Genomic DNA, 57,671 nt, shown 5'->3' on the forward strand with positions numbered 1-57,671 from the left:
TGCTCATCATCAGTGAAGATGCAGAGGTATTCCCGATGCCCATTTCTCCAAAACCGATGATATTACATTCTGTTTCCGCAATTTCTGACACGACAGACCTGCCGTTTTCCAGCGCCTGCCGGTATTCTTTTTCTGTCATCGCCGGTTCTTCAAGCATATTCCGGCTGGACTTCCTTACTTTCTTACCGATTAGTTTCAATCCTTCCGGAAAATCAAAATTTACACCGGCATCCACAATTTTTATTTCAATTCCCTGTTGTCTGCAAAACACGTTGATAGCAGCACCTCCGCTCAGGAAATTCATCACCATCTGGTATGTTACCTCCTGCGGATAGGCACTCACGCCTGCCGAAGCAATACCATGATCTGCAGCAAAAACAACCATATGCGGATGTAAAAGCTGAGGTGAAACGGTTTTCTGAACCATTCCTATTTTATGGGCAAGAGATTCCAGATATCCCAATGCTCCTAATGGCTTTGTTTTGAAGTTTATTTTATGCTGAAGTTCGTTGGCTAACATAAGTATAAAGTTGGATTATTCGTGAAAGTGCAATATTAGTGAAAATAGGAGTGTTTTCGGATAAATATGATGAGGTTTGTCTACGCAAAAACATTACGCATTTATCGCTTTACTTTGCCGAACAATTAAAAACAATGACACCCAAAATAATAAAAAAAATAAAAGAAATAGAGGAAGAGCGCAGTGTGGAAGTGCTTCTGGCCGTAGAATCAGGAAGCAGGGCCTGGGGTTTTGCCTCTCCGGACAGCGATTATGACATCCGTTTTATCTACCGCCATGAAAAAGACTGGTACCTGACGCCATGGGATAAGGACGAAACTATAGAATTCATGACCTCTGATGACCTGGATGGCTCCGGCTGGGACCTCAGAAAGACGTTTCATCTGCTGTTGAAGTCTAATGCGGCTTTACTGAGCTGGTTTTATTCTCCGATCGTCTATAAAGAAAACAGAAAATTTACAGAATTTTTCAGACCTTTGGCAGATGCCTGTTTTTCTCCGATAGCGGTTTCCTATCATTATCTGAGCATGAGCAAAAAGTATCTGGAAGCATGCAGAACTGACGAGGTAAAGCTGAAAAGCTATTTTTACTGTCTGAGAACTGCTCTTACAGGAAAATGGATCATAGAAAAAGGAACAGTTCCCCCGGTACTGTTCAGTGATCTGCTGCCTCTGACTGATAACCCTACCCGAAGAAAAATAGAAAACCTTATTTCTTTGAAAGCCACAAAAGGAGAATCCTATCACCATCCCAACGATTGGGAACTCTTCAGATTTCTGGAAAAAACAATCCTTGAAAATGAGGAAAGATCCAGAAACCTGGCAGGAGGAAAAGCAGATAAAAGTGAAATGGAAAGGGTTTTCAGGGAAATACTAAAAATAAAGTAAAATGAAGCTGTTTCAATGGTTCACAAAAGAAAAAGCAATGAAAAATAACAATACAGAACCCGCAATTCATGTGGGGAAGGATGACAGTATACCACCGCATCCTTTTATTGAAAGATGTAAATATCTCAGAGAAGAATATGGATTGATTGTTCCTGACATTTATATATCATTTTTTACTCGTCATAAAGTGTCAGAAAATAATTTCAGGTACAAATGTCTTTGGGACAATGAGATTTATGAAAGGGTATTTTATACCAAAGAATTTATTGTGTATGTTGTAAAAAGGTATGCTGAAATTCATGGTGAACAAGCAGACTATACCCACCTACAGGAAATTCTGGATGAAGCTCATTATGAATTTATCCTTAAAGAGAACAGGTTTGCAGCAGATCATATGGATATTTCCTTTATCGATCAATGTTATGAAGAGCTGGAAAGAAATCAGGACTGCCTTATAATAGGAATTGAAACCTATGCCGATTGCGGCGGTGCTGAATATATGATCATGACCAGCGATAAAAAAGGATACAGAGGGGGAGGCTATCATGGTATGTCTGAAGATCTGGATATTAATGGCATTACAATTACCTATGAAATCCTGAATTATTACGGAACAGTAGGCGATACCATTATAAAGGAGCATTCATCCGCCCGGACTAACCAATCCTTTTAAATAATAAACAATGAAATTATTTCAATGGTTTAAAAGTATGAGTGAGGATACTCAAAATGTCCGGAAGAAAAAAGAACCCGAACCACCTCATCCTTTTATTGAACAATGCAGAGTTTTAAAAAAGGAATTCGGATTGATGGTTCCGCCATCTGCTATTGACTGTCTGGTACGTTTCAATCTTCCCAAAAATCATTATTATTACAGTCCGTTCTGGCATTTTGATACTGATCACCTTGAGCTATTTTTCACTGAGAAATTTATTGAACTGACAGTAGCCCGGTATCAGGAAATACATGGCAAAGAAGCAGATTTAGCTCCACTTCAGGACTTACTGGATGAGACGAGGTATGAATTTAACCTGAAAGATGACTGTTTTGATAATAAGATTCAGAATTCGGGTTTCATCAATCAATGTTACAGAGAATTCAAGGCTTCCGGTGAAGAGTTAATCATTACCCTTGATTTCGATTTCCAAAATCTTGTGCTTACCACTAAACTGGCGGGGCAGGTAGGACAGAATTATCCTGGGTTGAATACACTGTACAGAACGACTGCCGGAATCAGGTATGAAGAACTTCAGGATTACCAGCCACTGGAAGAAATTATCCGGAAAACATTGAACCAGGAAGATTAATTAGAATTAAAAAACTAATACCATGAAAAATATAATCGCGCTTTCTCCCATGTACACGGAAGACAGCAACAATCTGAAAAAAGCATCCATCAACTCTCCTTATGAGCTGAACCGTTTTAATGCCCAATGGAAGGTTCCTGAAGAATTCCGGGCCGATGTCATTGCCGTATATGGTGAAGATATTTATGCAGAGATTGTCGCCGGACAGTGCGGGCTTACCCTTACCAAACCGGATGATGACTGGATGGCTCATATTTCAGAAGAGTTTACCCAACGGAAAATTTCCTACGGCAGGCTGAAAGATTTTACAGAGCTGGAAAATATTTTCATCAAATGTGCAGATTTTAAAAGCTTTAAAGCGGGTGTTTATGATGAAGTAACTGATATCAAAGGTTTTGACACTGTTGACCCTGAAAGTACCGTTTTTATTTCAGAAGTCGTGGAATGGCAGCTTGAAGTGAGGTGTTTTGTATTGAACGGGGAAATAAAAACCCACTCATCCTATTGGAGGAACAGTACTTTTGATACCAATCCGCTTTCTGAAACAGAACAGCAGGAAATGTTCTCATTTTTTGAGAAGTTCATCAGACAATACGCCTCTACCCTTCCCAAAGCAGTCGTTCTGGACTTTGGAATTATCCGGGGAAAAGGCTGGGCCCTTATTGAAGCGAATCCCGCCTGGTGTTCCGGCTTATATGCCTGTGATGCAGAAAAAGCCCTGGAGGTGATTGTTGAAAGCTGTGTTAAACATTAGAGAAAACCATTAAGAGAAATGAACATTTTAAGTAAATGAATGTGCTGTAACAGCAGCAATTTTAATTTTTAACTGACTCATGATCTTAATGGTTTCCTTTTATCCGGCCCTTTTGTATTTTAGTGGAAAATATACATATGAAATATTTTTCCCTTCTATGCATCTTTATTCTGCTTGCAGCCTGTACCGGAAAGGACGGGAATAAAAACGCCAGCCAGCCCGCCAGTCTGCATCAAAAGACAATGGTTAAAAACGATTCATCGGTAACTGCTACTTCGGAAGCCACAAATACGTCAAAAGACAGTCTGAATGAAGTCATGCTTGAAGATGATATTCTGTTCAACGGTAAGCTGAAAAGATTTTTTTCCCTCAATGATTTTGAAAAAGTATTTGGAAAAGCGGACAGCATTAAACTGATGTCTGAAGAAGCTCCCTGCAACTATATTTTTGAAAACCCGGACGGAAGCAAAGATATGAACGATCGGTACCTCTATAAAAACGGTTCCCGATTTGAAAACTCTCAAAATAAAGTTGCGGTAGATGAATTCAGGTTTCTTAACGGAAATTATATCCTGTACAAAGGTATTAAAATTGATGCCCACACCACTATTAATGATCTGAAACCCATCTTTCCTAACGCCATAAGAAATATCGGCATACTGGATGTATATGAAGAAGGTAAACTCCGGGTGATACAGCTCAGAGAAGATCATGAAGGAATTTCAGACGGACATCTTAATCTATTTTTAAAAAACAACAGGGTCTTTTTTATGCACTGGTGGTTTCCCTGTTAACAGCTCCCAACCCTCTAAATAGGAGAAAATTCACTTCTCCAACTGAAGATTAAAACAGATATTTCAAATAAAATTTCAAACATTCTTTATTACGCAAAAACATCGCGCACTTATTCGCTTACTTTGCATCATCAATAAGGAAGGCCGTAGCTCAGTTGGATAGAGCAACGTAAACATACTTTATTAAATTTTAACCCGCGAAATGGGTGTGATGATAAAGTTACTTCGCTTCGTAAGCCGTGTGTCGCCGGTTCGAGTCCGGCCGGTCTTCCTGATGATGAAGCGGTGTGAGATTAAGGTTACTTCGATTCCAAAAAAAACACCTTAATCAAAGTTTAACCGCTTTTTTTATTAATGCAAAAACGAATGGTATGTCAAAATTTAACGCAAGAAAAACAGGTTTCGAATCCGGTATAATTGCCGGAAAACTGACTGATAAAGCTGGAAAGTATTCTGATTACGAGCTGTTGAGAAGAGTGACTCTTGCCAATATGCTTTTCGAATCAGATTATTATCAGTCTGCTGATGAGATCATGAAGCAGATTGAGGACCTGTGTTACAGGGTAAACGGAGAGCAGATCATTGAACTGGCTTTGGAATGCCGTTTTGAACAGAAGCTGAGACATACACCTTTATGGTTGCTTATCCTTGCTCATGAAATTCACGGAGTTTCAGTAAAAGATGCTGTGGCTAAAATTGCCAGCCGGCCAGATATGACCATGGATCTGCTTCAGATGCTGAAAGCCAGAAACGGTTCGTATAAAATGCCTAAATCCATTAAGAAAGGCCTTGCCAAAGCTTTTGATCAATATGATGAATACCAGATCGCCAAATATAAAAAAAGCAACCTGGAATTATCTCTGGTAGACGTTGTGAATCTGGTACATCCGAAACCGACGCCTCAAAATGAGCAAGCTCTGAAAGCGCTTATCGGGGATACTTTACAGCCTGCCAATACGTGGGAAACTGCTCTGTCTCAGGGTGCTGATAAAAAAGAAACTTTTGAGAGAATGATTGTTGAAAAAAGCCTTGGTTCCCTGGCGATCCTGAGAAACCTGAAAAATATGGCTGAAGCAGGAATTTCAAGACAGACTATTAAAACAGCCATTTCACAGGTCGGAAGCAGCTGGCTTACGCCGCTGAACTTTCTGTCTGCCCAGAGAAATGCTCCGGATTTCACGGCTGATATTGATGAAGCCATGAAAAACTGTTTTGCCCAGGAAAAAATTCAAGGAACAACGATTCTGGCGATTGATGTTTCCGGAAGTATGGGACAGGTTACTTCTTCCCAGTCTAAATTTTCAAGAATGGATCTTGCCTTTGCTATGGCAGCCGCAGGTTCCTATATTTTTGAAGATCTGATCCTGGTATTCACTGCCGGATGTGATGGTGATAGAAAAGGAAAGCACATGGTCTGGAGCAATGGTAAAGGGCTTGGGCTTTTTAACAGTTATCAGCAGATTTATCAGGAATTGGGAGGTGGTGGTATCTTTACCTATCAGCTATGTGAATGGCTGAAGGAAAAAGGATATGCCAAAGATGCGGAAAGACTGGTGGTGATCTCCGACAGTCAGGATATTGATGCGCATTACAGGCTGGACAGAAAACCGGATACCTCACCTTATAAAAATTCATATATCATTGATATTTCAACCCATACCCACGGTATAAAAACCGGAAACTGGACTGCGGAAATCAATGGATGGAGTGATAAAATATTTCATTATATTAAGGCTTTGGAAAACTAAGGTTTTCCGGAGCTTTATGCTAAAGCAGAACCATGAAAAAGAAGTTAAAATTCAGGCACCTGAATGACAGATATGCCATTGCCCATGACAGGGTTAACGAAAGATACGGATTGTACAATAAAGAAACTCAAAACTTTGACATTCCGGTCATTTATAAGCATCTGGATGCCAATTTTGAAAACAGCCCATTGTTGGTTGCGGAGAATTCAGAAGGGCTTTACGGCTATCTGGATCAGAATAATGAAATCGTGATCCCGTTTCAATATGAACATGCACGTATGTTCCGGGACGGTTTTGCCTGTATCAGCAGATTTACAGACGAAAATGGCATCGGGAAATCCTATGAGGGAGTGATCAACGAAAAAGGAGAAATGATCCTTCCTATGGAATATGAATTTATTTACAGTAAACATCCTAATGAGTATGCCATTGTAAAACAAAATGGAAAATGCGGGATCATTACATTCGATAAAAAGATGATCCTTCCACTGGAATTCGACTATATTGAAGCATTCAGCAGCGCAATGGAAGAGGTTTTTGAATGCACACAAAACAACAAGACCGGCCTATATGACATTCGCGCCGGGAAGTTTATTGTTCCGCCGGAGCTTGATGGTACCGAAGAAAGCTTTATAATTGATGGAAATCCGGGTTATGAATATCATATTTTCAAGAAAAACGGTCTGAATGCACTGGTAAAAATCCAGTTCGGTACTCTTACTTTTCTTACGGATTATATTTACGAACATATTGATCATACTGAAATGTGTGAAGATAGAGTCCTCGTTTCTCAGGACGGATTATGGGGAATGACTGATATTGATGGAAATCTCATTATCCTGTGCGAATATGATCATATTCTCCCGGCCCAAAATGGAAGAATAAGAGCAAAAAAAGGCAGACGAAATTATATACTCAGCCTTGACGGTAAAGTTCTGGAAGTCATTTGACCGATCTTTTTCAGCTTTTATCAGAACAATTTTTACTTATCTATTACATAAAAATAACCTGCAAACAGGGATTCTGTCTATTTTCATACTTTGCAGGGAACAAAATGAACTAAAATGAACTACAAAATCATCTATCACGAAGAAAAATTAAAGGAATTTATTGATTGGCTTCCCGACCTGAAATCCAATGAACAATATTATGTACAGCTTCTGGCCCGGAAAAAATACAATCCGGAAACGGGGCTGAAAGCAGATAAAGCTCAGTTAAAGCGTTTTACGGCAACCAAAGAAATGCTTCTTCATAAAATCAGGCAGCTTGAGCTTCCTCTGGGGCTGTACGAATCCGGCGGAACTGATGTTTCACAGGATAATCTTGCTGTGTATATTACCCCGAATCCCCGGGATCTTCATAAGGCTTCACTGCTTCTGATGCGGGAAATTTCCGAAAGGCTGATCCGTAATGATAACGCGATTAATGCTCATACCCTGTCTTTGAACCTCATCCAGACCTCCACATCGAGGAAAGTTTTCTTTGACCTTGATATTGATTTCAGAACTGAAGATCATCAGAAAGCCGTTAATCAATTCAGAGCTGATATAGAAAATGTCATCAATGCTGACTGTCTTACCTTCATCAAAACCCATGGCGGGCTGCACTGCCTTATCAAAACAGAAGCTATCGGAAAAGAATACCAGAAAAACTGGTACCAGAAGGTTTCACAGCTGACCTGTGATGAGTATCAAGTAACGATGAATGGAGACAATGTACTTCCTGTAGCAGGATGTATCCAGGGAATTGGGTTTTCACCTTATTTTTTAGATTAAACAACTATGTGTACATTTGGCAATGAAATAAAATTCTGCACCTGTATTGAGGGCAATATTGATGAAATAAAAGATATTTATATCTGGAATTTAAGCAGGTATACAGGACCAAAAGAATCCATGAGGCGGGGAAAGATCATGATGCCTGTCAAAGATTTTGAAAATGGTATTTCTGCGGAAAATATCATATCAAAGTTAAATACGGAAAATATTTTCGATTTTGAATATACCGCTCAGGAAAGAGATACACTGCACATCAGCTTTAATGCAAAAGACTGGGCAGAATATAAATATTTCAGTCTTATATTCCAGGATGGAATATGGCAGGAAGGAAGAAATCCTGTTTTTACAAGCATCATAAAAAAAATAGCCGGTGGTGAAGTAAAAATCATGAATGAAGGAGAAAACAGACGAGAATAGTTATAATCCTCCACCACTTATTCACTTATTTTCATTTCCACTGTAAAATCATACGACAAAATTATCGTACGATAATTTTGTCGTATGATAAATTTATCGTACCTTTCTGATACCAAACATCCATATCATGAAAGAATTTTTTCCACTCACTCCTTCTACAGGAACTTTAAAAGATGAGCAGATTATAGGCAGGGAAAAAGAGATCTACAACATCCTCAGATCTTTAAGTGTACAAAGTATAACACTGGAGGAAATGAGAAGAATGGGCAAAACGCTTCTTCTTAAAAAGTTGGTTTACCTGTGCAACAACAATGAAGTTCCTGATCAATTTAAAAAAGAAAATTTCAAAGCAATTTATTTTTCACTTCAGGGACAGCAGAATCTGGGAGAAGTCATAGATAAACTTATACAGGGCTTCAATGGCTTCAAAAAATGGTATAAAATAAATCTGGCCAAAACCGGGGAATTTATAGCCAAGCTGGTAAGTTCCATCAAGGTTGATGTATACGGAGCAGAATTTTCGGTGAATCTGCCGGAGTATCAGAGAAGCTGGAAAAAAATATTTTTTCAGACCTTAGAAAATGTGGGGGAAAATTTACAAAAAGACAACAGCAAGCTTATTCTGATTTTGGATGAGCTGCCTATCATGTTATGGGAATGGTATCAGGCAGGAAGATATGAAGAAGTCACTGAGTTCCTGGATATTCTCAGAGAAAGAAGACAGGAGCTGGAAAATAAGGGCTTACGGTTTGTTTACTGCGGTTCTATTGGCATTAAGGTTATATTACAAACCTTAAGGAGAACATTGAATTATACGGGAGAACCCACTAATGACATGAGAGAGTTCAATGTAGCTCCTTTTTCAGAGGAAGAATCTTCGTTTTTAATGGAATGCTATCTTCTGTCCGGATATACGATTGATACAGGAAAAAAGGCGGAAATCTTTAAGTTGATCCATGAATTATGCGACGGGCTTCCTTTTTATATCGCTCATCTGTTTCTTATCATTCAGTCGGAATTTAATCTTGAGGTGAATGAAGACACTATACGGAAGTCCCATCATCTGATTTTAAATGATCCTTCCTATCAAAAAGCATTTAAGCAGCTTACAGAACGTCTTGTGATCTATTATAAAGATGATTCAAAGCTGATGAGTAAAGTCCTTTCACTTATTTCGAAAGCAGACTATCCGGTTTCAGAAGCGGAAATCATTACGCAGATAGATGCCGAAGATGAAAAAATTAAAGATATCCTGGAGATACTTACAGAGGATCATTACTTTATTAAAGCAGCAGACAGTGAGGGAAGAAAATATAGTTTCAAATATAAACTTTTCAAGGAATGGTGGAGAATAAACAAAGCATAAATACAGTACTTTCATTCGGAGCCAAAAGCGTAAATCCCGAAATACTGGAGCAGCTGCTTACCGGAAGAGCCGCAGCTGCCGATTTTTTCGAAAATAAGGTAGATGCAATTGTCAAAAATAACAACAACCAATTCTGGCTTATTATAGGACAGCGGGGAATGGGAAAAACCCACCTGATGAGCGTTTTACATTCCAGAATACAACATTATGTAAAGGAAGGGAAGCTTGCAACAGCCTATTTTGCTGAAGAAGAATACGGGGTAGACAATTTTTTTGATTTCCTGCTGAGAATCTTAAATTCCTTTATTAAATGGTATGAGGAAGATCAGGCCTATCTGCAAAAAGAACTGGAAATATTACAGAATACCGCAGCATCCAGACAATTAAGCTACCTTGAAAATATCATCAAAACGTTTACCGCTCAAAAGCAGCTTCTCATTCTTGCTGAAAATTTCGGAGATATCCTGGAACAGATGGGCAGAGAGGAGCAGGGCAGATTAAGGGCATGGCTTTATGAAAACGACAATGTCAGCATTATTGCCACCAGCCAGGCCATCAGTGATGATTTTGACCGGGAAGACCGCCCGTTTTACGGCTTTTTCACGTTATACTATCTTAAAAACCTATCTTTCGAGGAAGCTTATTCTTTTTTACTTTCTTTAGCTGAAATAGATAAGGAAAAAGCGCTCATCAAACATTTAAAAACAAAAGGAAAGCCACAGGTTCGTGCCATTTTTGATCTGGTAAAGGGTAACCACCGCCTGCTCGTTACTTTCTATCATTTTCTGAAAACAGATACCCTGGCCAAAGTATCAGAGAATTTCATTAAAACCATCAATGATCTGAAACCGTATTATGAAACGTATATCCGGTACCTTCCGCCCCAGCAGCAAAAGATATTGCGGTACATTGCATTAGCACGGCGCCCCCAGAAAGGAACCGAAATATCCAAAAACTGCTTTATAGAACAGAAATCATTAAGCAAGCAGCTGAGCGAGCTTTCCAGAAAAAAACTGGTTGATGCCATTCCCGATCCTGCCGACAGACGCAATAAGTTTTATGACATCACCGAACCTTTACTCAGGATCAGCATTGAGGTGGGGGAACACAAAGAGGGAATTACTTCTCTATTTATAGATTTTCTGGCGTATTACTACAATATTGAAGAGCTTGACAAAAGGAGCAAAAGGTTTAGCGAGCTTCTCCAGCACTGTGATGAAAAAGATCAGAAAAATATTTTATACGAATTAGAAGCTATTGATAAGGCTCTAGATATAAAACAGGAAAAATTAGAAGCTATATTTAATGAACTAACAGAGTTAATTCACAGAGACGATTTCAAAAAAGCTGAAGAAGTTTATTTTACCAATATCTCTGAAAATAAGGATGAAGTGAATCTTGTCATTGCAATACATTTACACAACGCACATAAGTATGAAAAAGCCATCAGCTATTTCAGAAAAATCAATGTTAATAAAAAGTCTTTCATTGCTTCTAATTCAACAAGTATAAATAAGTATTATACAGGATTTGCCAATTCTTTACTCAACTTATTTTTCACTACTGATGATTACCCGTTATTACAGAAAGCCATTGAATTAACAGAAACCATGTACAAAAAACATGGAATAATAAGCAACGAATATGTCATAGCGAGAACAGCAATGGCAAAAAGCTTATCTATAGAAGGTAAAAAATCAGAGGCTAAACAGATTTTCAGCCACATAATAGAGTTAGAATTCAACAGCTACTCAAATGAATATAAGTACCTGATTCTGGAATTGGTTTATGATTTATGGAACGGAGAAGAAAAGAAATTCACCTCCGAATACCTGAACTATATAAAATCGCTGTCTATAAAGGAAAGAGTTGAAATTTACGCAAAACTGGCCAAAATACCTTCTTTCAACATATTTTTCTTACTTTCTTCTACCATTGAAAAGGATATTCAAACAGGTGATCTGAACGAAATTCTTACGACCTGGATCATCAATATCCTGAGTTATTCCAGCGATTTAAAAGCCGATGAACTGATGCATTTAATAGCATTTACAGCACAAAACAGGGAACAGATCCCAGAACTGCTCATCTTGGAAGCATATACCATTCTTTACCAGGAAGTAATCATTAACAAAAACAATTCCGCCCTTTACGAGCTTCCTAAAGAACAAAGACTTTTCTTTGAACAAAAAATCCTTAAACATCATCATGACTATTCAGGACCTGAAAAATAAAAACCTTATTCTCCTTGAAGCCATTTCCGGAAGCCGCGCCTTCGGATTGGCTACAGAAAACTCGGATACAGACATCCGGGGTGTTTATTATTTACCGAAGAAAGACTTTTTCGGGTTGAATTATATTCCGCAGATTTCCAATGAAACCAATGATATTACGTATTATGAGATCGGAAGGTTTGTAGAGCTGCTTCAAAAAAACAATCCCAATATTCTGGAAATTCTGGCAACGCCTGAAGACTGCATCCTTCAAAAAGATCCGCTGATGAACCTGCTTCAGCCTGAAGACTTCCTCTCTAAATTATGCAAAGATACCTTTGCAGGTTATGCCATTTCACAGATTAAAAAGGCGAAAGGGCTCAATAAAAAGATCCTTAATCCTATTGAAAAAGAAAGAAAATCCATCCTCGATTTCTGCTTCATTCTTGAAGGAGAAGGCTCTGTTCCTTTGAAAAAATGGCTTTCGGAAAACCATCTGCTTCAGGAAAACTGTGGACTGACCAATATCGGAAATACCAAAGGAATGCATGCCTTGTTTTATGATGAATCCGGTAATTTAGGCTATAAAGGAATTATTCAGCATGAAGAAGCCAACCAGGTTTCTCTTTCATCCGTTCCGAAAGGTGAAAATCCTAAAGCTTACCTCTTCTGCAACCTGGATTCCTACTCCACCTACTGTAAAGATTACAGGGAATACTGGAAATGGGTTTCCGAACGGAATGAAGACCGCTACAACGTCAACCAGCAACACGGACAGAATTACGACAGTAAAAATATGATGCATACCATCCGCCTGCTTCAGTCCTGCGAACACATCTTCAAAACCGGAACCATGAAGATCCGGGTAGACAACCGCGAAGAACTGCTGGACATTAAAGCCGGAAATCAATCCTATGAAAACGTTATGCAGAAAACAGAAAATCTGATCGCTTCTATTGAACATTATTATTCATCATCTGATCTTCCGGACTTCCCGGATCTGGAAAAAACAACGGAAATTTTAATAGAAATCAGGGAGAAGCTATATCAATAATGGCTTGAAGCTGGAAGAGGGAGGCCGGAAGTTACTTTTGGTTACAATACCAAAGGTAAACATAAAATTAAATTAAAAAATGTCATTCATTCTGACCTTCATAACTCCCTCCAACTCCCGGCTTCTTTTCTCTTATACTTCACCTTTTCTTTGAAGACTTCGCCAGTGGATTATATTCAAGGCAGATTTTCATCCAGTATTCGAAATCCGCAGATTTCTGAAAACCGATCGGTTCCACATAACAATACTCTTTAAGCTGCTTTCCTCTCATAATCATGGGAAGAAAGCCTGCTTTTTCTGAAACCTCTTCCTCCAGTTCCGGGTTATAACGGCACATCAGATTATCGTGACTGATATTGATGCACATTTTACCATTGACCAGAAAAGCCAAACCGCTGAACATTTTTTTCTCTTCAACTTTAATATGCTCTACAGCAGCAAGCCATTCCCTTACCCTGTCTGCCAGTTCAATATCATAAGCCATGATCTTATTTTTTTCTTATTTAAAGTTAATTAAAACAGCCTTCAGAACCATATTTCATCACTATTATTTTTATGGAAACATTTTTCAAAATAAAATTTTATTTAAAATAATTATTGTTTTACGATAATTAATTATAAATTTGCAATATAAAATTATGTTTATTGCCATGAACCAGACTAAAATTATTTCGAAGATTCTGTATTATATCTGTCTTATCCTTTCGGGCGGATATCTTATTACAGGTGTATATTCAGGATTATGCCTGACTACAGGTTTTTCTGTGACTCCTTACCAAGACGGGAAGTTTCTTCATGTTAATTACCCTTTTACGGAACAGCCTTTTTTAAATATTGAAAATAATTATTCCTACATTATTTTCTCATTCTTATTGGTTTTAGTTTCCTATGGAATTTTTTTCTGGCTTTCCGCAAAAGTTTTTAAGGTGTTTTTCCAGAACAAACTGTTTACAAGGGAAAATATCGTTCAGCTTAAGAGGTTTTACCTGTATAATATTTTCATTCCGCTTCCCATAGTGGTTATCGCGAGTTTCTTTGTGGAAGTGGAAAATATGATATGGGGACTGGTGTTTATTCACTTTATGCTTGGAATTTTCTGTCTGTTTCTTGCGAATATCTTTAAGCAAGGGCTACATTTGCAAAACGAACAAGACCTATTTATATAACATGCCGATTATAGTCAACCTAGATGTAATGCTTGCCAAAAGGAAAATGCAGAGTAAAGAACTGGCAGAAAAATTAGGCATCACCCCTGTGAACCTGTCTATCCTGAAAACAGGAAAAGCAAAAGGCGTTCGTTTTGATACCCTGGAAGCCATTTGTAAAATCCTCGAATGCCAGCCGGGAGATATTCTGGAATACAAAGAATAGCTCTTAAACCCGGAAACTGAGATTGAAAGGTTCAGAAATATTTTATTTTCTGAATAATTCCTGTCCGGGTTCCTCCATATGACCATACTTATCTACAGCAGCCTCCAAAAGGCCTGCCTGTCTTTCTGTTACCCAAACTCAAATCTATGAATACTTTATCCATCAACCACCTCAGCCTTACCTACAAAAATGGTTTTCAGGCAGTAAAAGACATCTCACTGGAGATACGGAACGGAATGTTCGGACTGCTGGGTCCTAACGGCGCCGGAAAATCTTCGTTAATGAAAACAATCGTAGGACTCCAGAAACCGACTTCCGGAAATATTATTTTCAACGGAAACGATGTTGCCAAAGACCCGGATTACATCAGGAAGAACCTTGGATTTCTTCCACAGGACTTCGGGGTATATCCCAAAGTTTCCGCGTATGATCTCTTGGAACATATTGCAGTTTTAAAAGGAATTACAAACCGGTCTGAACGGAAGAACCAGATTCTGAGCCTGCTTGAAAAAGTAAACCTCTCTGATTTTATGAAAAAGGAAGTGCATACTTTCTCGGGAGGCATGAAGCAGCGTTTCGGAGTGGCCCAGGCCCTTTTAGGAAACCCAAAGATTATTATTGTTGATGAACCTACAGCCGGTCTGGATCCTGAAGAGCGAAACCGTTTCAATTCCCTGCTGGACGACATCAGCCGGGATGTTATAGTTATTCTTTCCACTCATCTGGTAGAAGATGTGAGAAACCTCTGTTCCGAAATGGCGATCATGAACCAGGGCCAGATCCTGAAACAGGGAAAACCTTCTGAATTAATTTCCGGACTGGAAAACAGGATCTGGAGCAGACCTATCAGTAAAAATGAACTGGAAAATTACAGGTTAAACCACGAGGTAATCAGCAAACAGCTCATAGAAAGAGAACTGCATATCACCGTATTCTCCGAACTACAGCCTGAAGACTTCTACCCCGTAACTCCTTTACTGGAGCACGTGTATTTCCATTCCCTCACTCAAAAACCTTAGTCATGAATACTCTATTTTTATTTGAAGCCAGACGCATCACCAGGCACTGGCCAGCCTATCTTATATCCCTGGTCCTGATTTTTCTGGGTATTTTTTGTGGAAGCCAGTTCAACCTCTCTGCCGGAAAAGGAATCTATCTGAACTCAGCCTATACTATTGGTTTTATGACCGGAATGTTAAGTCTTTCCATCATATTTTTTGCGGTTATTTATGCTGTTCAGATGCTTTTTAAAGATCAGGACTCCAGATTTGACCAGGTTCTCTTTTCATTTCCTTTGACAGAAAGCACCTATCTGAACGGAAAATTCGGAAGCTATTTTTTTCAGACAGCTTTAAGTTTTGTCTTTCTGATCACAGGATTTATAACAGGTCAGATGACCCGTTCCGGCAGTGAAATGCAGCCCGGATTCAATCTGGTATACTATCTTTATCCTTTATTGATCTTCGGAATATTGAACAGCTTTCTGGTCTGCAGCTTTCTGTTTTTTATCTCGTTTACCTCAAAGAAAAAGCTGATGACAGTAGCGGGAGGACTTCTGCTGTATGTCCTGTATATGGTTGTCCTGATTTTTTCCAGATCACCATTTATGGCGGGAAGTCTGCCACAGTCTCCGGAAGCCCAGCAAATCTCAGCACTTCTGGACCCTTTCGGCCTATCTTCTTACTTTTTTGAGGCAGGAAAATTCTCCGTTGACCAGAAAAACACCCTGCTTGTACCGTTCACCGGATACCTGTTATGGAACAGGATTCTGTTTATACTTATTTCCGGGGTATTTTTGTTTTTAACCCATCGGATGTTTTCGTTCAGTAATGCTTCAAAACATGGAAAACAAAAGAAAGCTGAAGGCATTTTACCGGAAAGAGCAAAGACTTTCAACATCAATCCTGTTATTTCCTCACAGTTTTTCGGCCGTACAGCATCTTTTAAATCAGCTCTTTCTTATGCGAAAATAGACCTGATCTACCTTTTTAAAGGCATTGTTATTCCCGCTGTTGTTATCCTGTTATTATTTGCAGTAGGAATGGAAATGTATGCCGAAATAGAGAAGGGAATCCGCCTTCCGCAGAAGTATGCGGGATCCGGGCTGATGGCCACAACCATTTCAGAAAATTTTCATCTTTTCGGGTTGCTGATCTCCGCTTATTTTATCAGCGACCTGTACTGGCGGAGCAATTCATCGGGATTCTCAATGATTGAAAACAGCACTTTCCTTTCCAAAAGCAGACTGGCCGGGCATTTCCTTTCTATTTCTGTTCTTATATTCTTTTTTACCCTGGTCCTGATAATGGAAGGAATTATTTTTCAGGCCGTTTATGACTACCTGCATATTGACTGGAATGCTTATCTGGGTGTTTTTCTATTCAATACTTTTCCGGTTATTCTTTTTTCAGGATTCATTCTGCTGGTCAATGACCGGATACGGAATAAATTTATTGCTCTGGGAATTTCTGTTCTCGCAGTTTTCATGCTGGCCGGGCCGGTTTCCGGAAAGCTCATCCCCTGTCCTCTTTTCAGAATCTTCTCAGATTTTAAAGGAACTTACAGCGATTTTAACAGGTATGGAGTCTACGCAGCTGCATTTGCGAAAAGGTTGTTATTCGGAATCGGAATTATCGCTTTTTTGTGGAGCTTAAATCAATGGCTAAAAACCAGGAAATTCAATACCTTATCGCTTCTTTTCACTGCGTTACTGCTTATTTCAGGGGCCTGGACCGGAATGTCTTTTATGAAAGGCTATATTCCTGAAAATAAGGAAGAAAATATGGCAAGCTCCGTTCAGTATGAAAAAAAGTTTGCTCCATATGAAGAACTCCCTCAGCCGGAAATTACCAATGTTACTACAGAAATTCAACTTTATCCCTCGCGAAATTCGTATCAGATCACAGGAAGATATACGCTTGCCAATTTATCCGGAAAACCAATTAGCAGAATTCTGATCAATTTCAATCCAGATCTGGAAACAGAATCAGCCTTCCTGAAAACAGAATCCGAAGCCGTAAAAATTACGGGCTCATCACCAGAAATCATCCTGAAACATCCTTTACAGCCGGGAAGTACAGCTTCTCTTAATTTTAAACTGAATTACCATTGGTACGCTGTAAATGGGCATCAATCGTTCAATGCTGTTATAGAAAATGGCTCTTTTATGCGAATCAGCAGGTATTATCCTCTGATAGGTTATCAGAAAGACTATGAAATTCAGGATGAGCATCTGCGGAAAAAAAATAACCTTGGAAAGCTGGCTCCTCTGAAGAAACCGGAAGCACCGGAAGTCTTCAAAAATGATTTCATTGATCTGGACATGACTGTTTCCACTGAAGCGGGACAAACTGCCATTGGTACAGGAGATCTGGTAAAAAAATGGACTCATTCAGGAAGAAGCTATTTCCGGTATCAGGCTAACCGCATCCCGTTCAGATTTGCCGTTTCTTCTGCTTTTTATCGCATCAAAACTATTCAGTATAAAGGAATTGCCATCAATCTCTTTTATCATAAAAAGCACTTTGAAAATGCAGACCACCTTCTCAACAATGCAAAGCTCACGTTAGAATACTGTATTCATAATTTCGGAAAATACCCTTTTAAAACAGTGAATTTTGCAGAAATTTCTTCCTTTACGAAAGGTTTTGCCGCAACCGCCTATCCATCTGCGGTTTTTATGCCTGAAGACATGGTTTTCCATGCCAATATCCATGCAGATAAGGAACAGGATGTCATCAATGAACTTGCCGGACATGAGCTGTCTCATTTATGGTGGGGAAACAGCCAGATTAATCCTGATAACAGGGAGGGGGCAGTGATGCTTACAGAAACACTGGCGATGTACACGGAAATGATGCTTTATAAAAAGATGCACGGCAGGAAAAAAATGAAAGAGAGACTGGAGGTACATCAGCAGATTTATGATAATGAAAAAGGACTGTCTGAAGACCTGCCGATTTACAGAGCTACAGCAGATACCCCACACATTTCTTATTCCAAAGGTGCTGTAGCCATGGTAAAACTGAGTGAGCTGATAGGTGAAGATAAGGTGAATGCTGCGTTAAAAAATTTTTTACAAAGCAGCCAGTATCCCAAGAAACCGTCGTCACAGGATTTACTCAATGAATTCTATAAGGTTTCTCCTGATGCTGTCACTAAAAAGAAGATGGATACTTTATTTAAAACGATATAGCCTATGAAGGAACCAGAAGAAAACTGATTCAAAAAAGTCAAAAAGCATACAAGCTTCTTTACCCTTCAAGATCAGTAAGTTTAGTCTAAGTTTCCATTATATTCAGAAAACTACGGTTTCTATTTCCTGCGGCATAAAAAGTCTGCTCAATCTGCCAGATCTGCAAGAGAAAAAAAATCAGTGGGATTCGAGGAATCTGCGAGATTAAACGTATAAAAGATTATACAAAAAACAGCGGTATATCATTAATACCGCTGTTTTTTTTATTTATTGTAAAAAAATTTCCAACTTCCTGTAACAAAATAAAAATACATTTTACTAATTAATTGATATATCAATAATTGATAAATCATTTTAATTATAAAATCATGGAGAAATTAAATTCAATTATATTTTACAATATTGACAAAGCGATACGATCTTACAGGAATTACGCACAGCGCCAGCTAAAAGCCCACGGATTCACTATTACCATTGACCAATGGCTTATTATTAAAGCTATTCTGGAAAACCCGGGAATTACCCAGAATGAAATTGGAGATCTTGTATTTAAGGATAATGCTTCCGTAACCAGGATTATAGATCTGCTTGTAAAATCGGGATATGTAGTGCGTAACATTCATCCCGAAGACCGAAGAAAAACCAATCTGAAAGTAACCGATTCCGGAAAGAAGATCATTATAGATGTTCAGAAAATTGTTGAGGGTAACCGAACCACAGCATTGGAAGGCATTACCAATGGTGAGTTGGAAATGGTGAATTCAGTAATGCTCAAAATTTCAGAAAACTGTCTTAACACAAAAAAATAAATACCATGACCCGAATATTCTTACTCTTATTAACGTGGATCATCACATTGATGAGCAGCCTGCTCTCTGCCCAGACTTTACAGAATTATTCTCTTTCCGGAACAATCAGTTATGAAAAACCGGAACAATTGGAAATCAACCTGTTCAGCACGGACAATAAACTGATCAAAACTGAAATTGCGGATTCCGGCGGAAAATTTAGCTTTGATGACCTGAAGGAAGGCAATTATCAGCTCAGGATCAGTAAAAATGGCAGCGAAGTGTATCAGTCCGATGCTATTGCTTTAACTCAGAATAAAGCACTTCCCTCTATTAACCTGAATGTAAAATCTATTGAAGGCGTTACCATCACAAAGACCAAACCTTATATTGAAAGACAGGACGGAAAGATGATCCTGAATGTTGAAAACAGCATCGCCAGCACCGGAAATTCGGCATTTGAAGTTCTGGAAAAGGCTCCGGGAGTAAATGTGGACAGTAATGATAACATCAGCCTGCGCGGAAAAGGAAATCTCCTGGTACAGATTGACGGGAAAAATACTCCGATGACGGGAACGGATCTTGCGGCTTATCTTCGCGGTATCCCCTCTTCTACTGTGGAAAAGATAGAGTTTATTACCAATCCTTCGTCTAAATATGATGCTGCCGGCACTTCCATTATCAACATAAGGCTTAAAAAAGATCAGAGAAAAGGGACAAACGGAACCATTTCAACGTCCCTCGGAACCGGAAAGTTCATTAAAAACAACAACAGCATCAGCCTTAACCACAGAAATAAGAAACTGAATGTATTTGCAAATTACAGTTTTGCCTACCGGGAATTTTATAACCACCTAAAACTTGATAGGAATTTTTATGAGGACGGTATTTTCCAGAAAGCTTATGTACAGGACAATTTCCTGAAGCTCAATTTCAGAAATCATATTGCCAGAGCCGGAATGGATTATTATCTGAATGACAAAAGTATCTTAGGTTTCTCGGCAGGATTTGTAAGCAATAAATTTGATCCGAAAGGGGATAACTCCAGTATTGTGCTAGGCAGCAACCATCTTCCTGAAAGTAATTTCACTACGCAAAACCGATCTCATGACCACTGGAAAAATCTTTCATTCAACCTGAATCATAAGTATACCCTGGATTCCCTGAGTTCGGAGCTTACTACGGATTTTGATTATATTCATTACGCCAACACTTCCCTTCAGAATTTTGAAACGAGGACTTCATCAGCTACAGGAAACAACCTTGATATTTTACAGGGTGATATTGGGGGGAATCTTAATATTTATTCCTTAAAGTCAGATGTATCCAAAAACCTGAAAAACGACTGGAAAGTTGAAGCGGGAGCTAAGGTAAGCTTTGTAAAGGCAGACAATGATCTGAAATTTTTTGACGCCAGCTCCGGAACTCCGGTCCTGGACGTTAATAAAACCAACCATTTTATTTATGAGGAAAACATCAATGCTGCTTATGGAAATGTGTCGAAGAAATGGGAGAAGTTCAGCGCCATTTTTGGATTGAGAGCAGAGAATACAAACGTAAAAGGAACCCAGCTGACGACCAATCAGATCAATAAAAAGAATTATACCCAGCTTTTCCCAAGCGCTGTATTTTCTTACAATATGACAGATAAAAGCAGTCTGGAAATCAATTTCAGCAGAAGAATCACCCGACCAAGCTACAACCAGCTGAATCCTTTTAAATTCTACCTTGATCCTACGACCTACAGAGCCGGAAATCCAGACCTGAATCCACAGACCACAATGAATTATGAACTGACCTACAGCCTGAGCAATAAATATTTTGCTACTTTAAGCTACAGCAGAACCTCTGACAATATAACAGATGTGATAAAACCGGTAGTAGAAAACAGGGAAAATATTACCGTACAAACCAATGAAAATTTAAATTCAGCCTCATATTACGGGCTTAACCTGATTGCCCCGGTAAAACTGACGAAATGGTGGGATATGAACAACAGTGCTAATTTCTATTACGGATCCTACACCGGAAATGTTTCGGGAACCCAGATCAATAATAAAGGAAATTTCACGTTCAACCTTAACAGCATTAATTCCTTTAAATTAGGAAATGGCTTTACAGCTGAGCTTACAGGCAATTACAGGGCAAGGGAAGTGTATGCGTATATGGATGTTCAGCCTAACTGGTACCTGAATATCGGAGCCCAGAAAAAATTCAGCAATAACAGTACGCTGAAACTGGCCTTTAACGATGTATTCTTTACCAGCAATCCAAAAGCACAGGTGGTTTTCAATAATTATGTAGAGAATTTTGTAGTAAAAAGAGACAGCCGGGTGGTAACACTCTCCTACACATACAATTTTGGTTCTGCGAAAAACGGACAGCCCAGAAAGACAGGTGGTGCGGATGACCTGAAGCAAAGAATCGGGGCATAGAGACTTTCAGTTCAAACAGTTTACTCATAAAAAAATCCCTCAAAAATGAGGGATTCTGTTTATATAAGAGTGAATCTTAAGCTTCTGTTGAAGGGCTTTGGTTTTCTACAGGTTTTTCAGCTTGTGGCTTTTGTCCTTCCGGTCTTCTTTGACCGTCTCTACCCTGTCCTTCCTGTCTTGGTTTTCCTTCCGGTTTCGGAGGTCTTGGTAAAAGAACTTTTCTTGAAAGCTTCATTTTCTTACGGTCATCATACCCCATGAACTTCACTTCTACTTCGTCACCTTCTGCATATGGAACTTTATCTAAACGGGCCCATTCAATTTCAGAAATGTGAAGAAGCCCTTCCGTACCTTTAGCAATAGCAACGAAAGCTCCGAAATCCATTACCTTCACTACTTTACCTTTGTATACTTCTCCTACTACAGGAACGAAAGTGATCTCGTTGATCTTCGCTACCGCAGCATTGATCTTTTCTCTGTCTGTACCTGCAATTTCGATACGTCCGATTTCTCCGATCTCTTCGATAGAAATAACCGTATCCGTATCTTTCTGCATCTGCTGGATAATTTTTCCACCAGGTCCTATTACAGCACCAATGAAGTCTTTAGCAATCTCCATTACCACCATTTTCGGAGCGTGAGGCTTCACGTCTGCTCTTGGTTCAGAAATCGTTTCTGTGATTTTATTTAAAATGTGTAATCTTCCGTCTCTGGCCTGCATCAAAGCTTTTTCCATGATATCCATAGAAAGTCCCTGAATTTTGATATCCATCTGGCAGGCAGTAATACCGTCTGCAGTACCTGTTACTTTAAAGTCCATATCTCCAAGGTGGTCCTCATCTCCTAAGATATCAGAAAGTACCGTGAATTTACCGGATTTTGTATCTGTGATCAGTCCCATTGCAATTCCTGAAACAGGTTTTGTAATCTGCACCCCTGCATCCATTAATGCTAATGTTCCGGCACAAACGGTTGCCATTGAAGATGAACCGTTTGATTCTAAAATATCAGAAACAATTCTGATGGTATATGGGTTTTCTTCAGGAATAACGGCCTGTAATGCTCTCTGAGCCAGGTTCCCGTGTCCTACCTCTCTTCTGGAAGTTCCTCTTAAAGGTCTTGCTTCACCTGTAGAGAATGGCGGGAAGTTATAGTGAAGGAAGAATTTTTCATCGTGCTGCGTAATTACGCTGTCTACCATGTTGGCATCTTTTACAGAACCCAGTGTTACAGCAGTCAGAGACTGAGTTTCACCTCTTGTAAAGATGGCTGAACCGTGAGCTCCCGGCAGGTAGTCAATTTCTGACCAGATCGGACGGATCGTCTGAGGATCACGACCATCAAGACGGATATTGTCTTCAAGGATCATCTGACGCATTGCTTCTTTCTCTACGTCATGATAATATACTTTTACGAAAGGCGTTACTCTTTCCAGTTCTTCTGCATCATCAGCATATTGAGCTAAAAATTCTTCACGAACCGCTTTGAATTTCTCTCCTCTTTCTTCTTTACCAGATGGAGTTCTTGCTACCTCATATACTTTATCGTAAGTTTCTTTCCAAACTTTTTCACGAATTTCTTCATCGTGCTCTTCGTGAGAATATTCTCTTTTAGGGAAAGCTTTTCCAACTTTTTCAGCTAATCTCTCCTGAGCTTCAATCTGCTTTTTAATTTCAGCATGGGCAAAATTAATAGCTTCCAGCATTTCCTGCTCAGAAATTTCTTTCATTTCTCCTTCCACCATTACGATTGAATCTTTGGTAGCTCCAACCATAATATCCAATTCAGAATTCTTTAATTCTTCGTAGCTTGGGTTGATAGAAAGCTGCCCGTCAAATCTCACCACTCTTACTTCAGACATTGGCCCGTTGAAAGGAATATCGGTAATGGCAATGGCTGCAGAAGCTGCCAAACCTGCTAAATCCTCAGGAATTGATTTTCCGTCATAAGAAATCAAGGAAATCATAACCTGAACTTCAGCGTGGAAATCTTCAGGGAAAAGCGGACGCAATACTCTGTCCACTAATCTCATGGTTAAAATTTCCTGATCTGAAGGTCTTGCTTCTCTACGGAAGAAGTTTCCGGGAATTCTTCCCCCTGCATAGAATTTCTCTCTGTAATCTACCGTTAATGGTAAAAAATCTACTCCGGGATTGGCTTCCTTATTGGCTACAACAGTTGCTAAAAGCATTGTTCCGCCCATTTTTACTACCACAGATCCATCTGCCTGCTTAGCCAGTTTCCCTGTTTCAATTGTGATTTCTCTGCCATCTGCAAGAGTAATCGTTTCTGTAAACGCTTGAGGTATACTCATAAATTTGTCGTCTTTATACTCCGTATTGAGTATGAATTAATATTTAAACTCTTTAAATTTTCGTCTGCAAAGGTACTATATAATAATGATATATTAAATTTTCCGCCTTAAAAACCTATACCCGATGATAAGATTTCACCCACGCGTTTCTCAAAAACGCAGAATTTACTGCATAAAATTAGATTTATTGATGATTATGGGAACAGAAAAAACAGTTTTTTCAAAGATTATTCATGATAAAATCCGGCCGTTTTCGTATTATTGTCTCAAAAAGTGTAAATATAGTTTTACAGAGCCAAATTCATTTTGGTTATAGCATAAAACACGGGAAAATTTGCAAAAAAACAGGAGACAGCCTTATCTTTGCCCTGCTTCTCACCCAAATATGCTGCAGAAAAAATCAACTGAATAAGCTTTAACAGGCTTTTTCAATTAAATAAATGTTTATGACCAATAAAGAAGTACAGCCACAGAACAGAAATTATACTGTTCCGCTGATTACCATTACCCTGCTTTTTTTCATGTGGGGATTCATTACCTGCATGAATGATATTCTCATCCCGTATCTGAAGCAGCTTTTTAAACTCACCTTTTTCGAATCGATGCTGGTACAGTTCTGTTTTTTCGGAGCTTATTTTATCGGATCCCTGATTTATTTCCTGATTTCCATTTCCAAAGGAGATCCCATTAATAAGGTTGGTTATAAGAAGGGAATTTTATTCGGGATCCTTCTGGCAGCTCTGGGCTGTGTATTATTTTACCCGGCCGCTACGTTTTCCTACTACCCGCTGTTTCTTGGGGCTTTATTTATTCTCGGACTCGGATTTACGATGCTTCAGATCACAGCCAACGCTTATGTATCATTATTAGGGAGCGAAGAATCGGCGTCCAGCCGTCTGAATATGACCCAGGCATTCAATGCGTTCGGAACAACGATTGCCCCCGTACTCGGAGGGCACCTGATTTTTGAATTTTTCTCAGCTCCGGATGGTTCATTCAGTGCTGTAGCCACAAGAATTCCTTATCTGATTTTTGCAGGAATACTGCTTCTGGTAGGACTTCTGATCTCAAGAGTGAAGCTGCCTTCTTTCCAGATGGGTGAAGAAGAGATTGTAAAAGGCTGGGGAGCATTGGAATTCAATCATCTGAAATTCGGTGTTTTTGCCATGTTCTGCTATGTGGGCGGTGAAGTGGCTGTAGGAAGCTTTATCATCAGTTTTCTGGAACAGCCTCAAATTATGGGCTTTAATGAAGTGATCAGTAAAAATTACCTGGCTTTATATTGGGGTGGCGCCATGATCGGGCGTTTTCTTGGAGCTATTTCATTAAATCAGTCATTGAGCAGGGAGAAAAAAGCACTTTATATGCTGGGAGCAGCTACGGCAGTATTTCTGGTCATCTTCAGTATTGTTAATCTGAGTTTTGCACAGATCAGTTTTTTCCTTGTATTTATTCTGCTTAATTTCATTGCTTTCTTTGTTGGCAAAGCAGCTCCGGCAAGAACCCTTTCCATATTCGCATCTGTGAATGTCCTTCTGCTGATCTCTGCCATGGTAAACCACGGTGAGCTGGCTATGTACAGTATTTTAGGAATCGGGATTTTCAACTCCATTATGTTCTCCAATATTTATACCCTGGCTATTTCAGGATTAGGAAAATACACCAGTCAGGGATCATCTCTGGTGGTTATGGCCATACTGGGAGGTGCCATTGTTCCTATTTTCCAGGGATATCTTGCTGATCAGTTCGGAGTACAGCATTCGTTTATCATTCCGGTATTCTGTTATCTGGTGATTCTGATATTCGGAATTTACTGTACGAAATATCTTGGCCATGTTCAAACTACGGAAGCTAAATCCGGCCATTAAAAAATCAGTCAGATAAAAATATGGAAAGCGGGATTCTTCAGGGGTTTCGCTTTCTTTTTAAAAAATTCTCCGCAGGTTTCTCAGGTAGTACGGACCTGGATATTTATTCTCTCGCAGATTTTGCAGTGACGCAGTTTTTTTTACTGACAACCAGATAAAAACCATTAATTTTAAAGAACTTTAGGTAAAATTAGGCTTATGAATATATTATTTTCTCGCAAAAATCACCAATGAAAAGTTGAAACAGAACTGTTATGTAACAAAAAAAGCAACCTCTTTTGAAGTTGCTTTGTTTTTGAAAATCTTTATAGACTATTTTCTTAAACCTAGTTCAGCGATGATCGCTCTGTATCTTGCGATATCTTTATTTTTAAGGTAATCTAGTAATCTTTTTCTTTTACCTACCAATTTAACAAGAGACTTCTCTGTGTTGAAATCTTTGTGGTTACCTTTAAGGTGACCAGAAAGGTGGTTAATTCTGAAAGTGAAAAGTGCAATTTGTCCTTCAGCACTTCCTGTGTCTTGTGCAGATTTTCCGTGTTTTGCGAAAATTTCCTGCTTTTTTTCTGTTGTTAAGTACATTCCAATATTGTTTAATGATTATTATGTAACGGGTGCAAAATTACGACTATTTTTCGATTCTGCAAACATTATTGATTTCATATATCAAAATTGATAGAAAAAAATGTTAAAAATTTCTTAATAAATTTTATGTCATCCCACTAAAAGGCAGTAATTTTGCATACGAATTACAGATGAAAAAATTTATATTTTTTACAGCAGTCAGCACTTTTTTATTAATCGGTTTTACTTCGGTAAAGGCGCAGAAAAGCAACGAAGACAAGACAAAAAAGGTTTTATACTTTAATCCCGAGGTAGAACCTGATATTGACGAAATTAAAGAACCCACCAATCTGGCTTTTTTCAGTGCCGTTTCAGACAATTTCAGCAACAGAAAAAACAAAATGCTCAGAGCCGGGGTTCAGATTCCTTTTGATACTATTGAAAAACAGACCATCACCGATTATTGCGTTAATAACGATGCTGATTTTGCAGTGGTTCCTAAAGTAAAATATTTCAAAGTGGGTATCGGTAAATATGTATTCTCCAATCAGGTTGTAGTCAGCATGAAACTTTTTGATGCTGTAGGGAATCTGGTAACCGAAACGGATTATGATACCTACCGCAAAAACATGCGTCTTCTCGGCTCTACAGAAAACTCCATTAAAATAGGAACAGAAGGCGCTATTAAGGGGATTCTAAAAAAATTACGTAAACTTAAGTACGCTGAAGGAGTAGAATTGTAGCCGAAAGTTTCGTGTTCAGGGCTAAGATAGGCAGTTTGTAATTCATAGCAGGTTATTGGGTTCCCGCCAATGCCCCATTAATCGTCGGCTTTGCAACCGCAACTGTTCAGCATTGACCATTCATATCTAAAATCCCACTGATCTGTTGTTGATTCTCCATTAAGCCTAATCACCAAAAGCCTCATAATAACCTGATTAATAAATAAATATTATCATCATATAGTGAATAATAAAGTAATTTTTCTTATTTTAGTATATCCAGAAATCTAAATGATATGAAAAATTCAAACTTAAAGAAAATCACGAGAGATCAGCAGAAGCAGATCAACGGCGGAGCTATCAAAAGATGTAGTGAAACTGTACCATGCACCGTAGGATGGTGCTGCAATGGTGCCTGCAAACCATATATCTGCATTGAAGCCTGACATTTTTATTATTATTCATCTCTTCAAACGGAATAATTATGAAAAATCTTAAAAAAATCAACAGAAAAGGGCTGCAGCAGATCAATGGCGGCGGTCCCATCAGAAAATGCCAGACCCATACGCAGTGTGGATTCGGGGAATGCTGTGAAGGCGGCCAATGTATGCCCTCCCCTTACCCACTATGCGGACCTATACTGGAATAATACCAGATATTTTGAAATTTAATTTTTTAACATCCGTTCCGGCGGATGTTTTTATTTTTCCAATGCCCTGTTATAATGAATGCTGAACTTTAATTAATCCTTAATTTTGTCACTTTCTTGCCCAGTTTTAAAAATTTGAATTATTTTTGCATATCCAAAAATTTCACGTTTTGAATTCCAGAGACGAACTTATCTTAAATCCTGCCGATATTGCCGAAACTCTCAGCGGACTTCCTGCTGACGAGAGGCTTCTGGCGTTTTTGAAGGTTCCCAAGGAATATAAAGCAGAAGTTTTTTCTCACCTTGATCCGGACTTTCAGGAGGAAACCATCAGAAGTATCGGAAGCGATGAAGTTTCTGAGATTCTGAACGCGATGACACCCGATGACAGGACTTCCCTTTTTGAGGATTTTCCTGATGAACTGATCAAGTATTCTATCAATCATCTTAATCCGCAGGAAAGAAGGATTGCCCTGAAACTCCTGGGCTACAACTCAGATTCCATTGCCCGTCTGATGACTCCTTATTACATCCAGATCCGTAAAGAATGGACTGTGAAACGGTGTCTTCAGCAAATTAAGAAGGTAGGAAAAAGAGTGGAAACCATGAACCACCTGTATGTAGTGGATGAAAGAAACCGCCTTATTGACGATATTGCGTTAGGAAGCCTTCTTTTGGCTGAAGAAGATACCCTGATCTCTGAAATCACCGATAATCACTTTGTAGCTATTACCACCACGACCACCAAGGAGGATGCCGTAACTTATTTTGAAAAGTATGACAGAACAGCCCTACCGATTATTACGGAGGCCGGCGTACTGGTAGGTATCGTGACGATTGATGACATCCTCGATCAGATTGAGCAGCAGAACACAGAAGACATCCAGAAGTTCGGGGGACTTGAAGCCCTGGATGTTCCCTATACTCAGACTTCCCTGATGGAAATGGTCAAAAAGAGAGGAACCTGGCTTATCATCCTATTCTTCTCCGAAATGCTTACCGCTTCGGCCATGGGATATTTTGAAGATGAAATTCAGAAAGCTGTAGTACTGGCTTTATTTGTTCCGCTAATCATTTCCAGTGGGGGAAATTCCGGTTCCCAGGCAGCCACCCTGATCATCAGAGCTATGGCACTTCAGGAAATCGGGTTAAAAGACTGGTGGTATGTGATGAGAAAAGAGATTTTTACCGGCCTTTTCCTGGGTGGAATTCTTGGGATCATCGGATTTTTAAGAATCATGATATGGCATGAAGCAGGATTTTTCAATTATGGTCAATACTGGCCGTTTGTGGGACTGAGCGTGGGAGTTTCCCTGGTCATGATTGTCCTTTGGGGAACACTTTCCGGTTCTATGGTTCCTTTTATTCTTAAAAAATTAAACCTTGACCCTGCTACTTCTTCTGCCCCTTTCGTGGCAACATTAGTGGATGTAACGGGGCTTATCATTTATTTTTCTGTAGCCGGGCTTTTCCTGACCGGAAAACTTTTGTAATTTAGGCAGACAAAGTCTGAATATGAAAATTGTTTCTCTTGTCCCTTCTATCACAGAGGCGTTATTTGATCTGGGCCTTACCGAAAATGAAGTCATCGGCAGAACTAAATTCTGCATTCACCCCCAGGATAAAATAAAAGATGTGGCCGTCATCGGCGGAACAAAAAACATCCATATTGAAAAAATAAAAGCTTTACAGCCAGACCTGATTCTTGCCAATAAGGAAGAAAACATCAAGGAACAGGTAGAAGCCTTAATGGATGAATTCAAGGTAATGGTAACCAATGTTGAGACCATTGAAGATAATTACTATCTTTTAAAAAACCTCGGAAAGCTGTTGAACCAGGAAGAAAGAGCGCAGCTTTTCAATCTTAAAATTTACGAAATTCTCCATCAGGCAAAACTTGATACTCCGGTAAAAGCAGCCTATCTTATCTGGAAAAACCCTTATATGACGATTGGTTCTGATACTTTTATTCATAAGATTATGTCTGAAATTGGTTTTGAGAACATTTTCAGGGATAAAACCCGCTATCCCGAAATCAGAACGGAAGATCTGGCAGGTGCTGATGTGATTATGCTGTCTTCAGAGCCTTTTCCATTCAAAGAAAAGCATATTGAAGAGCTGAAAGCATTCTATCCTGATAAAAAGATTATGATTGTAGACGGGGAAGCCTTTTCATGGTATGGAACACATATTGCGAAGTGTGAAGCTTACTTTAAGGAATTAATAGCAGAAATTCATGCAGAAAACTGGTCCTGATATGATGCTTTTAATTTTCAGCTGATTCTGTGAATTCCGCAGGTTTCTATGGATTTTTAAATGCTCCCGGACCGGGTAGATAAGTAAGTTTCCGCCCCGGTATATGTTCATGTATACAATAAAAAAGTTCCGATTGACGGACCGGAACTTTATGCTGCTATTTATTCTGTTTTACAAAATCCTGGAAACTTCGTTGCAAAGCCATTCTAAGAGCTCGCGGTCTTCAGCTGTAAATGGATCGATCGTATGAGAATCAATGTCGATCTGGCCGATGTTTTTCCCGTCTTTAAAAATAGGAACTACAATTTCTGCTTTTGTATCTATTGAACAGCTTAAGTAATTGCTTTCCTGATGAACATCAGGAACTACAAATGTTTCATTGGAAACAGCAACCTGCCCGCAGATCCCTTTTCCGTAAGGAATAATGGTATGATCCGTAGGTGCTCCTACATAAGGTCCTAAGATCAGTTCATCCTTATCTCCGTTTTTAAAATAAAATCCGGTCCAGTTGAAATAGGAAATCTCCTGATCCAGCAGGTGACATACTTTCTCCAGCTTTTCTTCGGTATTATGTTTGGGACTTTCAAGAATGGACGAAAGTCTTTTCTTTAATTCTGACATTGTATTGATGTTTTTTAAGAGAATTGTTTTAGGGAAAGTTCTTCTTTGTATCCGAACATTCCACGGTCTTTTATCATTTCTGCCACGCCATCCGGAACCTGGTTTTCCCATCCTTTGACACAGCAGGCAATTTTTCTTAATATCTCTCTTGAATAGATCTCTAAAAATTCCGGATTGTAGTTGGTAATATCTACGATACGGTTATTATGTTTGAAATATTTATAGAGTTCTTTTAAGTTTTCTTCTACTTTAAGGTTGGATGCATCAAGCAGTTCATGGGTTTCAGGATCTTTATACGGATACAGATATACTCTCATTCCGTTTCGGAAGAATTTTCCGAAAGCTTCCAGGATTCCGCCTGACATATCTTTATAATATTTTTCATCAAATACCATCAACAGGTTGTTTACGCCCATCGCAACGCCAATATCTCCGGTAGTATATGATGCAAAGTAATCAATCAGTCTGTAATATTCTGAGAAGTTGGAAATGATAACGGTATATCCTAATTTACCGAGAATATCTACTCTATCCAAGAAATCCCGTTCGTCAATATCTCCGTCTGCCCTAAGGTTCGAAATGGTAATTTCGATGAGTACTTCCGTTTCTTCATGGGTACAGGTAGCATCTTTCAGAAACATATCCAGACCGTTCTGAAGCATGTCGATATTTACTTTTGTAACAGGTCTGAAACTTCCCCGTACCGCAAATATGTTTTTCTTGTACAGCACGTCTGCCGGAAGCATATTATTCCCCTGGGAGTTGAAGATCACCGCATCTGTCATTCCGTTTTTAACGAGCTGCAGAGACATGAGCCTGTTATCTACATAGGCAAACGCAGGACCATTAAAATCGATCATGTCAATTTCCAGATTATCTTTTGCGATATCATCGTATAAAGATTCAATCAGGGTTCTTGGATTATCAAAATAATTGAAAGCGCCGAAAATAAGGTTTACTCCAAGATTTCCTAAAGTCTCCTGTTGTAATGTGGCATCATTTTCCTTGAATTTCACATGGATCACGATTTCGTTGTAGTCTTCATTTTCTTTTACCTGAAAACGGATTCCCACCCAGCCGTGTCCTTTAATCGTTTTATCGAAATTGATCGTCGTTACCGTATTGGCATAGGAAAAAAACTTTCTGTTGGGATTGTTTTCTCTTGAAATACGTTCTTCAATTAGTGCTACTTCATAGCGAAGCATTTTACGAAGTCTGTTCTGGGTAACATACCTGTTTTTTACCTCTTTTCCGTAGATCGCATCACTAAAATCTTTGTCGTAAGCAGACATCGCTTTAGCAATTGTACCGGAAGCTCCTCCTGCTCTAAAAAAATGGCGAACGGTCTCCTGCCCTGCTCCAATTTCTGCGAAAGTACCATAAATACTAGGATCTAGATTAATTGTTAATGCTTTTTGCTTAGGAGTTAATTTCTGATACATTAGGACGTCAAATTTTTCGTAAATTTACCAAAATTAAACCAACCTCAAAAGAAAATGAAGTTGAAATTTTTAGGAACCGGAACTTCACAGGGTGTGCCCGTCATAGGCTGTACCTGCGAAGTATGCACTTCCAAAAATCCCAAAGATCAACGTTTCCGCTCTTCTGTGATAGTCACTACAGAAGAAAGTAAGAAAATCCTGATCGACTGCGGTCCGGATTTCAGGCAGCAGATGCTGATCAACCATGAAAGCCATGTGGATATTGCCCTGATTACTCATGAGCATAATGACCATGTGATCGGGCTTGATGATATGCGTCCGTTGATCTTCAAAAGCGGAAAAGATGTGCCCCTTTACTGCTACCCAAGAGTGGCCCATGAAATCAAAAACCGTTTTCCTTACGCATTTGCTGATGTAAGATACCCCGGCGCACCTGCATTTGAGCTCCACGAAATTGAAAACCAGCCTTTCCATGTTCTGGATACGGAAATCACACCTGTTGAGGTGATTCATTATAAAATTACCGCCTTCGGATATAAATTTAAAAATCTGGCTTATATTACAGATGCCGGCTTTATTTCTGAAATCGAGAAGGAAAAATTAAAGAATCTGGACGTGCTGATTCTGAACTGCATCAGAAAATTTGACCCGCATCCTGCCCATTTTATCCTTCCGGACGTTATTAATCTATTTGAGGAGCTGAAGCCTAAAAAATTATTTTTAACCCACATCAGCCATCACCTCGGACTGCATGACGTTGAAGATAAGCAGCTTCCATCCGGAATGCACCTTGCCTACGACGGACTGGAAATTGAATTTTAAAAATTTTCCTCTAAAAAGCTTTCGGACATTAAAAAAAGTTTCTATATTTGCACACCGATTTACAGCAGCCCAGGTGGCGGAATTGGTAGACGCGCTGGTCTCAAACACCAGTTCTTAGGAGTACCGGTTCGATCCCGGTCCTGGGTACAAAAAACCTCTGAAATCATTTGATTTTCAGAGGTTTTTACTTTTTAGGGGATCAAAAAGGGGACTAAAATAAATAAGCTAGTTCAATTTGAATTTACTATTTTTGTATAAATAACATTATTATGGATTTTGCGGGCAAAGGAAAACGAAAACCTCAATTAGATATTGATGTATCTATTATTAACTTGGATAATTTGAATCCACGCCTAGTTCCCTATCTTACAGATAAGGAGACAGCAACTCAATTAGACTTAATAAAAACTCTCTATGATTATTTTGATACTGAGGAGATTGCAATGTCTTTAACTGAAAATGGTTATTTTGATGAGGAACCAATAATTATTGTTCCTAATAAAAAACCTGAAGATTTTAAATATTTAGAAGACTCTGATCAAAATGCAGCATATATCCAAAGTCTAATTAGTGAGGGAAAAATTGATTTTACAGTTGTAGAAGGCAATAGAAGGATTTCAACAATTAAATTATTAACTGATAACAGTATCAGAAAATCATTAAATATTGAAAAAAGCTATCCAACTACCACAAATGAAAATGTAATTAATGATATAAAGCAAATCCCTTGCATTATATACGAAAATAGAGAAGATGTTTCTACTTACTTAGGAGTAAGACATATTTTAGGAGCACTTAAATGGGAGGCTTTTGCAAAAGCGTCATATATTGCTGAATTTATTACAACAGAAACCAATAAAGGGATAAATGTAAATGAAGCAGTAAAAAAGGTACAAGAAGTAATTGGAGATAGAAGTGATATAATAAAGAAGCAATATGTAACATATAAATTATTTTTGCAAGCAAAAGAAGACTTAAATGATTTCGATCTAAAACCAATTATTAATCGTTTTTCACTTTTAACTGTTGCTTATAATTCGCCTACAATTAGAAACTATATTGGTGTAAAAAGATATTCTGAAGTTGATTTTAATGAAGATTTAGTACCTGTCGAGAAGTTATCAAATCTAGAAAATATTTTAACTTGGATTTATGGTAATGATAAAAAAAATCGTAAAAAGGTACTAACTGATTCTCGTCAAATCACTAATAAATTAAGTCATATTGTTCAATATGAAGATGCAGTAAAATACTTACTTAAAGAAGATGATTTAGATGGTGCATTTGAAAGAACAAATGGAGAGAGGGAATTCTTATTGAAAAAATTATTAGAAGCTAATAAAACACTGAGTAGTTGCTTACAGTTTGCATATAAGTATAAAAGTGATGACCAAATTCTTTCGCAAGTTGACGATCTAAAAGAATTAATCGAAGTTCTCAAATCAAATCTAACTTAGTATGTCTCAGTATATAGATTTTAAACCAGGAAAAGAAATTGAATGGCTTGAATTAAACTCGTTATTAACAAACCAACCATTATCAAAGTCTTTGATATATAGATTATCAGGAAATGAAAATGAATCTGAGGTGGATGCTTGGTTAAGTGAAATAGGAAATAGAGTAACAATATATAATGAATCTCCATATATTATTGATAATAATAGAATAATACCTCAAAAATCTTGGGATGAGATCCCAGAGTATTTTCTCTGTTTATATTATTCATTTTGCGGTGCAAATGATTATTCTGGTGGCACAAAGTTATTTGAAAAAATATCTGGCGAAGCATTAAAAAATTTTCTTAATGGAAGTATATATACATTAGGTTTCCCTGCTGATAAAGGTTTTAATGAATATTTAAATGACATATCTACTATTTGTCATGAAAATCGTCTAATGCCTGCCGATAGTAGCTATAAAGATGATGGAGTTGACGTTGTTGGCTATAAATTATTCGAAGATAATAGACCAGGGAATCTATATATACTTTTACAATGTGCAGCAGGTAAACATTGGAAACAAAAAAAACCTATAGCTTTAAATAGATGGACAAATTATATACTTTGGTATCCAGAAAATATTATTCAATCTATTTCTACAGTTGATTTTGTAGATGAAAAGAATTGGCACAAGAATTCTTCAACTTTTGGCATGTTAATAGATAGAATAAGAATTTTTAATTATTTATATAAAAAAGAGGTGGATGCAGACTTAAGGACTGAAGTGTTAGAATGGTGTAGAACAAAAATTAGTAGTGGAATATGAGATTTATAGATCTTTTCTCAGGGCTTGGCTGTTTTCATGTTGCGTTAGAAAGTTTAGGGCATGAATGCGTTTATGCTTGTGAAATAAATACAGAACTTAATGCTCTATACAATAATAATTATTTCATTAGACCAGATTCTGATATTACTAAGGTAGATCTTAACAGTATTCCTGATCATGATATTTTGTGTGCTGGATTTCCATGTCAAGCATTTTCAAAAGCTGGAAGGCAATTAGGCGTTTTTGATGATAGAGGAAAATTAATTAATAAAGTAATAGAAATTTTATCTATAAAAAAGCCCGGATACTTTATATTAGAAAATGTAAGAAACCTAGAAAAACATGATGATGGGAAAACATGGGCATTTATTTATAGTGAACTAATAAAATTAGGATATCACGTAGACAAAAAAATTCTTTCACCCCATAATTTTGGAATTCCGCAACATAGAGAAAGAATTTTTATTGTAGGGAGTAAAGAGGGGCTGGAACATTTTAAATGGCCTGAAAATAACAATGCAACACCAGATATCAACAATATAAACTTTACTGAAACATTTGTTCCTATTGAAAGGGAAAAAGAAAATGTTTTAAATATCTGGCAAGATTTTTTAGATATTCTCCCGGAAGGAGTAAAGCCAATAACCCCACTTTGGAGTATGGAGTTTGGCGCAAATTATCCTCTCGATATTGATATCAATAAAATGACTCTAAAAGATTTAAAAAAGTATAAAGGTGTTTTTGGTATAGACATTAATGGTAAAACCAAAGAAGAGGTATATAAGTGTTTACCAAATTATATAAAAAAACAAAAAGGTGTAATGCCTTCTTGGAAGAAAAATTATATCCTTAGAAATAGACAATTTTATAATGACTATAAAGAGCAAATAGATGCAGTACTACCAAGAATTAGGGCTCTTAATAATGAAAGTTGGCAAAAATTTGAATGGAATTGTGGTGAAGAAGAGAAAAATATTTGGAATTATTATATCCAATTCAGAGGATCAGGAATAAGAATTAAAAAAACTGATTTTTTCCCATCATTAGTAACCGTAACAACTCAAATACCTATTGTTGGTAGAGAAAGAAGATACATCGCTGTTGAAGAGGCAAAATTTTTGCAGTCAATTCCAAATAATATTTTATTGCCTGAAACTAAAGCATCATGCTTTAAAGCTTTAGGAAATGCTGTAAATGTAGATATAATTAGATTTATAGCATCAAATCTTATTCCTGGTGAAGAAGAGAAGGTTAATATACCTGCTCAAGAACTTGAAGCCAACTCTTAAATATAGTCATCGTTTAACCTGAGAAAAACTGAAAACTCATAAAAATATAACCTCAGATCTATTCTGAGGTTATTTTATTTGAAAAAAGATTATCATAAATTGTGGAGTAAAGATGAGAAAGGAATAAGAGGTAGCGATGGACGAATGGCATATCTTGAAGATTTAGAAACTGCAATAAAGATTGTTGCTGACTGGACTAGTAGAAAAAGTTCACCTACTGAATTATTTATGGCATTTTGGGATAAAATGAGGAATTAGGCTACGGTCATCAAGATTAGATATTTAATAGATAAATGAACTTTATTTGTAGTCAAAAATTCATACTCTTTTCGAATAATATTCTATTTTTACAAAATTAAAATCACTTTAATATGAAAAAAATAATAATGGCTATATCTCTAATTATAGCATTTTCAGTATCAGCTCAAACATCTTTAAAACCGGAAAGTAAAGCCGAAATTTCCTCAAACAACTTGCCAGATAAGCAAATAAAAGCACAACTATTAACCAGCGGAAAAATTCAAAGTGGAAGTACTTTAACATTTATACTCTCCGAACCCACTTCAATTGCTGGTGTATCCACAAAAAAAGGTCAAATCCTATCTGGAATAGCCAGAGAACAAGACGGACGACTTTATGTTGATGTTAGTACTGTCAAAATTGATGGTAAAGTTTATCCTGCTAAAATAAAAGTATATTCAGAAAATGGAATAGAAGGATTTGGTCTTAATGGAAGAATGCCTAATTCTAAGAAGCCAATTGAAATTCAAAATAGTGGTACTAACGCTATTCTAATGATATATAATTAATATAAGCCCGGTATTATAATATACCGGGCTTTTGATTATAAAAGTAAATTTTGAACAAAGGAGCAACGAATGACAAGCGTTTTGAAAAAACGAGTAGTCTGAGGAAGTGACGACTGAAAAATTGTCATCAAAATAGATTATTCAAAAAATTATTAAGTTGATTTTTTGAATTTATTTGAATAAAGTGAATTAGTCAATACTTAATCTGACAACTCAATCACGATACACTTACCCCAAAGAAATGTCCTACTAATGCTGTAATTCCCATGGCTACAGTTCCCCAGAAGCAAATCCTCAGCACTGCGGGAGCTATTCTTGCTCCTCCGGTTTTGGCTGAAACGGCTCCGAGAAGCATCAGGAAAACAATAGAAAATCCATACTGGAAATAGACCATCTGCTTAATGGGAGCCAGAAGTGAAACGATAAAGGGGAGTAAAGCCCCTACGGCAAAAGAAATAAAGGAAGCTCCTGCGGCATGCAGCGGCTGTGCTTTGGTAATCTCGTTGATTCCCAATTCATCTCTGGCATGGGCTTCCAGAGCATTATGTTCAGTAAGCTCCATAGCGACTTTCATTGCTGTTTCTTTACTGACACCTCTTTTTTCATAAATCTTTGCCAGTTCTTTAAGCTCGATTTCAGGCATCTCTTCCAGCTCTTTTCTTTCCCTGTAAAGATCTGCTTTTTCCGTATCTTCCTGCGAACTTACCGATACATATTCCCCGGCAGCCATAGACATTGCCCCGGCAATCATTCCGGCTAAAGCAGCCAGAATAATGGTATTTCTTTCAGGCCCGGCAGCCGCTACACCAATCACAATGCTGGTTGTAGATAAAAGTCCGTCATTGGCTCCTAAAACGGCAGCCCGAAGCCACCCTACCCTGTTAACATAATGTTTTTCTAGCTGGTGATACATAAGAAGTATTATTTATCTTATCAAAAATAAGAAATGATTCTTCCGGAATCAATATAAATTAGGATACTGTTTACTACGGATAAAGCCTCATCTGTTCAGAAGTATAGCTTTGACCTGCTCTTAAAAAGGTCAATCAGTGGTTCAATTCAGCCCCCGAACTATTCATCATAAATAACCGGAGTTAAATCCTGTCTTTTTTCATAATCAGACCCGACTATTTAACAGTTTAAAAGTAGCTTTATAGTACTTTTCTTATAAATATTCATATTCCTTCAGAATCCCTGCGCAAAAATATCTTTCTATCTTTGCCTGAAATTTCAACAATCATTATCAATGAATTTACTGTACATTAACTGGGATGTAGATCCCGAGATCATCAATATATTTGGATTTCCTCTTAAATATTATGGTTTACTATTCTTCGCCGGGCTTGTTTTGTGCTATATGATCTTAAAAAAGATTTATAAGGAGGAGAAATTAAGCAATCAGGCTCATGAAGCTCTTTTTTCTTATGCAGTCATCGGTATTCTCGTAGGAGCAAGATTAGGGCACTGCCTGTTTTATGATTTCGATTATTATTCCCAGCATCCCCTTGAAATTATCCTGCCTATCCAGAAAGGACCGGACGGAGCTTACACTTTTGTAGGATATGCCGGGCTGGCCAGCCATGGCGGAGGAATCGGACTGATCATCATGCTCCTGCTTTATGCCCGAAAGTTTTCCATTCCGTTCATGAAAGTTCTGGATATTATTGCTATAGCAACACCTTTAGCGGGGGTCTTTATCAGACTGGCCAACCTGATGAATTCTGAAATTATCGGAACCCCTTCCAACGCTCCGTGGGCATTTATTTTCCGGAGAGTAGATGATATTCCCAGACATCCCGCCCAGCTTTACGAAGCCATCTCTTATTTTGTGATTTTCCTTTTGGTTTATTTCATTTATAAGAAAGGAATCTTCAGGGTGGGAAAAGGATTCTATTTCGGAATAAGCTCACTTTTAATCTTTGTCATGCGTCTGCTGATTGAATTTGTTAAAGTAGATCAGGTAAGCTTCGAACAGGGAATGAGCCTGAATATGGGGCAGCTTCTGAGTATTCCTTTCATCCTTCTCGGACTGTTTTTTATCATCAGAAGCATCCTGAATAAAAACGAAACGAAGACTCCATAATCCATTATGCATATACAAAAAAGCCTCCGGAATGACATATTCCGGAGGTTTCTGTTATAACTTTTAAAAAATGGCTTAAGAACTTACAGTCATTAAGCCAATGTATTCATCAGTCGAATACTAACTCTCCACATTCATATTTTCTAATTATTGCTGGTCAAAGGTGTTTCTGTTTCTGGTATCAAATTTAGATGTTCTGTATAAACTTTGAAAAAAGTATCTATCAATTGATCTCAGCCATCTACCAAATTCATTAGCCTCAAAAAAATTTCATCAATATCTTATTTAATCTAAGCCCGGGTTAAGAAAGTTGAGATTTAAAGAATGGAAGATGGAAGCAGGAGGCTGGGAGTTACTTTTAGTTATAGGTATCAAAAGCCGCTGTAAAATCGGATTACCTTAAAAAAATAAAAAGAGATCAACATTTATTATTGTTGGCCTTCATAACTTCCCTCTTCCAGCTCCCAGCTTCAAACCTCCGTAAATCATAAATTCTGATTCCGGCTGGGGTTATTTAAAATCAACAAAAGGTTTATATGTTCTTCCTACCGGCAGTTTTTTACCATTTACCTGTATCATGGAGGAAGCTTTCACTTCTACTTTAGACTTAGATATGATGTAAGATTTGTGAATACGGACGAACATTTTCGGGTCAAGGCTTTCTTCTATCCTGCTGAGCGGCATTTTTACGGTAACCGTTCCGTTTTTTGTATGAATATGGATATACTCCCGTAAGCTTTCAATGTAAAATATATCATTCAGAATGATTTTGATCTGTTTTTTTCCGCTGCTGATAAAAATATGATCGCGGTCTGCTGCTTCCAGAAGAGCTTCTTCAGCACTTATCAGGTACTTGAACTTTTCAACTGCTTTCACGAATCTGTCATAAGGAACAGGTTTCATCAGATAATCTACAATATCAAGTTCATAACCTTCCACCGCATATTGATGATAGGCCGTTGTAACGATCACAAGGGGTGGATCTTTCAGGTTTTTCAGAAGATCAAAACCTTTTACAACCGGAAGGTGCAGATCAAGGAACATCAGGTCAACAGGCTGTTTTCCCAGCAGAGTTCCTGCATGTACAGCATCTGCGCATTTTTCTACAAGATGGAGTTCTTCGTCTTTATTCACGAAGCTTTCAAGAATATCAGAGGCAATAGGCTCATCTTCAACGATGATGCAGCTGTATTTTTTAGTGGCCGGATGTGTCATTCAGATCAATGGTTAAATGTACAATGTAATGGTTTTTTTTATCTTCAACAGTCAGAATATGTTTTGGATAAAGCAGTTCGAGCTGTCTGCGTATATTTTTCAGACCTATTTTAGTGGAATTGCCATGGGGCTTTTCCTCTTTTGAATTTTCAATACGGTAACGGAAGATCCCGTCTTTCAGCTGAATATCAATATGAATAAATTTCTGCCCTATACTCTCCGAAACACCATGCTTAAAAGCATTTTCAACAAACTGTATCAGGATAAGCGGAGAAACTTCCTGTAGCGGACGGTCTATATTTTCATGAAAACTGACTTCAAGATCATAATGCCTGATCTGCTGGATCTGGATAAAGTCACGGATATTTTCTATTTCTTTTTCAATAGAAATGGATTTTTTGGCTGCTTCATAAATATTATACCTCATCACTTTGGAAAGCTGTAAGATAACTTCAGGAGTTCCATCCGCCTTTTTAAGGGCCATTCCGTAGATGTTATTAAGGGTATTGAATAAGAAATGAGGGTTGATCTGGGCCTTCAGCATACTCAGCTCCTGATCCAGTTTTTCCGTTTTCAGCTGAGATAGCTGTTCTTTAAGAAGGTTCTTCTGTCTTGTAATTTCAACCCCGAAAACCAGACCTACCATAAAAATAAGATCCATAAATGAATTGAAAGCAACCAATCCGTTGATAAATCCCGACGGTATTTTCCCATCCAGTGTTTCAACCGCTCCGTAAATATGAGGATAAATAATATAATGGGTAAAAAGTCTGTGAGCAAGTACAGCCAGAACGATGATAGGAATATACAGAAACAGCTTCAAAAACCTGTTCAACCCTATCTTTTCATATAAATAAAGCAGTGAATACGCCAGCGGCACCTTAACCAAAAGATACCCCAGCTCCAGAACCACTGTGTTCTGAAGTCTTATCTGCCAATCCAAACCGGGAAACTGATACCTTGACCAATAGAAATCAAGGTATACTTCCAGAATATAATACAGGATCCAAAAAAGCAGATGGACATATACTTTTGATTTTCTGTCGGGTTCCAAATCCGTGATGATTTATAATGCAAAATACTATCTTTCAATGAAAAATAAAAATAGAATATCTATCAAAAAAACTTATGCGTCTATGAACGACGGCTTTTCTTTTGAGCCGGATATTCGGAAAACATCAGCTGTAAAAAACTGCATATAAGAAGCACGTTGAATTCAATTCCGTTGGTTCCCCCTCCTACAACAAACCAGCCGTTCTGCCAGTGAACATAATAAATTCCAAAAATAAAGATCAGTATGTTACAGATGGCTACAGGCCTGATGAATGAATCTATCCAGATTAAAGCGACAGAAGCCAGATGAACAAGCTTTATCATCCATGCCAGATACAGCCCAAACGGACTGAAACCAATGGTGTCTAAAAAAAGAAGCCCAAAATTATTAACATCACCGCTGAAAATAGAAACAGCACTGTGCATCAGCAGAATAACTGAAAGGCCACACCGGAGAAAGAAATACTTTTTCATGAAACCAATTTAGAAAAATCATGAAAAAACTGACCAACAGTGTATATCAACAACTGATAAATAGATATAAAAATGGATAACCGAACATTCAGTTATCCATCATTCATTATTTCAAAAAATAACTATCTGGTTGTATAGCCGCCGTTGGCAAAAATAGTCTGGCCGGTGATCCACCATCCGTCTGTTACCAGAAATTCAACCAGAGGGGCAATATCCTTAATATCGGTAAGCCCTCCTAATGCTGAAGCTGATTTATGATAGGCTACAGCATCGTCTGTTTCCTGCCCATAGAAAAACGGGGTATCCATTGGTCCCGGAGCAACTGCTGTTACTGAGATTCCCCTATTTCCGAATTCTTTAGATGCAGCTCTTGTAAAATGCTCTACCGGAGCCTTTGCTCCTGCATACGTAGAATATAATCCTGTATAAGCTGCCAGCAGTGAAGTAACAATCGTACAGATCTTTCCGTTGTTATTCAGCTTTTTCCCTGCTTCCTGCAAAAAGAAATAGGCTGATTTTGAATTAACATTGAACATGGTATCATATTCAGCCTCAGTAGTTTCTGCAAACGGCTTTTTAAGCACCATTCCTACTGTATTGATCGCAATATCTATTCCCCCGAACCTGGATACCGTTTCATCAAAGAATTTTGCGATATTGTCCACCTGCGTAAGATCTCCCTGAAATAGAAATGCTTCAGCCCCTAAAGCCTGAGCTTCTGCCAAAGTCTTCTCACTTTCTGCTCTGGAGCTTTCACTGTTATAATGAATAGCCAGCTTCGCTCCTTTTGCTGCAAAATCCCTGCTTAGCAGCCCTCCTAAGTTTTTACCTCCTCCGGCAATTAATACTACCTTTCCTTTAACATCTTGTGTTGACATTGTATATTGTTTTATGTTACTGGAGCAAAGATGGATAATGAAAATAAATCTATCATGGTGAATCTTTCGGAAACTGCAGCCTGTGATAAACTCTTTGATATCGTAGCTGTAAAAGTGTATTAAAATAAAAATATTCACAATTTTTTGAAATTAAAAAACTCATACATATCCCATTAAATCACAGAAAGATACAGTAATAAAACACTACAAAAACACTATATTCCCAGGCTGAACACAGGAATAAAACTCAGGTATTTGTGAACTTTAGGCATAACATTTGATGCTAAAAAAGCATATTATAACAAACACCACTTCATTTTTATAATATATTATTTTCCACAATCCTCAGCTTGCTGGGGATTTTTTATATTGGGATGAGGTGTAAAATTTAACATGCTTCGGATGACGCTCTGACTTTTTAAGGACATGATTTACTGAAAAAACACCTCTATACTGATGGAGCCTATTTTATTCAGAAAATATATTTTTGATAATCAAATATTTAAAACAGTGCCATTCATTTTATTATTCGTACCTTTGTACAGATTAGTAAGCAGGAAACTGTCCTCGCTTTCTGTTTTAGTTTAGAATATTTCTTTTTTTCTTTCAGTTTTTGCTTTTTCAGCGGCTCATTTTTAGCTTTTGATTCTTGTATTAATGATAGGATTTCAGAGTACTGATACCGGATAAGCCAAGGGTTCAGACAGTATATACAAAAACAGAACACAAAGCTGATGACATTATGAACAACGTTCAGACAGACCGTAACACCCCATATTAACCAGAAACTAAATACTAAAAATAATTTATGGCAGACTCTTTTTCTAAAAAAGAAAATTTTAAGAAAAAAATTCAAAAACAAAAAGAAAAAGCGCTAAGACGCGAAGAACGTAAAACGAACAACAACAAAGGTAAAGAGCTTGAAGATGTATTTATGTATGTAGATGAGTTCGGAAGACTTACCTCTACCCCCCCTGAAGGAAGACAGGAGGTGAACCTTGATGAGATTCAGCTTGGTGCTGCTCCTATCATTGAAGAAGATCCCCGTAAAACGGGAATCATTACATTCCACAGTGAAAAAGGTTACGGTTTTATTACTGAAGATAAAACGAAAGAAAACATCTTTTTTCACAATAACAGCTGTACAGAACCGGTAAAAAAAGGAAACAAAGTTTCTTTTGAAAAGGAAAAATCTCCAAAAGGATTTTCTGCCGTTGACATTCAGATTGTCAAATAATTTCTTAACAAAAAGCAGGCAGCCTTTTCAGGCGAATCCGTTTTTAATATACTACAGAAGCCACCTTTTCAGGTGGCTTCATGCATCGTAAAAAAAAGTAAAAATTAGTCCAGCTTCCCGCCCAGTGCTTTAAACAGCAGAACGTTATTTCTGGTATTCTGATGCTGAAACTGAAGCAGGTCCAGCTCAGCAGTCAGTTTGCTTTTCTGAGAATTAATCAGTTCAAAATAATTCGCATAACCTGTCAGATACAGATCGTTGGAAACCTCTACCCCACGATCCAGAAATCCTACTTCTTCAGCCTTCAGCTGCAAAACCTTTTCATAGATCTTAGTCTGCTTCAGGATCGACTGCAGTTCATTAAATGCTGTGGTAATGCTCTTCTGATAATTTAGAAAAGCGATCTCCTGCTCTTTGCCGGCCACATTAAATTCATGTTTCAGCTGGCCTTTATTAAAAACAGGAACCATCAGCCCGCCCAACAACTGTCCCGCCAGTGATGCGGGTTTGAAGAATGTACCGGCAGAAAAAGCATTCAGTCCGAAGCTTGCTCCCAGATCTATTTTAGGATAAAAGGCTGCCCTTGCTGCTTTGGCATCAGCCTGGGAAGCTTCCAGCACATAATAATTTGCAGCTACGTCGGGTCTTGAATGAATCACAGCTTCTATATTGATGTCTTTATTCAGGATTTCCATATTGGTTGGCATTAAGGTTTTTCCTCTTTTCACACCACCGCCATAACTTCCTGTCAGCGTTGTAATCGCCTGTTCTACTGTAACGATCTCTACTTTAATATGTTCAATCTCAGCAAGCCAGTTGTTATTCTGTGCTTTGAACTGCTGTACCGCCAGTTCTGTTGCTTTTCCTACTTCCCTCTGAGCCAGGACGATCTCAAAAGCCCTCTGCTGAAGGTTATAGTTCTTCTGATAAATCGCCAGCCGGTTATCCAGGGCAACCAACTGATAATAAAGGTTAGCAATATCGGTAAACAGCTCTACCTGAAGCAGTCTTAAGCCTTCTGTAGAGGCCATAAACTTCTTCTGGGCAGACAGTTTTTTATTTTTAAGCTTACCCCACGCATCAATTTCCCAGCTGCTTCTTGCTCCCAGCCAGTAATTGGGGGTGAAGTCACGGTTGATTTTCTGATCTTCCGTAATATTAGGGGAAAGGTTTGTGTCATAATTCCCAACCCCTTCCATCGTATATTTTCCGTAGCGGTCCCCTGAAGCAGCTGCTCCTATTTCAAGAGAAGGAAGAAGATCCATTTTGGATCTGCGGAGAAAGCTGTTGGCAATTTCCACCCTCTGCTGTGCAATCTGAAAATCAGGGTTGGCTTCCATCACTTTTTCGAAAAGTTCCTGCAGCTGGGGATCTGTAAAATAAGCCTTCAGGTTGATCTGCTGAAACTTATCCGCATCTGTATTATTTTCAGTCCGGACTGCTTCATCCGGCAGCGTTCGGGCTTTTTTAATATCAGCAACATTCGGGACGGCACACGAGGTGAGCCCTAAAGCTGCGATTCCATATACTATAGATTTATGCTTTAATCTTTTCATCTTTCTTCTTATTTTCAAGTTTCGCAAAGAATATATACAGTCCCGGAATGACTACCAGCCCGAAAATAGTTCCAATAAGCATCCCGCCTGCCGCTGCCGTACCGATGGAACGGTTTCCGACTGCACCGGCACCTGAAGCAATGCACAACGGAATAAGTCCTGCCACAAAGGCAAAGGAAGTCATCAGGATCGGGCGTAAACGCTGTCTGGCTCCTTCAATAGCAGCAGGAATAATATCGTAGCCTTCTTTGTTTCTGGCTACAGCAAATTCCACAATCAGAATGGCATTTTTAGCAAGCAGCCCGATCAGCATGACAAGAGCAACCTGTGCGTAGATATTGTTATCCAGCCCTGTCAGCACCAACGCAATGTAAGATCCGAAAATACCTGTCGGAAGGCTTAAAAGCACCGGCATCGGAAGCAGAAAGCTTTCATACTGTGCAGCCAGCAGAAGGTATACGAATAAAAGACAGATCAGGAAGATATAAACCGTCTGGTTACCGGAAAGGATCTCTTCTCGCGTCATCCCGGACCATTCAATATCAAAACCTCTCGGAAGTGTTTCCTTGGCTACTCTTTCAACGGCTGCAATAGCATCCCCGGAGCTGTATCCGTCCGCAGGTTCTCCGTTGATCATTGCTGACATATACATATTATACCTCGTCAGGACTTCCGGTCCGTATACTTTTTCAATGGTAATGAAGGTAGAGAAAGGTACCATTTCACCTTTGTCATTTTTAAGATACAAATTCAGGATACTTTCCGGGGTATCCCTGTGTTCAGGACTTGCCTGCACCATTACCTTATACATCTGGCTGAAGCGAATAAAGTTGGTGGCATAATAGGATCCCAGCATTGTCTGTAAAGTGGACATTGCATTGTCTACCGAAATCCCTTTTTTTGCCGCCATATCATAATCCATATTGATCATGTACTGCGGGAAAGTAGCATCAAAACTGGTGAAATTATTCTGCAGCTCAGGGGCTTCATTCAGTTTTTTGACAAAATCTTTGGTGATTTTATCCGTATTTTCAATTGTTCCTCCGGTTCTGTCCAGTAAACGAAGTTCAAAACCACTTGTATTTCCGAATCCCGGAACCGTAGGCGGCGCGAAGATCTCAATCTGGGCATCAGCAATGCCTTTTGTCTTATCAGAGAGTTCTGCGATGAGGTCATTCACAGAGATATTCCTTTCTTTCCAGTCTTTAAGGTTGATCATTGCCATTCCGTAGGAAGATCCCGCAATTTCCGTTACAATACTGTATCCGGCAAGGGTTGTTACGTTTTCTACCCCTTCAATTTTTTTGGCAATACCCGTTACTTCATCCAGAACCTTTTCAGTTCTTTCAACCGTAGCCCCCTGTGGGGTGGTAACACTTACATATACCATTCCCTGATCTTCCATCGGGATAAATCCGGTTGGGAGGAACCTGCTGGTAACTCCTGTCAGAAAGATAAATAAAAACAGGAGCCCAAAAGTAACCACTGTGCGGGTGGCAAATTTTGAAAGGATTCCTACATAGCGGTCTGTCAGTTTTTCAAAACCTTTATTGAAGCTCCGGAAAAACCTGTCGATAACTGTTTTCTTTTTATCATGTTGATGAGGTTTTAGAATAATGGCACATAGCGCAGGAGTAAGGGTTAATGCATTTACCCCCGAGATGACGATACTTATTGCCAATGTCAGGGAGAACTGGCGGTAAAAAACTCCTACCGGACCATCCAGAAATGCTACCGGAATAAATACTGCCGACATCACAATGGTAATAGCCACTACTGCTCCTGCAATCTCTTTGGTTGCGCTGATTGTGGCTTCCAGGGGCATCATTCCTTCCTCCATCTTCACGTGAACTGCTTCAACAACTACAATTGCGTTATCCACCACAATCCCGATTGCAAGAACGAGAGCAAATAAGGTTAATAGATTTACCGAGAAATCCAGCATACTCATAAAAGCAAAGGTTCCTACCAGCGCAACAGGTACCGCAAGAACAGGAATCAAAGTGGAACGCCAGTCCTGAAGGAAAATAAACACTACAATTCCCACCAGAATAAACGCTTCGATAAGGGTAATCAGTACTGCACTGATGGAGGCATCCAGAAATCGGGAAACATCATAAGCCATATTGTATTCCATACCGGGAGGGAAAGAAGTCCCTTTCAGTTCTTCCATTTTGGCTTTTACGCTTTCAATGACTTCAGAGGCATTAGAACCCGGGCGCTGCTTCATCATAATAGAGGCCGAAGGTCTTCCGTCTGTTTTGGAAACCATTCCGTAGTTCATAGCCCCGAACTCTACTTTTGCAATATCTTTAAGCTTAAGAATCGTTCCGTTGACATCAGACCGGATCGGAACTTCTTCGTATTGTTTGGGTTCAAAGAATTTCCCCTTATATTTAATTACATACTGCAGCTGGCTTGAAGTTTTCCCGGAGGTTTCCCCTACTTTTCCCGGAGCTGCCGAAATATTCTGTTTCTGTAAGGAACCGATTACTTCATCTGCCGAGATATTATAAGCAGCCATCTTCTGCGGATCCAGCCACACTCTCATAGAGTATTCTTTCTGTCCCATAATTTCCGCACGTCCTACCCCATCAATACGTTTCAGCTCCTGAAGGATGTTTATATCCGTAAAATTATAGATGAACTGTTCATCCTGGCTGGGATCTGTACTGGTAATATTAAGGTACATCAGCATACTGTTTACCTCTTTTTCCGTAGTCACTCCCGCCCGGATTACTTCTTCCGGAAGTTCATCAAGGATGGTGGTCACCCTGTTCTGGACGTTTACTGCCGCCACATCGGGATCTGTTCCCACTTCAAAGAAAACCTGAATCAGGGTAAGCCCGTCATTGGAGGTTACTGTTGACATATACGTCATTCCGGGAACCCCGTTGATGGCCCGTTCTAAAGGAAGCGCCACCGCATTGGCCGATACTTCGGCATTGGCTCCTGTATATTTTGCGGTTACCGTTACAGAAGGAGGTACAATATCAGGAAACTGTGTAATAGGCATCTTCATCAATGCCATAATTCCCAGCAGTACGAATACAATGGAAATAACCAACGAAAGAACCTTTCGTCTTATAAACATTTCTACCATGGTAAGTTGATTTAAAGATGAAGGTTAATATTTCTTTTTGATTTTGATGACTTCTCCGTCTTTTAAAGACTGTGTTCCTTCATAAATGATTACATCTCCTTTTTTAAGGCCGCTTTCCACCATATAAGAATCTCTTAAAGTGGTTCCGATCTTAATACTCGTCATTTTTACTTTATTCTGCTTATCTACGACAAATACATAGGTTTTGTCCTGGATAGAAAATGTTGATTTCTGCGGAATCAGGATGGCATTATCCTGCTGTTCGGAAATAATAAGCTTCCCTGAAGTACCATGCTTGATGAGGCGGTCCGGGTTTGGGAAGAGTACTTTATACCGGATGGAACCTGTAGTTCTGTCGATTTCCCCTTCGGCTGTTTTTAATGCTCCATTAAACTGATAATTGACTCCGTTAGGAAGGGTAAGCTCAATTTTCTGGTGGTTTCCGATCTTATCATTCGCCAAAAGTTCAAAATAGAGATTCTCGGGGATGGAAAAATAAGCATACACTTCGTTCAGCTGTGAAAGTGTGGTGAGCAGGGTACCGTTTTCCACGAGACTTCCGTCTTTGTGGGGGATTACATCAATCACCCCGTCAAAAGGGGCCGTAATTTTTGTAAAGCTGATCTTTTGTAAAACAGTTCTTCGTTCGGCATCAGCGTAGGCATATTTTGCTTTGGCTGATGAAAGCCTGGCCTTGACCATTTCCAGCTCATTATTGGCCACAAATTTCTTGGCATGAAGGCTCTGGATCTGTTTCAGCTCTACTTCTGCAATGCGTACATCGGCATCAGCCTGCTTCAGAGCGGCATCGGCTTTCAGCAGATCCATCTGCAGTTCAGCATCGTTGATCTTGAATAGGGGCTGCCCCTGGTGAACAAACTGGCCCTCGTTGACATAAATATGCTGAATAATCCCGCCAATTCTGGAGCGGATATCCACATTTTTCTTAGCCTGAATATCGGTTACGAACTGGTTATTGACAAGCGTATCTTTTTCTTTGATTTCCAGTACGGGAACTTCTTTTTCTTTATTTCTGTTTTTTTGGGTGCCTTTACTGCATGACACAGCGAATAATATTGCAAGCATGCAAATTATTACGTTTTTAGAATACATCTTAAATTGTTTAAGTTATAAAAATTCGTTAAAATAAATTGGTTTTCAACAACTTAAACTAATACAACTGGAGGAGATGGAGAAAAGATTTTACGCCACAGATAGATGAAACGGCAATATCCGGAAGTGTAATTTTTGAAGTAATTTTTTCAATTACAGAAAAGTCTCCGGATGCTTCCTCAATTTTACGGGCTGCATTTTTTACAATTTTTGAAACTGTAGACACGGCATGCGTGTTCATGTCTGTTTCTTCGTAGAAATCGAGAATATGAACATTACCTATCTGAGGTACACAGGGAACATTCGGCAATGATTTTTCTGCCCATTTCGAATTGAAAAGGGTAAAAACCAACATGAAATAAAAAAAGATAAATGACCTCAGACCTGCCATGTCAAAAGAATACTTAGTTTTTCAGTAAAAACAATAGTTTCGCAAAATTATGGATTTCAGATGAGGTTTATGGCCTTTTAAATGTTAAAAAAACTTAAACAATCAGGGTTTTGCCAGAAAAGAGCTTTGGGGGATATTTAAAAGCCTTATTTATATGTCCAGGGAAAAGCCTTTTAACCACAACAGCTTTACATTTTGGTAATTTCAGCTGAGAACTTTGTACATTAAACCTTTATTTATACTGTTGGAAAATTCCAAAATCGGTAGGTGTCCACAGCGCTGCTTTCTGTCCGGCTGCTTTCAGGGCATCGTTTGACCAGGTATTGCAGGTATACAGGAAGCTGTACGTTCCCTTGGCATCATAGAACGCATCATGATCATCATAAACTGCATTGGTAGGAATCAGGATAAAATTTCCGTTCTGATCCCTGTCGAACTTATCTTCCACAAACTTCACCAGATTTTTGTACTGATTTCTGCTGATCATGATCATTTTGCAGTCATCCCCTTCTTTCATGGTTCTGTAATAGGTACAGTGCATGGCTGATTCACTCATCCAGAAAGCGGCTTTCACGGCTGTTGAGAATTTAAGGTCGGCCCAGGTTGGTGTATCCAGATAAAATCCTTTATCTCCCCATCCTACTCCAATATAGCTGTAATCTGTTTTTTTGGATTTTATATTGTCAAAGGGAATTTTCCGGCTCCAGTCCTGAAGATCATTTTTTACAGGCATCACAATGTCAGTGTGCACTCCGTTGGTATAAATATAGATGGGAATCACCTTTTCCTGTCCGTCATCTTTGGCAGAAACGGATATGAACGGGAGTGCAAGACCTAATGCAATATATAGAATTACAATTCCCAAAATTACGCCTACGGTTTTCAGGATATACATTACTATCATTTTCACAGTCATGTTTTAATAAAATTTAATCTGTAATTTTCCGTAAAAGTATTTGTTTTAATCGGAAAAATGAGTATATTTAGTTACGAAATATTCACAAATATGCGTAAAAATACTAAATCACAAAAAAGATTTAAAATAAGAGTAAAAACAGCTCCTAAAAGAGTACAAAAAAAGCGTTGATTTTCTGTGGGACCTTAGTCTCCTGAAAGTCAATTTTTCTTTTTGGGAAAGATGCTGTAAAAGATTCTTTACCGTATTAAATCTAACCTCTTTAAGACTGAAAACTTAAGGAATGGACGATTAACCTTTTATATTTTGGAAGCACAAAATTCCAGACGAGGGAGCGTCCGCAGCAATCCAGACTAATTTTTACCCGAATATTTTTCCAGGAACTCAATATTTCGCTTAAGACCTGCAAATTTGGTTCTTTTTACGGGAGATTTTCTGAAGATGCCTGAGAATATTTCCTGAGTAATTTCTTTCCACTCTTCTTTTTTGAAGTTTTTCAAGGCTTCATTGGGAGTAAATCTGTTCTGCTGATGAGGTGCTGAGAACCGGTTCCACGGGCATACATCCTGACAGATGTCACATCCGAACATCCAGTCTTCCATTTTATTTTTAAAATGATCAGGAATTTCATTCTTCAGCTCTATGGTTGCATAGGAAATACAGCGGCTTCCGTCAATGATCTTTTCAGATACAATGGCATCTGTGGGACAGGCATCAATACATTTTCTGCAGGTTCCGCAGTGATCCGTCACCGCATGGTCCGGAACAAGTTCAAGATCGCAGATAATTTCTGCCAGAAAGTAAAAGGAGCCGTTCTGTTTGGTGATCAGATTGGCATTTTTTCCTACCCAGCCTATTCCCGATTTTCTGGCCCAGCTTCTTTCAAGTACGGGTGCCGAATCTACAAAAACCCTGAATCCGAATTCCCCTATTTCTTCCTGAAGCTCTGCCACCATTTCACGAAGAATTTCTTTAACCACTTCATGATAGTCTTCTGCATAAGCATATTTGGAGATTTTGTAGTTCTCCAGTGCCGGGATTTTTTCTTCCGGGAAATAGTTATAGGAAAGCGAGATTACCGATCTGGAGCCTTCCACCAGCAACCTTGGATCTAACCTTTTGTCAAAATGATTCTCCATGTATTTCATCTCGCCATGGAAATTATTTTTAAGCCATTTCTCAAGATTAGGGGCGTCTTCTTCCAGGAAATCAGCTTTTGAAATACCGCAACTCTGAAATCCAAAACGTTCTGCTTTGGATTTAATCAGCTGTGAGTATTTTTCGGCACCGGTATTCAGGATTTCCACTCTGCAAAATTAAGATTATTTTATCAATGTTGGATTGAAGGAGAAGCTGACGGGAGTGCAGATTTCTTTTTGGAAGCGAAGATGATGTATAGATGATATTAATTTTTTAGATTAGCCGTTTGAATTTTTAAGAAGCAGAACATCAACTTTACTTATTCAATAAAGCGGAAGGATAACTGTTTTTTGTTTTTATTAAAGCTGTTTCATAAAAATACTCTGCCGGAAACATAACCGCTTTTCCGTAAGGCTTTTCAAAATTTGAATGTGGAAGAAAGTTTTCAGAAAAAATTGCGTATTTTCGTTCTTATTTTTAATAATTAAAATTAAACAGTTATGTCTTTAATAGAAGTAATACAATCAGGAAATTATGAGCTGATCGATGTTCGTGAACCCATGGAACTTGAAATGGACGGGAATATTGAAGGGGCAAAAAATATTCCTCTTGGTGAAGTAGAAGATAGAAAAGAAGAAATCTTATCAATTGAAAAGCCGGTGATCTTATTCTGCAGAAGTGGAAACAGAAGCGGAAAAGCATTGGAATATCTTAACAGCCAGGGCTTGAAAGACGGTTATAACGGCGGAGGCTGGGCTGAGCTGAAAGCTGTATTGGACGCAAATCAGGGAACTTTTTAAAAGTTCCTTTTTTTATCTTACTAAGCCATGGACCTGAAAAAAATATTTGAACAGCTTTGTCTTTCATTTACAAAAGATGAGAACCTTATCAGTTCGCTGTGGCGGGAAATTGAAACTCAGTATTCTGAAAAAGGCAGATATTATCATAATCTTCTTCATCTTGAAAATATGATTCATGAACTGACTGCCGTAAGAAATAAAATCTCCGGTTTTGATGAGGTCCTTTTTTCCGTATTCTATCATGATGTTATTTATGATGCTTCTTCAAAGTCCAATGAAGAAAAAAGCGCAGCATACGCTGTACCACGGCTTGAACAACTGGGGCTCTCCCCAGGCCGAATTTTAAAAGTTAAAGATCAGATTCTTTCAACAAAAACCCATCAGAAATCGAATGATCATGATACCAACTATCTTCTGGATGCTGATCTTTCGGTTTTGGGAAAAGATCCGGAAACCTATTTCAGTTACAGCCGGAAAATCCGTAAAGAATACTCCATCTATCCTGATTTTCTCTATCAACCCGGACGAAAGAAAGTGTTGAAACATTTCCTGAAGCTCGACCAAATTTTTAAAACAGAAGAATTCAAAAACCTGTATGAAGCTCAGGCTATAGAGAATATAAAAGCTGAACTTCAGATGCTTTAATTTTAAAGTTTTTGCCGGGTAATCTTTATTATAGCAGGATCAGGAATCAGAACTATTTTTATTGTAAATTAGTGTGAACAAAAATATGCACCTGCCATGAAAAAACTCTCTGCCATTGCTGTCATTCTCATTATTACAGGCCTTTCAGGCGGTATCCTGTATGCATTTCTGGGAAATCCTTTTGGTTCAAAATCTGAATTTGACAAGGTGGATCAATCCAATGACAAAATCATCAGTATGTTCAATGCACAGGTAGATCAGCAGATTGAAAATCATACGCAAAGCACAATGTATCCCGGATATATAAGTGAAAGCCGCCAAAATACAGTCAATTATTTAAAATCCATCAAAACTATTGAAAGTTATGCCCGCTATGGTGTACAGTCCACCCAGCCCAGAAATTACCTGGAGCTTAATATTACATTTAATGATGGTACAACAGCCAAAGGGTTGTATACGGGGCACTCCTGTTCAGGGTATATAGGTCCATGCCTGTTGATGAAGGTAGAAATGAATGACGGGAAAGCTGTGAAGGTGTTTACCAACGGGCAGGAGAAAAAAGGTTCCCCGGACTGGATCATTCCGGATCTCGATATCCTGATAGGAAAAGCCATTTCTTACGATATGGGCAGAAACCGGCAAAACTATTTTCCACCTGAAAAAAATCAGCAGGATTTTGATAAAGAATGGGAAAACAGGAAGTAAACAGCAGCTACAGGTATTTTCTGAAATTCCAGAGCTTTCTTTTTTTGAGATAGCTCAAATCCGACTCATTGGTATAGGCTTCTCTTTCAAATGAAATTCTTCTGTAGGCCAGATATCCGTTTTTTAATCTGAAAAACCAGTAGTAATATTCAATAACATATACTATATAGAAGAAAATAACCAACAGCTCCATCTGCTGTCTTAAATGGATTCTTTCGTGATTGATAAGTATTTTATTTTCCTTATCTTCGGGTTTCCTAATAAAGATAAAAGGAAAGAGAGTAATGCCGTTAATTTTAAGTTTTTTTAATGGCTTTTGGCATACAATTATCATATAACAAATATAAAGTTTTTTTGACTTAGAGATTTAACTTATGGCCCATTATGACATCAAAGAAGGTGAAGACTTTTACTATAATGAACAGGGGTACAAGGTTTTTACAGAGAAATTTCATCTGAAAAGGGGATACTGCTGTAAAAGCGGATGCAGACACTGTCCTTACGGGTACGATAAAAAGACTGATACATTCATAAAAAACGATAAAAAAAATAAATAAAATGAAAAAATATATTTTTATTTTGTTGGCATCGGCTTCATTAGCCCTCACATCGTGTAGTCCTTTCCAGGTACGTTCAGATTATGCTGAAACCGCTAATTTTACTACGTATAAAACGTATAAAATAAGAATTGACGACCTGAAATTAAATGACATTGATAAAGACAGGGTTCTGAATGAACTGTCGAGACAACTTCAGAGCAAAGGTCTTCAATCCGGAGAAAATCCTGATCTGATTGTTAATGTAAAAGCCAATCACAAAAAAATCACTGATATTACCAACAATACTCCGTATGGAATGTATGGATGGGGCGGTCCTTTCGGATGGGGTGTCGGCATGAGCAGAACATGGACCAGCAACTATAACGAAGGTGCTTTAATTGTAGATCTTATTGATTCAAGAACCAATAAACTGGTATGGCAGGGAATCGGAAGCGGGATTTCTGTAGATTCACCAAAAGCCAAACAGAGACAAATCCCTGAAATTATGGCCGAGATTATGAAGAATTATCCGCCACAGAGAAAATAGGATTTTAATTGCTTATGATATATAGCCGGTACAGTTTTTTGTATCGGTTTTTTGTTGGCTATTTTTCTAAACCTGACAGATCTTTGAGAACCTGTTAGACCTAATCTCCTATAAAAAATTTACAACAAAGGATTTTTTGCTCATTTTTTCATTATCAGCAGAATATTATCCTCAGCATATAAAAATAAAAAGGCTGTACATTCAAAATTAACGATAATGTCATTTTTTATTCACTGAAATGTAGTAATCTTACGGAAATTTTATTGATATGAAAAAAATCATCTTATTCACTGTAATAGCGGGGTTTGCCAATGCCCAGGCTCCTGCAGGGTACTACAATTCAGCCAACGGACTGAGCGGAGCATCGCTGAAAACGGCATTAAGCACCATCATTACCAACGGACATCAGGACAAAGGTTATAGCGGTCTGTGGACTGGTTACAAAACCACTGATATTGATAAAAATTATGAAAATGACGGTTCTATCATGGATATTTATTCAGAGAAGCCTGACGGAACGGATCCCTATAAGTATACTCCGGGAACCAGCCAGTGCGGAACCTACGGAACGGAAGGCGACTGCTACAACCGTGAGCATATTGTTCCTCAAAGTCTGTTCAATCAGTCTTCGCCAATGGTTTCGGATATTCATTTCATCCGTGCTACGGACGGAAAGGTGAACGGGATGAGAAGCAATTATCCTTTCGGGAAAGTGGGAACGGCTACATTTACTTCAAAAAACGGCTCCAAACTCGGCAGCTCTGCCTCCTCAGGCTATTCGGGAACTGTATTTGAACCGATAGATGAGTTTAAAGGGGATGTAGCCCGTATGATTTTCTATTTTGTAACCCGTTACCAAAGCAAGCTTTCCTCTTTTTCTTCCGGAAATATGCTGGGAAGCTCTGCATTTCCGGGACTACAGACCTGGGAACTGAATGTGCTGCTCGCATGGCATAATCAGGATCCTGTTTCTCCGGCAGAGGTTAACCGAAATAATGCATCGTACAAATACCAGGGAAACAGAAATCCATTTATCGACAATCCGAATTATGTGAACCTGATCTGGGGATCTTCCAATCCGGGAACCACTAATCCTAATCCTAATCCGGGAACAGGCTGTATCAACGAAACATTTGAATCTATTCCGGCAGCCAATGCATCTTACACAACAAGAACATGGACGAGCGGAGGTGTTTCATGGACCGCCACAGATGCAAGAACTGATCAAACGATTAACAATAAAGCCATTACCGTGAGAAACGGTTCTTTAACTTCAGGCAGCTCAGGTAACGGAATCGGATCATTAACGGTAACTACGCAGCTGAAATTTTCAGGAAGCAACGGGAATTTAGAGGTAAAAGTAAACGGAACCACTGTGGGAACTGTTCCTTACAGTACAACTGCAACTACAACAACAATCAGTAATATCAATGTTTCCGGAAATGTAACAGTAAGCCTGGTTAATAATTCTTCAGGCAACAGAATTGCCATTGATGATCTGAAATGGACCTGCTATTCCGGAACCTCCAACCAAAGCAGAACACTTTCTTCTGATTCTCCTATTCAGGAGCTTCAGGTTTACCCTAATCCAATTTCAGGACAGGAAATATTTGTGAAAGGAAATGTTCAGAACATCAAAAAAGCAGAAATCTATAATCTGCAGGGAAGACCTCTTCAGACGATTGACCAACCTTTTAAAAACGGAAATTCTATCAGAATCCAAAATCTTGGACAAGGAGTTTATTTATTGAAACTGGACCAGTCTACGTTAAAATTTTTAGTGAAATAGTTTTGAATACGATAGCATCATGAGACCGGTAAAGCCGGTCTTTTTTATTTTCCGGGTTGCCAAAAATTTTAAATTTATTTTTTAGCCTTGATTATCTTGCCCCAATCCGTAAACATTTTGTTAAGCGTAGAGGTATTAACAATTGAAAAGGTGAGCATTCCGATGAAAATGGCCAGCCAGCAGTAAGCGAGCTTAACACCGTTCCTGTCGGTAGTGAGGAAAAGGACAAATATAGCGAT

At 38.5% G+C, this 57,671-nt stretch carries 57 protein-coding genes and 2 tRNA genes (2 of these 59 cut by a window edge); 40 read left to right on the forward strand and 19 right to left on the reverse strand.

Translation table 11 applies throughout. From position 1 onward, the window contains the following. Positions 1-520, reverse strand: partial view of a nicotinate-nucleotide--dimethylbenzimidazole phosphoribosyltransferase gene (cobT, locus tag AOB46_RS03620; RefSeq protein WP_062696665.1) — the 5' portion only. It extends 485 nt beyond the left edge of the window; the window shows 520 of its 1,005 coding nt (coding positions 1-520); the start codon lies at positions 518-520; its stop codon lies beyond the left edge, outside the window. A gap of 134 nt (positions 521-654) precedes the next feature. Here cobT and AOB46_RS03625 point away from each other — a divergent pair, with 134 nt between their 5' ends. From AOB46_RS03625 to AOB46_RS03680, 13 genes are all read left to right on the forward strand, one after another. Next, on the forward strand, positions 655-1,407 hold the full coding sequence (locus tag AOB46_RS03625; protein ID WP_062696666.1) for a DNA polymerase beta superfamily protein: 753 nt from the start codon (positions 655-657) through the stop codon (positions 1,405-1,407). Between the two features lies 1 nt (position 1,408). Continuing rightward, the gene (locus tag AOB46_RS03630; RefSeq protein ID WP_062696667.1) at positions 1,409-2,080 is read left to right on the forward strand and encodes a hypothetical protein; all 672 of its coding nucleotides are present in this window, start codon (positions 1,409-1,411) and stop codon (positions 2,078-2,080) included. Positions 2,081-2,090: 10 nt separating this feature from the next. Further along, positions 2,091-2,714: a hypothetical protein gene (locus AOB46_RS03635; protein WP_062696668.1), complete on the forward strand. Its 624-nt coding sequence runs from the start codon at positions 2,091-2,093 to the stop codon at positions 2,712-2,714. A gap of 22 nt (positions 2,715-2,736) precedes the next feature. Next, positions 2,737-3,468: an ATP-grasp domain-containing protein gene (locus AOB46_RS03640; RefSeq protein ID WP_062696669.1), complete on the forward strand. Its 732-nt coding sequence runs from the start codon at positions 2,737-2,739 to the stop codon at positions 3,466-3,468. A gap of 137 nt (positions 3,469-3,605) precedes the next feature. Then, a complete protein-coding gene (locus tag AOB46_RS03645) occupies positions 3,606-4,262 on the forward strand; it encodes a hypothetical protein (protein ID WP_062696670.1) in 657 nt (218 codons plus the stop codon). A 140-nt stretch (positions 4,263-4,402) separates the two neighbouring features. Further along, positions 4,403-4,533 (forward strand) — tRNA-OTHER (locus tag AOB46_RS23285). 100 nt (positions 4,534-4,633) lie between these two features. Then, complete coding sequence (locus AOB46_RS03650) at positions 4,634-6,010, forward strand: TROVE domain-containing protein (protein ID WP_062696671.1); 1,377 nt, start codon at positions 4,634-4,636, stop codon at positions 6,008-6,010. A 32-nt stretch (positions 6,011-6,042) separates the two neighbouring features. Further along, entirely contained in the window at positions 6,043-6,960 is a 918-nt protein-coding gene (locus AOB46_RS03655) for a WG repeat-containing protein (RefSeq protein ID WP_062696672.1), read from the forward strand. A 114-nt stretch (positions 6,961-7,074) separates the two neighbouring features. Continuing rightward, positions 7,075-7,785, forward strand: coding sequence for a hypothetical protein (locus tag AOB46_RS03660; RefSeq protein ID WP_062696673.1), 711 nt, complete (start codon positions 7,075-7,077; stop codon positions 7,783-7,785). Between the two features lie 6 nt (positions 7,786-7,791). Continuing rightward, entirely contained in the window at positions 7,792-8,205 is a 414-nt protein-coding gene (locus AOB46_RS03665) for a hypothetical protein (protein WP_062696674.1), read from the forward strand. 127 nt (positions 8,206-8,332) lie between these two features. After that, complete coding sequence (locus tag AOB46_RS23180) at positions 8,333-9,571, forward strand: hypothetical protein (protein ID WP_062696675.1); 1,239 nt, start codon at positions 8,333-8,335, stop codon at positions 9,569-9,571. Next, on the forward strand, positions 9,547-11,805 hold the full coding sequence (locus AOB46_RS03675) for a winged helix DNA-binding protein (protein ID WP_082377004.1): 2,259 nt from the start codon (positions 9,547-9,549) through the stop codon (positions 11,803-11,805). The genes AOB46_RS23180 and AOB46_RS03675 overlap by 25 nt, the downstream gene beginning before the upstream one ends. Beyond that, positions 11,780-12,838, forward strand: a complete 1,059-nt coding sequence (locus tag AOB46_RS03680) for a DNA polymerase beta superfamily protein (protein ID WP_062696677.1) — start codon at positions 11,780-11,782, stop codon at positions 12,836-12,838. The genes AOB46_RS03675 and AOB46_RS03680 overlap by 26 nt, the downstream gene beginning before the upstream one ends. A 139-nt stretch (positions 12,839-12,977) precedes the next feature. On the opposite strand, the gene AOB46_RS03685 is transcribed toward AOB46_RS03680, so the two are convergent. Then, positions 12,978-13,322 (reverse strand): TfoX/Sxy family protein, encoded by a 345-nt coding sequence (locus AOB46_RS03685; RefSeq protein ID WP_062696678.1) that lies wholly within the window; start codon positions 13,320-13,322, stop codon positions 12,978-12,980. A gap of 166 nt (positions 13,323-13,488) precedes the next feature. Here AOB46_RS03685 and AOB46_RS03690 point away from each other — a divergent pair, with 166 nt between their 5' ends. The 6 genes from AOB46_RS03690 to AOB46_RS03715 all read left to right on the forward strand — a co-directional run bounded on the left by AOB46_RS03690 (position 13,489) and on the right by AOB46_RS03715 (position 21,627). Then, positions 13,489-14,004, forward strand: coding sequence for a DUF2975 domain-containing protein (locus AOB46_RS03690; protein WP_062696804.1), 516 nt, complete (start codon positions 13,489-13,491; stop codon positions 14,002-14,004). A gap of 1 nt (position 14,005) precedes the next feature. Beyond that, a complete protein-coding gene (locus AOB46_RS03695) occupies positions 14,006-14,209 on the forward strand; it encodes a helix-turn-helix domain-containing protein (RefSeq protein WP_045494476.1) in 204 nt (67 codons plus the stop codon). A 146-nt stretch (positions 14,210-14,355) separates the two neighbouring features. Continuing rightward, the gene (locus AOB46_RS03700; protein ID WP_062696679.1) at positions 14,356-15,228 is read left to right on the forward strand and encodes an ABC transporter ATP-binding protein; all 873 of its coding nucleotides are present in this window, start codon (positions 14,356-14,358) and stop codon (positions 15,226-15,228) included. A 2-nt stretch (positions 15,229-15,230) separates the two neighbouring features. Then, positions 15,231-18,404, forward strand: a complete 3,174-nt coding sequence (locus tag AOB46_RS03705; RefSeq protein WP_062696680.1) for an ABC transporter permease/M1 family aminopeptidase — start codon at positions 15,231-15,233, stop codon at positions 18,402-18,404. 368 nt (positions 18,405-18,772) lie between these two features. Then, complete coding sequence (locus tag AOB46_RS03710) at positions 18,773-19,213, forward strand: MarR family winged helix-turn-helix transcriptional regulator (RefSeq protein WP_062696681.1); 441 nt, start codon at positions 18,773-18,775, stop codon at positions 19,211-19,213. A 5-nt stretch (positions 19,214-19,218) separates the two neighbouring features. After that, positions 19,219-21,627 carry a TonB-dependent receptor domain-containing protein gene (locus AOB46_RS03715; RefSeq protein WP_082377005.1) on the forward strand — a complete coding sequence of 803 codons (2,409 nt, stop codon included), beginning with the start codon at positions 19,219-19,221 and terminating at the stop codon, positions 21,625-21,627. Positions 21,628-21,703: 76 nt separating this feature from the next. On the opposite strand, the gene AOB46_RS03720 is transcribed toward AOB46_RS03715, so the two are convergent. Continuing rightward, the gene (locus AOB46_RS03720; RefSeq protein ID WP_062696683.1) at positions 21,704-23,941 is read right to left on the reverse strand and encodes a polyribonucleotide nucleotidyltransferase; all 2,238 of its coding nucleotides are present in this window, start codon (positions 23,939-23,941) and stop codon (positions 21,704-21,706) included. 446 nt (positions 23,942-24,387) lie between these two features. On the opposite strand from AOB46_RS03720, the gene AOB46_RS03725 reads away from it, so the two are divergent. Next, positions 24,388-25,809 (forward strand): sugar MFS transporter, encoded by a 1,422-nt coding sequence (locus AOB46_RS03725; protein ID WP_062696684.1) that lies wholly within the window; start codon positions 24,388-24,390, stop codon positions 25,807-25,809. 312 nt (positions 25,810-26,121) lie between these two features. Here the strand turns inward: AOB46_RS03725 and rpsO are convergent, their stop codons facing one another. Continuing rightward, positions 26,122-26,391: a 30S ribosomal protein S15 gene (gene rpsO, locus AOB46_RS03730; protein WP_062696685.1), complete on the reverse strand. Its 270-nt coding sequence runs from the start codon at positions 26,389-26,391 to the stop codon at positions 26,122-26,124. 173 nt (positions 26,392-26,564) lie between these two features. On the opposite strand from rpsO, the gene AOB46_RS03735 reads away from it, so the two are divergent. From AOB46_RS03735 to AOB46_RS03745, 5 genes are all read left to right on the forward strand, one after another. Continuing rightward, complete coding sequence (locus tag AOB46_RS03735) at positions 26,565-27,116, forward strand: hypothetical protein (RefSeq protein ID WP_062696686.1); 552 nt, start codon at positions 26,565-26,567, stop codon at positions 27,114-27,116. A gap of 275 nt (positions 27,117-27,391) precedes the next feature. After that, positions 27,392-27,541 (forward strand): bacteriocin-like protein, encoded by a 150-nt coding sequence (locus AOB46_RS23290; RefSeq protein WP_157845032.1) that lies wholly within the window; start codon positions 27,392-27,394, stop codon positions 27,539-27,541. 38 nt (positions 27,542-27,579) lie between these two features. Further along, complete coding sequence (locus tag AOB46_RS23295) at positions 27,580-27,744, forward strand: bacteriocin-like protein (protein WP_157845033.1); 165 nt, start codon at positions 27,580-27,582, stop codon at positions 27,742-27,744. A 170-nt stretch (positions 27,745-27,914) separates the two neighbouring features. Further along, positions 27,915-29,237, forward strand: coding sequence for a magnesium transporter (mgtE, locus tag AOB46_RS03740; protein ID WP_062696687.1), 1,323 nt, complete (start codon positions 27,915-27,917; stop codon positions 29,235-29,237). A gap of 22 nt (positions 29,238-29,259) precedes the next feature. Next, entirely contained in the window at positions 29,260-30,000 is a 741-nt protein-coding gene (locus AOB46_RS03745; RefSeq protein ID WP_062696688.1) for a helical backbone metal receptor, read from the forward strand. Positions 30,001-30,171: 171 nt separating this feature from the next. On the opposite strand, the gene AOB46_RS03750 is transcribed toward AOB46_RS03745, so the two are convergent. Next, positions 30,172-30,621 (reverse strand): GAF domain-containing protein, encoded by a 450-nt coding sequence (locus tag AOB46_RS03750; RefSeq protein ID WP_062696689.1) that lies wholly within the window; start codon positions 30,619-30,621, stop codon positions 30,172-30,174. A gap of 14 nt (positions 30,622-30,635) precedes the next feature. Further along, on the reverse strand, positions 30,636-32,063 hold the full coding sequence (locus AOB46_RS03755; protein ID WP_062696690.1) for a hypothetical protein: 1,428 nt from the start codon (positions 32,061-32,063) through the stop codon (positions 30,636-30,638). A gap of 54 nt (positions 32,064-32,117) precedes the next feature. Between AOB46_RS03755 and AOB46_RS03760 the strand changes: the two genes are divergently transcribed. The 7 genes from AOB46_RS03760 to traM all read left to right on the forward strand — a co-directional run bounded on the left by AOB46_RS03760 (position 32,118) and on the right by traM (position 37,248). After that, positions 32,118-32,885, forward strand: a complete 768-nt coding sequence (locus AOB46_RS03760; RefSeq protein ID WP_062696691.1) for an MBL fold metallo-hydrolase — start codon at positions 32,118-32,120, stop codon at positions 32,883-32,885. Positions 32,886-32,952: 67 nt separating this feature from the next. Beyond that, a tRNA-Leu gene (locus tag AOB46_RS03765) sits at positions 32,953-33,032 on the forward strand. A gap of 122 nt (positions 33,033-33,154) precedes the next feature. Continuing rightward, complete coding sequence (locus AOB46_RS03770) at positions 33,155-34,342, forward strand: hypothetical protein (protein WP_048508072.1); 1,188 nt, start codon at positions 33,155-33,157, stop codon at positions 34,340-34,342. Between the two features lies 1 nt (position 34,343). Continuing rightward, positions 34,344-35,150: a hypothetical protein gene (locus tag AOB46_RS03775; protein ID WP_048508073.1), complete on the forward strand. Its 807-nt coding sequence runs from the start codon at positions 34,344-34,346 to the stop codon at positions 35,148-35,150. Beyond that, positions 35,147-36,439 carry a DNA (cytosine-5-)-methyltransferase gene (dcm, locus tag AOB46_RS03780; RefSeq protein ID WP_048508074.1) on the forward strand — a complete coding sequence of 431 codons (1,293 nt, stop codon included), beginning with the start codon at positions 35,147-35,149 and terminating at the stop codon, positions 36,437-36,439. Before AOB46_RS03775 ends, dcm begins: the two co-directional genes overlap by 4 nt. A gap of 78 nt (positions 36,440-36,517) precedes the next feature. Further along, complete coding sequence (locus AOB46_RS23185) at positions 36,518-36,697, forward strand: hypothetical protein (RefSeq protein ID WP_131724313.1); 180 nt, start codon at positions 36,518-36,520, stop codon at positions 36,695-36,697. 113 nt (positions 36,698-36,810) lie between these two features. Beyond that, complete coding sequence (gene traM, locus AOB46_RS03785) at positions 36,811-37,248, forward strand: conjugative transposon protein TraM (protein ID WP_048508076.1); 438 nt, start codon at positions 36,811-36,813, stop codon at positions 37,246-37,248. 217 nt (positions 37,249-37,465) lie between these two features. On the opposite strand, the gene AOB46_RS03790 is transcribed toward traM, so the two are convergent. Further along, a complete protein-coding gene (locus AOB46_RS03790; protein WP_062696692.1) occupies positions 37,466-38,161 on the reverse strand; it encodes a VIT family protein in 696 nt (231 codons plus the stop codon). A 333-nt stretch (positions 38,162-38,494) separates the two neighbouring features. On the opposite strand from AOB46_RS03790, the gene lgt reads away from it, so the two are divergent. After that, on the forward strand, positions 38,495-39,331 hold the full coding sequence (gene lgt, locus AOB46_RS03795; RefSeq protein ID WP_062696693.1) for a prolipoprotein diacylglyceryl transferase: 837 nt from the start codon (positions 38,495-38,497) through the stop codon (positions 39,329-39,331). A gap of 510 nt (positions 39,332-39,841) precedes the next feature. On the opposite strand, the gene AOB46_RS03800 is transcribed toward lgt, so the two are convergent. The 4 genes from AOB46_RS03800 to AOB46_RS03815 all read right to left on the reverse strand — a co-directional run bounded on the left by AOB46_RS03800 (position 39,842) and on the right by AOB46_RS03815 (position 42,951). Continuing rightward, the gene (locus AOB46_RS03800; RefSeq protein WP_062696694.1) at positions 39,842-40,546 is read right to left on the reverse strand and encodes a LytR/AlgR family response regulator transcription factor; all 705 of its coding nucleotides are present in this window, start codon (positions 40,544-40,546) and stop codon (positions 39,842-39,844) included. After that, complete coding sequence (locus AOB46_RS03805; RefSeq protein ID WP_062696695.1) at positions 40,527-41,600, reverse strand: sensor histidine kinase; 1,074 nt, start codon at positions 41,598-41,600, stop codon at positions 40,527-40,529. Before AOB46_RS03805 ends, AOB46_RS03800 begins: the two co-directional genes overlap by 20 nt. 80 nt (positions 41,601-41,680) lie before the next feature. Next, a complete protein-coding gene (locus AOB46_RS03810) occupies positions 41,681-42,073 on the reverse strand; it encodes a DoxX family protein (protein ID WP_062696696.1) in 393 nt (130 codons plus the stop codon). A 122-nt stretch (positions 42,074-42,195) separates the two neighbouring features. Beyond that, entirely contained in the window at positions 42,196-42,951 is a 756-nt protein-coding gene (locus tag AOB46_RS03815) for an SDR family oxidoreductase (protein ID WP_062696697.1), read from the reverse strand. An 808-nt stretch (positions 42,952-43,759) separates the two neighbouring features. Here AOB46_RS03815 and AOB46_RS03820 point away from each other — a divergent pair. Then, entirely contained in the window at positions 43,760-44,188 is a 429-nt protein-coding gene (locus AOB46_RS03820) for a cold shock domain-containing protein (RefSeq protein ID WP_062696698.1), read from the forward strand. 104 nt (positions 44,189-44,292) lie between these two features. Here the strand turns inward: AOB46_RS03820 and AOB46_RS03825 are convergent, their stop codons facing one another. From AOB46_RS03825 to queG, 6 genes are all read right to left on the reverse strand, one after another. Beyond that, positions 44,293-45,744 carry an efflux transporter outer membrane subunit gene (locus AOB46_RS03825; protein WP_062696699.1) on the reverse strand — a complete coding sequence of 484 codons (1,452 nt, stop codon included), beginning with the start codon at positions 45,742-45,744 and terminating at the stop codon, positions 44,293-44,295. Further along, complete coding sequence (locus AOB46_RS03830) at positions 45,725-48,847, reverse strand: efflux RND transporter permease subunit (protein WP_062696700.1); 3,123 nt, start codon at positions 48,845-48,847, stop codon at positions 45,725-45,727. The genes AOB46_RS03825 and AOB46_RS03830 overlap by 20 nt, the downstream gene beginning before the upstream one ends. 24 nt (positions 48,848-48,871) lie before the next feature. Beyond that, a complete protein-coding gene (locus AOB46_RS03835; RefSeq protein ID WP_241489155.1) occupies positions 48,872-49,933 on the reverse strand; it encodes an efflux RND transporter periplasmic adaptor subunit in 1,062 nt (353 codons plus the stop codon). Positions 49,934-50,018: 85 nt separating this feature from the next. Further along, positions 50,019-50,315 carry a hypothetical protein gene (locus AOB46_RS03840; protein WP_131724314.1) on the reverse strand — a complete coding sequence of 99 codons (297 nt, stop codon included), beginning with the start codon at positions 50,313-50,315 and terminating at the stop codon, positions 50,019-50,021. 268 nt (positions 50,316-50,583) lie between these two features. Further along, positions 50,584-51,261, reverse strand: coding sequence for a TIGR02117 family protein (locus tag AOB46_RS03845; protein WP_410470258.1), 678 nt, complete (start codon positions 51,259-51,261; stop codon positions 50,584-50,586). 359 nt (positions 51,262-51,620) lie between these two features. After that, positions 51,621-52,565: a tRNA epoxyqueuosine(34) reductase QueG gene (gene queG / locus AOB46_RS03850; protein ID WP_062696805.1), complete on the reverse strand. Its 945-nt coding sequence runs from the start codon at positions 52,563-52,565 to the stop codon at positions 51,621-51,623. Positions 52,566-52,907: 342 nt separating this feature from the next. On the opposite strand from queG, the gene AOB46_RS03855 reads away from it, so the two are divergent. The 3 genes from AOB46_RS03855 (at position 52,908) to AOB46_RS03865 (ending at position 54,557) form a co-directional block, all read left to right on the forward strand. Then, a complete protein-coding gene (locus AOB46_RS03855; RefSeq protein WP_062696704.1) occupies positions 52,908-53,207 on the forward strand; it encodes a rhodanese-like domain-containing protein in 300 nt (99 codons plus the stop codon). Positions 53,208-53,234: 27 nt separating this feature from the next. Next, positions 53,235-53,852 (forward strand): hypothetical protein, encoded by a 618-nt coding sequence (locus tag AOB46_RS03860; RefSeq protein WP_062696705.1) that lies wholly within the window; start codon positions 53,235-53,237, stop codon positions 53,850-53,852. A 96-nt stretch (positions 53,853-53,948) separates the two neighbouring features. Then, on the forward strand, positions 53,949-54,557 hold the full coding sequence (locus tag AOB46_RS03865) for a hypothetical protein (RefSeq protein WP_062696706.1): 609 nt from the start codon (positions 53,949-53,951) through the stop codon (positions 54,555-54,557). 7 nt (positions 54,558-54,564) lie between these two features. On the opposite strand, the gene AOB46_RS03870 is transcribed toward AOB46_RS03865, so the two are convergent. Continuing rightward, positions 54,565-54,891, reverse strand: a complete 327-nt coding sequence (locus AOB46_RS03870; protein WP_062696707.1) for a hypothetical protein — start codon at positions 54,889-54,891, stop codon at positions 54,565-54,567. Positions 54,892-54,931: 40 nt separating this feature from the next. Here AOB46_RS03870 and AOB46_RS03875 point away from each other — a divergent pair, with 40 nt between their 5' ends. The 3 genes from AOB46_RS03875 to AOB46_RS03885 all read left to right on the forward strand — a co-directional run bounded on the left by AOB46_RS03875 (position 54,932) and on the right by AOB46_RS03885 (position 57,432). After that, complete coding sequence (locus AOB46_RS03875) at positions 54,932-55,114, forward strand: DUF5522 domain-containing protein (protein WP_007842321.1); 183 nt, start codon at positions 54,932-54,934, stop codon at positions 55,112-55,114. A 1-nt stretch (position 55,115) separates the two neighbouring features. Continuing rightward, positions 55,116-55,643, forward strand: a complete 528-nt coding sequence (locus tag AOB46_RS03880; protein ID WP_062696708.1) for a DUF4136 domain-containing protein — start codon at positions 55,116-55,118, stop codon at positions 55,641-55,643. A 268-nt stretch (positions 55,644-55,911) separates the two neighbouring features. After that, positions 55,912-57,432, forward strand: a complete 1,521-nt coding sequence (locus AOB46_RS03885) for an endonuclease (protein ID WP_062696709.1) — start codon at positions 55,912-55,914, stop codon at positions 57,430-57,432. Positions 57,433-57,506: 74 nt separating this feature from the next. On the opposite strand, the gene AOB46_RS03890 is transcribed toward AOB46_RS03885, so the two are convergent. Continuing rightward, positions 57,507-57,671, reverse strand: the 3' portion of a protein-coding gene (locus AOB46_RS03890) for a hypothetical protein (RefSeq protein WP_062696710.1). The gene runs 210 nt beyond the window's last position; only the last 165 of its 375 coding nucleotides appear in the window; its start codon lies off the right edge, out of view — the gene reads right to left on this strand; its stop codon occupies positions 57,507-57,509.

It is taken from the genome of Chryseobacterium indologenes (assembly GCF_001295265.1).
Lineage (GTDB): Bacteria > Bacteroidota > Bacteroidia > Flavobacteriales > Weeksellaceae > Chryseobacterium > Chryseobacterium indologenes_A.

What these genes read in the sequence shown, in the direction of transcription:
- AOB46_RS03625 (WP_062696666.1), top strand. Translation starts at nt 655, where the DNA reads ATGACACCCAAAATAATAAAAAAAATAAAAGAAATAGAGGAAGAGCGC.
- AOB46_RS03630 (WP_062696667.1), top strand. Translation starts at nt 1,409, where the DNA reads ATGAAGCTGTTTCAATGGTTCACAAAAGAAAAAGCAATGAAAAATAAC.
- AOB46_RS03635 (WP_062696668.1), top strand. Translation starts at nt 2,091, where the DNA reads ATGAAATTATTTCAATGGTTTAAAAGTATGAGTGAGGATACTCAAAAT.
- AOB46_RS03640 (WP_062696669.1), top strand. Translation starts at nt 2,737, where the DNA reads ATGAAAAATATAATCGCGCTTTCTCCCATGTACACGGAAGACAGCAAC.
- AOB46_RS03645 (WP_062696670.1), top strand. Translation starts at nt 3,606, where the DNA reads ATGAAATATTTTTCCCTTCTATGCATCTTTATTCTGCTTGCAGCCTGT.
- AOB46_RS03650 (WP_062696671.1), top strand. Translation starts at nt 4,634, where the DNA reads ATGTCAAAATTTAACGCAAGAAAAACAGGTTTCGAATCCGGTATAATT.
- AOB46_RS03655 (WP_062696672.1), top strand. Translation starts at nt 6,043, where the DNA reads ATGAAAAAGAAGTTAAAATTCAGGCACCTGAATGACAGATATGCCATT.
- AOB46_RS03660 (WP_062696673.1), top strand. Translation starts at nt 7,075, where the DNA reads ATGAACTACAAAATCATCTATCACGAAGAAAAATTAAAGGAATTTATT.
- AOB46_RS03665 (WP_062696674.1), top strand. Translation starts at nt 7,792, where the DNA reads ATGTGTACATTTGGCAATGAAATAAAATTCTGCACCTGTATTGAGGGC.
- AOB46_RS23180 (WP_062696675.1), top strand. Translation starts at nt 8,333, where the DNA reads ATGAAAGAATTTTTTCCACTCACTCCTTCTACAGGAACTTTAAAAGAT.
- AOB46_RS03675 (WP_082377004.1), top strand. Translation starts at nt 9,547, where the DNA reads ATGGTGGAGAATAAACAAAGCATAAATACAGTACTTTCATTCGGAGCC.
- AOB46_RS03680 (WP_062696677.1), top strand. Translation starts at nt 11,780, where the DNA reads ATGACTATTCAGGACCTGAAAAATAAAAACCTTATTCTCCTTGAAGCC.
- AOB46_RS03685 (WP_062696678.1), bottom strand. Translation starts at nt 13,322, where the DNA reads ATGGCTTATGATATTGAACTGGCAGACAGGGTAAGGGAATGGCTTGCT.
- AOB46_RS03690 (WP_062696804.1), top strand. Translation starts at nt 13,489, where the DNA reads ATGAACCAGACTAAAATTATTTCGAAGATTCTGTATTATATCTGTCTT.
- AOB46_RS03695 (WP_045494476.1), top strand. Translation starts at nt 14,006, where the DNA reads ATGCCGATTATAGTCAACCTAGATGTAATGCTTGCCAAAAGGAAAATG.
- AOB46_RS03700 (WP_062696679.1), top strand. Translation starts at nt 14,356, where the DNA reads ATGAATACTTTATCCATCAACCACCTCAGCCTTACCTACAAAAATGGT.
- AOB46_RS03705 (WP_062696680.1), top strand. Translation starts at nt 15,231, where the DNA reads ATGAATACTCTATTTTTATTTGAAGCCAGACGCATCACCAGGCACTGG.
- AOB46_RS03710 (WP_062696681.1), top strand. Translation starts at nt 18,773, where the DNA reads ATGGAGAAATTAAATTCAATTATATTTTACAATATTGACAAAGCGATA.
- AOB46_RS03715 (WP_082377005.1), top strand. Translation starts at nt 19,219, where the DNA reads ATGACCCGAATATTCTTACTCTTATTAACGTGGATCATCACATTGATG.
- AOB46_RS03720 (WP_062696683.1), bottom strand. Translation starts at nt 23,941, where the DNA reads ATGAGTATACCTCAAGCGTTTACAGAAACGATTACTCTTGCAGATGGC.
- AOB46_RS03725 (WP_062696684.1), top strand. Translation starts at nt 24,388, where the DNA reads ATGACCAATAAAGAAGTACAGCCACAGAACAGAAATTATACTGTTCCG.
- rpsO (WP_062696685.1), bottom strand. Translation starts at nt 26,391, where the DNA reads ATGTACTTAACAACAGAAAAAAAGCAGGAAATTTTCGCAAAACACGGA.
- AOB46_RS03735 (WP_062696686.1), top strand. Translation starts at nt 26,565, where the DNA reads ATGAAAAAATTTATATTTTTTACAGCAGTCAGCACTTTTTTATTAATC.
- AOB46_RS23290 (WP_157845032.1), top strand. Translation starts at nt 27,392, where the DNA reads ATGAAAAATTCAAACTTAAAGAAAATCACGAGAGATCAGCAGAAGCAG.
- AOB46_RS23295 (WP_157845033.1), top strand. Translation starts at nt 27,580, where the DNA reads ATGAAAAATCTTAAAAAAATCAACAGAAAAGGGCTGCAGCAGATCAAT.
- AOB46_RS03745 (WP_062696688.1), top strand. Translation starts at nt 29,260, where the DNA reads ATGAAAATTGTTTCTCTTGTCCCTTCTATCACAGAGGCGTTATTTGAT.
- AOB46_RS03750 (WP_062696689.1), bottom strand. Translation starts at nt 30,621, where the DNA reads ATGTCAGAATTAAAGAAAAGACTTTCGTCCATTCTTGAAAGTCCCAAA.
- AOB46_RS03755 (WP_062696690.1), bottom strand. Translation starts at nt 32,063, where the DNA reads ATGTATCAGAAATTAACTCCTAAGCAAAAAGCATTAACAATTAATCTA.
- AOB46_RS03760 (WP_062696691.1), top strand. Translation starts at nt 32,118, where the DNA reads ATGAAGTTGAAATTTTTAGGAACCGGAACTTCACAGGGTGTGCCCGTC.
- AOB46_RS03770 (WP_048508072.1), top strand. Translation starts at nt 33,155, where the DNA reads ATGGATTTTGCGGGCAAAGGAAAACGAAAACCTCAATTAGATATTGAT.
- AOB46_RS03775 (WP_048508073.1), top strand. Translation starts at nt 34,344, where the DNA reads ATGTCTCAGTATATAGATTTTAAACCAGGAAAAGAAATTGAATGGCTT.
- dcm (WP_048508074.1), top strand. Translation starts at nt 35,147, where the DNA reads ATGAGATTTATAGATCTTTTCTCAGGGCTTGGCTGTTTTCATGTTGCG.
- traM (WP_048508076.1), top strand. Translation starts at nt 36,811, where the DNA reads ATGAAAAAAATAATAATGGCTATATCTCTAATTATAGCATTTTCAGTA.
- AOB46_RS03790 (WP_062696692.1), bottom strand. Translation starts at nt 38,161, where the DNA reads ATGTATCACCAGCTAGAAAAACATTATGTTAACAGGGTAGGGTGGCTT.
- lgt (WP_062696693.1), top strand. Translation starts at nt 38,495, where the DNA reads ATGAATTTACTGTACATTAACTGGGATGTAGATCCCGAGATCATCAAT.
- AOB46_RS03800 (WP_062696694.1), bottom strand. Translation starts at nt 40,546, where the DNA reads ATGACACATCCGGCCACTAAAAAATACAGCTGCATCATCGTTGAAGAT.
- AOB46_RS03810 (WP_062696696.1), bottom strand. Translation starts at nt 42,073, where the DNA reads ATGAAAAAGTATTTCTTTCTCCGGTGTGGCCTTTCAGTTATTCTGCTG.
- AOB46_RS03815 (WP_062696697.1), bottom strand. Translation starts at nt 42,951, where the DNA reads ATGTCAACACAAGATGTTAAAGGAAAGGTAGTATTAATTGCCGGAGGA.
- AOB46_RS03820 (WP_062696698.1), top strand. Translation starts at nt 43,760, where the DNA reads ATGGCAGACTCTTTTTCTAAAAAAGAAAATTTTAAGAAAAAAATTCAA.
- AOB46_RS03825 (WP_062696699.1), bottom strand. Translation starts at nt 45,744, where the DNA reads ATGAAAAGATTAAAGCATAAATCTATAGTATATGGAATCGCAGCTTTA.
- AOB46_RS03830 (WP_062696700.1), bottom strand. Translation starts at nt 48,847, where the DNA reads ATGGTAGAAATGTTTATAAGACGAAAGGTTCTTTCGTTGGTTATTTCC.
- AOB46_RS03835 (WP_241489155.1), bottom strand. Translation starts at nt 49,933, where the DNA reads ATGCTTGCAATATTATTCGCTGTGTCATGCAGTAAAGGCACCCAAAAA.
- AOB46_RS03840 (WP_131724314.1), bottom strand. Translation starts at nt 50,315, where the DNA reads ATGTTGGTTTTTACCCTTTTCAATTCGAAATGGGCAGAAAAATCATTG.
- AOB46_RS03855 (WP_062696704.1), top strand. Translation starts at nt 52,908, where the DNA reads ATGTCTTTAATAGAAGTAATACAATCAGGAAATTATGAGCTGATCGAT.
- AOB46_RS03860 (WP_062696705.1), top strand. Translation starts at nt 53,235, where the DNA reads ATGGACCTGAAAAAAATATTTGAACAGCTTTGTCTTTCATTTACAAAA.
- AOB46_RS03865 (WP_062696706.1), top strand. Translation starts at nt 53,949, where the DNA reads ATGAAAAAACTCTCTGCCATTGCTGTCATTCTCATTATTACAGGCCTT.
- AOB46_RS03870 (WP_062696707.1), bottom strand. Translation starts at nt 54,891, where the DNA reads ATGATAATTGTATGCCAAAAGCCATTAAAAAAACTTAAAATTAACGGC.
- AOB46_RS03875 (WP_007842321.1), top strand. Translation starts at nt 54,932, where the DNA reads ATGGCCCATTATGACATCAAAGAAGGTGAAGACTTTTACTATAATGAA.
- AOB46_RS03880 (WP_062696708.1), top strand. Translation starts at nt 55,116, where the DNA reads ATGAAAAAATATATTTTTATTTTGTTGGCATCGGCTTCATTAGCCCTC.
- AOB46_RS03885 (WP_062696709.1), top strand. Translation starts at nt 55,912, where the DNA reads ATGAAAAAAATCATCTTATTCACTGTAATAGCGGGGTTTGCCAATGCC.